The 57,671-nt window shown below is 57.8% G+C and carries 54 protein-coding genes and 4 pseudogenes (1 of these 58 running past the window's edge); 28 read left to right on the forward strand and 30 right to left on the reverse strand.

Annotation, left to right across the window (positions count from 1 at the left end):
- Positions 1-123: 123 nt before the first annotated feature.
- Genes FHT97_RS21720 through FHT97_RS21735 form a run of 4 tightly spaced genes read right to left on the reverse strand, consistent with a single transcriptional unit; the run spans position 124 to position 3,064 of the window.
- Positions 124-654, reverse strand: coding sequence for a lipocalin family protein (locus FHT97_RS21720; RefSeq protein ID WP_183756605.1), 531 nt, complete (start codon positions 652-654; stop codon positions 124-126).
- Between the two features lie 15 nt (positions 655-669).
- Positions 670-1,236 carry a hypothetical protein gene (locus FHT97_RS21725; protein WP_183756606.1) on the reverse strand — a complete coding sequence of 189 codons (567 nt, stop codon included), beginning with the start codon at positions 1,234-1,236 and terminating at the stop codon, positions 670-672.
- Positions 1,233-2,261 (reverse strand): cyclopropane-fatty-acyl-phospholipid synthase family protein, encoded by a 1,029-nt coding sequence (locus FHT97_RS21730; RefSeq protein WP_183864229.1) that lies wholly within the window; start codon positions 2,259-2,261, stop codon positions 1,233-1,235. The genes FHT97_RS21725 and FHT97_RS21730 overlap by 4 nt, the downstream gene beginning before the upstream one ends.
- Positions 2,258-3,064, reverse strand: coding sequence for a DUF1295 domain-containing protein (locus tag FHT97_RS21735; protein ID WP_183864314.1), 807 nt, complete (start codon positions 3,062-3,064; stop codon positions 2,258-2,260). The genes FHT97_RS21730 and FHT97_RS21735 overlap by 4 nt, the downstream gene beginning before the upstream one ends.
- Positions 3,065-3,362: 298 nt before the next feature.
- On the opposite strand from FHT97_RS21735, the pseudogene FHT97_RS21740 reads away from it, so the two are divergent.
- Positions 3,363-4,349, forward strand: a pseudogene (locus FHT97_RS21740) (IS1595 family transposase); the annotation flags it as partial.
- A gap of 709 nt (positions 4,350-5,058) precedes the next feature.
- Here the strand turns inward: FHT97_RS21740 and FHT97_RS21750 are convergent.
- Entirely contained in the window at positions 5,059-5,319 is a 261-nt protein-coding gene (locus tag FHT97_RS21750; protein ID WP_183756610.1) for a ribbon-helix-helix protein, CopG family, read from the reverse strand.
- 209 nt (positions 5,320-5,528) lie between these two features.
- Between FHT97_RS21750 and FHT97_RS21755 the strand changes: the two are divergent.
- The 5 genes and pseudogenes from FHT97_RS21755 to FHT97_RS21770 form a co-directional block, all read left to right on the forward strand.
- A pseudogene (locus FHT97_RS21755) lies at positions 5,529-5,618 on the forward strand (NAD(P)-binding protein); the annotation flags it as partial.
- Positions 5,619-5,653: 35 nt separating this feature from the next.
- Positions 5,654-6,028 carry a DUF1365 family protein gene (locus FHT97_RS31610; RefSeq protein ID WP_348649628.1) on the forward strand — a complete coding sequence of 125 codons (375 nt, stop codon included), beginning with the start codon at positions 5,654-5,656 and terminating at the stop codon, positions 6,026-6,028.
- A gap of 103 nt (positions 6,029-6,131) precedes the next feature.
- Positions 6,132-6,701, forward strand: coding sequence for a sigma-70 family RNA polymerase sigma factor (locus FHT97_RS21760; RefSeq protein WP_246712721.1), 570 nt, complete (start codon positions 6,132-6,134; stop codon positions 6,699-6,701).
- Entirely contained in the window at positions 6,698-7,348 is a 651-nt protein-coding gene (locus tag FHT97_RS21765; RefSeq protein ID WP_183756611.1) for a ChrR family anti-sigma-E factor, read from the forward strand. The genes FHT97_RS21760 and FHT97_RS21765 overlap by 4 nt, the downstream gene beginning before the upstream one ends.
- Positions 7,349-7,628: 280 nt before the next feature.
- Complete coding sequence (locus FHT97_RS21770; RefSeq protein WP_183756738.1) at positions 7,629-7,991, forward strand: DUF2147 domain-containing protein; 363 nt, start codon at positions 7,629-7,631, stop codon at positions 7,989-7,991.
- Between the two features lie 105 nt (positions 7,992-8,096).
- On the opposite strand, the gene FHT97_RS21775 is transcribed toward FHT97_RS21770, so the two are convergent.
- From FHT97_RS21775 to FHT97_RS21800, 6 genes are all read right to left on the reverse strand, one after another.
- Positions 8,097-8,798 (reverse strand): SDR family NAD(P)-dependent oxidoreductase, encoded by a 702-nt coding sequence (locus tag FHT97_RS21775; protein ID WP_348649629.1) that lies wholly within the window; start codon positions 8,796-8,798, stop codon positions 8,097-8,099.
- A gap of 459 nt (positions 8,799-9,257) precedes the next feature.
- On the reverse strand, positions 9,258-10,019 hold the full coding sequence (locus FHT97_RS21780) for an ATP-binding cassette domain-containing protein (RefSeq protein ID WP_183864231.1): 762 nt from the start codon (positions 10,017-10,019) through the stop codon (positions 9,258-9,260).
- 23 nt (positions 10,020-10,042) lie between these two features.
- A complete protein-coding gene (locus FHT97_RS21785; protein ID WP_183864232.1) occupies positions 10,043-11,158 on the reverse strand; it encodes a succinylglutamate desuccinylase/aspartoacylase family protein in 1,116 nt (371 codons plus the stop codon).
- The gene (locus FHT97_RS21790) at positions 11,151-11,894 is read right to left on the reverse strand and encodes an ABC transporter permease (RefSeq protein ID WP_183864233.1); all 744 of its coding nucleotides are present in this window, start codon (positions 11,892-11,894) and stop codon (positions 11,151-11,153) included. Before FHT97_RS21790 ends, FHT97_RS21785 begins: the two co-directional genes overlap by 8 nt.
- Positions 11,891-12,580, reverse strand: coding sequence for an ABC transporter permease (locus FHT97_RS21795; RefSeq protein ID WP_183864234.1), 690 nt, complete (start codon positions 12,578-12,580; stop codon positions 11,891-11,893). Before FHT97_RS21795 ends, FHT97_RS21790 begins: the two co-directional genes overlap by 4 nt.
- A gap of 61 nt (positions 12,581-12,641) precedes the next feature.
- Complete coding sequence (locus FHT97_RS21800) at positions 12,642-13,460, reverse strand: transporter substrate-binding domain-containing protein (RefSeq protein ID WP_183864235.1); 819 nt, start codon at positions 13,458-13,460, stop codon at positions 12,642-12,644.
- A gap of 22 nt (positions 13,461-13,482) precedes the next feature.
- On the opposite strand from FHT97_RS21800, the gene FHT97_RS21805 reads away from it, so the two are divergent.
- From FHT97_RS21805 to FHT97_RS31005, 3 genes are all read left to right on the forward strand, one after another.
- The gene (locus FHT97_RS21805) at positions 13,483-14,397 is read left to right on the forward strand and encodes a MurR/RpiR family transcriptional regulator (protein ID WP_183864236.1); all 915 of its coding nucleotides are present in this window, start codon (positions 13,483-13,485) and stop codon (positions 14,395-14,397) included.
- A 1,169-nt stretch (positions 14,398-15,566) separates the two neighbouring features.
- Positions 15,567-15,797: a cold-shock protein gene (locus tag FHT97_RS21810; protein ID WP_183864237.1), complete on the forward strand. Its 231-nt coding sequence runs from the start codon at positions 15,567-15,569 to the stop codon at positions 15,795-15,797.
- A gap of 100 nt (positions 15,798-15,897) precedes the next feature.
- Complete coding sequence (locus FHT97_RS31005) at positions 15,898-16,086, forward strand: hypothetical protein (RefSeq protein WP_246712722.1); 189 nt, start codon at positions 15,898-15,900, stop codon at positions 16,084-16,086.
- A 135-nt stretch (positions 16,087-16,221) separates the two neighbouring features.
- Here the strand turns inward: FHT97_RS31005 and FHT97_RS21815 are convergent, their stop codons facing one another.
- The gene (locus FHT97_RS21815; RefSeq protein ID WP_312859761.1) at positions 16,222-16,587 is read right to left on the reverse strand and encodes a response regulator; all 366 of its coding nucleotides are present in this window, start codon (positions 16,585-16,587) and stop codon (positions 16,222-16,224) included.
- Positions 16,588-17,024: 437 nt separating this feature from the next.
- On the opposite strand from FHT97_RS21815, the gene FHT97_RS21820 reads away from it, so the two are divergent.
- Entirely contained in the window at positions 17,025-17,264 is a 240-nt protein-coding gene (locus FHT97_RS21820; protein ID WP_183756618.1) for a hypothetical protein, read from the forward strand.
- An 11-nt stretch (positions 17,265-17,275) separates the two neighbouring features.
- On the opposite strand, the gene FHT97_RS21825 is transcribed toward FHT97_RS21820, so the two are convergent.
- The 8 genes from FHT97_RS21825 to FHT97_RS21860 all read right to left on the reverse strand — a co-directional run bounded on the left by FHT97_RS21825 (position 17,276) and on the right by FHT97_RS21860 (position 28,898).
- Entirely contained in the window at positions 17,276-18,001 is a 726-nt protein-coding gene (locus FHT97_RS21825; protein ID WP_183756619.1) for a Crp/Fnr family transcriptional regulator, read from the reverse strand.
- 257 nt (positions 18,002-18,258) lie between these two features.
- Positions 18,259-18,501 carry a DUF982 domain-containing protein gene (locus FHT97_RS21830; protein ID WP_183756620.1) on the reverse strand — a complete coding sequence of 81 codons (243 nt, stop codon included), beginning with the start codon at positions 18,499-18,501 and terminating at the stop codon, positions 18,259-18,261.
- A gap of 796 nt (positions 18,502-19,297) precedes the next feature.
- The gene (locus FHT97_RS21835) at positions 19,298-19,534 is read right to left on the reverse strand and encodes a hypothetical protein (protein WP_183756761.1); all 237 of its coding nucleotides are present in this window, start codon (positions 19,532-19,534) and stop codon (positions 19,298-19,300) included.
- Positions 19,535-20,460: 926 nt separating this feature from the next.
- Entirely contained in the window at positions 20,461-22,686 is a 2,226-nt protein-coding gene (locus FHT97_RS21840) for a tetratricopeptide repeat protein (protein WP_183756742.1), read from the reverse strand.
- A gap of 121 nt (positions 22,687-22,807) precedes the next feature.
- On the reverse strand, positions 22,808-23,656 hold the full coding sequence (locus tag FHT97_RS21845) for a hypothetical protein (protein ID WP_183756621.1): 849 nt from the start codon (positions 23,654-23,656) through the stop codon (positions 22,808-22,810).
- A 108-nt stretch (positions 23,657-23,764) separates the two neighbouring features.
- A complete protein-coding gene (locus FHT97_RS21850; protein WP_183756622.1) occupies positions 23,765-24,781 on the reverse strand; it encodes an HAD family hydrolase in 1,017 nt (338 codons plus the stop codon).
- Positions 24,782-25,419: 638 nt separating this feature from the next.
- The gene (locus tag FHT97_RS21855; RefSeq protein ID WP_183756623.1) at positions 25,420-27,054 is read right to left on the reverse strand and encodes an arylsulfatase; all 1,635 of its coding nucleotides are present in this window, start codon (positions 27,052-27,054) and stop codon (positions 25,420-25,422) included.
- A gap of 227 nt (positions 27,055-27,281) precedes the next feature.
- Positions 27,282-28,898 carry an arylsulfatase gene (locus FHT97_RS21860; protein ID WP_246712732.1) on the reverse strand — a complete coding sequence of 539 codons (1,617 nt, stop codon included), beginning with the start codon at positions 28,896-28,898 and terminating at the stop codon, positions 27,282-27,284.
- A 397-nt stretch (positions 28,899-29,295) separates the two neighbouring features.
- Between FHT97_RS21860 and FHT97_RS21865 the strand changes: the two genes are divergently transcribed.
- The 6 genes from FHT97_RS21865 to FHT97_RS21890 all read left to right on the forward strand — a co-directional run bounded on the left by FHT97_RS21865 (position 29,296) and on the right by FHT97_RS21890 (position 35,230).
- On the forward strand, positions 29,296-31,089 hold the full coding sequence (locus FHT97_RS21865) for a sensor histidine kinase (RefSeq protein WP_348649634.1): 1,794 nt from the start codon (positions 29,296-29,298) through the stop codon (positions 31,087-31,089).
- Positions 31,086-31,718: a response regulator gene (locus tag FHT97_RS21870; protein ID WP_183864240.1), complete on the forward strand. Its 633-nt coding sequence runs from the start codon at positions 31,086-31,088 to the stop codon at positions 31,716-31,718. Before FHT97_RS21865 ends, FHT97_RS21870 begins: the two co-directional genes overlap by 4 nt.
- Positions 31,719-31,813: 95 nt before the next feature.
- Positions 31,814-32,185, forward strand: coding sequence for a response regulator (locus FHT97_RS21875; RefSeq protein WP_183864241.1), 372 nt, complete (start codon positions 31,814-31,816; stop codon positions 32,183-32,185).
- 208 nt (positions 32,186-32,393) lie between these two features.
- Entirely contained in the window at positions 32,394-32,648 is a 255-nt protein-coding gene (locus tag FHT97_RS21880) for a hypothetical protein (protein WP_183864242.1), read from the forward strand.
- A 233-nt stretch (positions 32,649-32,881) separates the two neighbouring features.
- Positions 32,882-33,061: a hypothetical protein gene (locus FHT97_RS21885; RefSeq protein ID WP_183756628.1), complete on the forward strand. Its 180-nt coding sequence runs from the start codon at positions 32,882-32,884 to the stop codon at positions 33,059-33,061.
- Between the two features lie 612 nt (positions 33,062-33,673).
- Positions 33,674-35,230 (forward strand): PAS domain S-box protein, encoded by a 1,557-nt coding sequence (locus FHT97_RS21890; RefSeq protein WP_183864243.1) that lies wholly within the window; start codon positions 33,674-33,676, stop codon positions 35,228-35,230.
- A 69-nt stretch (positions 35,231-35,299) separates the two neighbouring features.
- On the opposite strand, the gene FHT97_RS31010 is transcribed toward FHT97_RS21890, so the two are convergent.
- The 4 genes from FHT97_RS31010 to FHT97_RS21905 form a co-directional block, all read right to left on the reverse strand.
- Positions 35,300-35,563, reverse strand: a complete 264-nt coding sequence (locus FHT97_RS31010; protein WP_312859764.1) for a Rid family hydrolase — start codon at positions 35,561-35,563, stop codon at positions 35,300-35,302.
- A 27-nt stretch (positions 35,564-35,590) separates the two neighbouring features.
- The gene (locus FHT97_RS31015) at positions 35,591-35,806 is read right to left on the reverse strand and encodes a hypothetical protein (protein WP_246712725.1); all 216 of its coding nucleotides are present in this window, start codon (positions 35,804-35,806) and stop codon (positions 35,591-35,593) included.
- Positions 35,807-35,899: 93 nt separating this feature from the next.
- A complete protein-coding gene (locus FHT97_RS21900; RefSeq protein WP_183756743.1) occupies positions 35,900-36,400 on the reverse strand; it encodes an Lrp/AsnC family transcriptional regulator in 501 nt (166 codons plus the stop codon).
- Positions 36,401-36,408: 8 nt separating this feature from the next.
- Positions 36,409-37,014, reverse strand: coding sequence for an amino acid synthesis family protein (locus FHT97_RS21905; RefSeq protein WP_183756630.1), 606 nt, complete (start codon positions 37,012-37,014; stop codon positions 36,409-36,411).
- A gap of 165 nt (positions 37,015-37,179) precedes the next feature.
- Here FHT97_RS21905 and FHT97_RS21910 point away from each other — a divergent pair, with 165 nt between their 5' ends.
- The 9 genes from FHT97_RS21910 to FHT97_RS21950 all read left to right on the forward strand — a co-directional run bounded on the left by FHT97_RS21910 (position 37,180) and on the right by FHT97_RS21950 (position 46,720).
- Positions 37,180-38,982: a helix-turn-helix domain-containing protein gene (locus FHT97_RS21910; protein WP_183756631.1), complete on the forward strand. Its 1,803-nt coding sequence runs from the start codon at positions 37,180-37,182 to the stop codon at positions 38,980-38,982.
- 176 nt (positions 38,983-39,158) lie between these two features.
- Positions 39,159-40,151, forward strand: a complete 993-nt coding sequence (locus FHT97_RS21915; protein WP_183756632.1) for a flavin reductase — start codon at positions 39,159-39,161, stop codon at positions 40,149-40,151.
- A 1-nt stretch (position 40,152) separates the two neighbouring features.
- On the forward strand, positions 40,153-41,667 hold the full coding sequence (locus tag FHT97_RS21920; protein WP_183756633.1) for an aldehyde dehydrogenase: 1,515 nt from the start codon (positions 40,153-40,155) through the stop codon (positions 41,665-41,667).
- Between the two features lie 39 nt (positions 41,668-41,706).
- Entirely contained in the window at positions 41,707-42,783 is a 1,077-nt protein-coding gene (locus tag FHT97_RS21925; protein ID WP_183756634.1) for an LLM class flavin-dependent oxidoreductase, read from the forward strand.
- Between the two features lies 1 nt (position 42,784).
- Positions 42,785-43,594, forward strand: a complete 810-nt coding sequence (locus FHT97_RS21930) for an alpha/beta fold hydrolase (RefSeq protein ID WP_183756635.1) — start codon at positions 42,785-42,787, stop codon at positions 43,592-43,594.
- Positions 43,587-43,976, forward strand: coding sequence for a carboxymuconolactone decarboxylase family protein (locus tag FHT97_RS21935; protein WP_183756636.1), 390 nt, complete (start codon positions 43,587-43,589; stop codon positions 43,974-43,976). Before FHT97_RS21930 ends, FHT97_RS21935 begins: the two co-directional genes overlap by 8 nt.
- Positions 43,977-44,114: 138 nt before the next feature.
- Positions 44,115-44,948, forward strand: coding sequence for a transporter substrate-binding domain-containing protein (locus tag FHT97_RS21940; protein ID WP_183756637.1), 834 nt, complete (start codon positions 44,115-44,117; stop codon positions 44,946-44,948).
- Between the two features lie 57 nt (positions 44,949-45,005).
- Positions 45,006-45,980, forward strand: a complete 975-nt coding sequence (locus FHT97_RS21945; RefSeq protein ID WP_183756638.1) for an amino acid ABC transporter permease — start codon at positions 45,006-45,008, stop codon at positions 45,978-45,980.
- Positions 45,977-46,720: an amino acid ABC transporter ATP-binding protein gene (locus FHT97_RS21950; RefSeq protein WP_183864244.1), complete on the forward strand. Its 744-nt coding sequence runs from the start codon at positions 45,977-45,979 to the stop codon at positions 46,718-46,720. The genes FHT97_RS21945 and FHT97_RS21950 overlap by 4 nt, the downstream gene beginning before the upstream one ends.
- Positions 46,721-47,141: 421 nt before the next feature.
- Here FHT97_RS21950 and FHT97_RS21955 read toward each other — a convergent pair whose 3' ends face one another.
- Entirely contained in the window at positions 47,142-47,909 is a 768-nt protein-coding gene (locus tag FHT97_RS21955; RefSeq protein WP_183756640.1) for an SDR family NAD(P)-dependent oxidoreductase, read from the reverse strand.
- Between the two features lie 433 nt (positions 47,910-48,342).
- Between FHT97_RS21955 and FHT97_RS31020 the strand changes: the two are divergent.
- A pseudogene (locus tag FHT97_RS31020) lies at positions 48,343-48,549 on the forward strand (IS110 family transposase); the annotation flags it as partial.
- A 139-nt stretch (positions 48,550-48,688) separates the two neighbouring features.
- On the opposite strand, the pseudogene FHT97_RS21960 reads toward FHT97_RS31020, so the two are convergent.
- Positions 48,689-48,957, reverse strand: a pseudogene (locus FHT97_RS21960) (NADH-quinone oxidoreductase subunit H); the annotation flags it as partial.
- A 401-nt stretch (positions 48,958-49,358) separates the two neighbouring features.
- Here FHT97_RS21960 and FHT97_RS21965 point away from each other — a divergent pair.
- Positions 49,359-50,678, forward strand: a complete 1,320-nt coding sequence (locus FHT97_RS21965) for an LLM class flavin-dependent oxidoreductase (RefSeq protein ID WP_183756641.1) — start codon at positions 49,359-49,361, stop codon at positions 50,676-50,678.
- On the opposite strand, the gene FHT97_RS31615 is transcribed toward FHT97_RS21965, so the two are convergent.
- The 4 genes from FHT97_RS31615 to FHT97_RS21985 all read right to left on the reverse strand — a co-directional run bounded on the left by FHT97_RS31615 (position 50,615) and on the right by FHT97_RS21985 (position 56,488).
- Positions 50,615-51,040, reverse strand: a complete 426-nt coding sequence (locus FHT97_RS31615; protein WP_348649635.1) for a toxin-antitoxin system HicB family antitoxin — start codon at positions 51,038-51,040, stop codon at positions 50,615-50,617. The genes FHT97_RS21965 and FHT97_RS31615 overlap by 64 nt on opposite strands.
- Positions 51,041-51,073: 33 nt before the next feature.
- Entirely contained in the window at positions 51,074-51,562 is a 489-nt protein-coding gene (locus FHT97_RS21975; RefSeq protein ID WP_183756642.1) for an HD domain-containing protein, read from the reverse strand.
- Between the two features lie 632 nt (positions 51,563-52,194).
- On the reverse strand, positions 52,195-53,106 hold the full coding sequence (locus FHT97_RS21980) for a response regulator transcription factor (RefSeq protein WP_183756643.1): 912 nt from the start codon (positions 53,104-53,106) through the stop codon (positions 52,195-52,197).
- Positions 53,099-56,488 (reverse strand): ATP-binding protein, encoded by a 3,390-nt coding sequence (locus tag FHT97_RS21985; RefSeq protein WP_183864245.1) that lies wholly within the window; start codon positions 56,486-56,488, stop codon positions 53,099-53,101. The genes FHT97_RS21980 and FHT97_RS21985 overlap by 8 nt, the downstream gene beginning before the upstream one ends.
- Positions 56,489-56,704: 216 nt before the next feature.
- Between FHT97_RS21985 and urtA the strand changes: the two genes are divergently transcribed.
- Positions 56,705-57,671: the 5' portion of an urea ABC transporter substrate-binding protein gene (gene urtA, locus FHT97_RS21990; protein WP_183756645.1), read on the forward strand. 326 nt of this gene lie beyond the right edge of the window; 967 of the gene's 1,293 nt are visible here — the first part of the coding sequence; its start codon is at positions 56,705-56,707; its stop codon lies beyond the right edge, outside the window.

Consider the following 57,671-nt stretch of genomic DNA (forward strand, 5'->3'; position numbering starts at 1 on the left):
CTCCGCACCGCAACCCGCCGCTACCGCCCCAAATACAGCAACCCAAAACCGCCGGAGCGAACTTAAAACTGGATAAAACTTGGGGGCAAGGTCAGTCGTCTTGTTGATCTCGAACACATTTATCTACCGGGCTGGCGGAAACTCCAGCCTCCGGACATCATAGCCAAGCTCGTCGGCCTTGCGGACCATCTTTCGAAGGAGCGCCTTGGAAGGAACTGTTCTCGAATAGATCCAGAGATTGGTCATAGCTGGGTTAGCACTGATGAACCAGGATTTATCAGGTGATACATAGAGTACCCAGTAGTTGAAGGTGATGAGCCATGGATAACGGACGCGCATCTTTGCGTTTGTCGTCCCGAAATCCTGGATCTTTCCCGTGCCGCGGACGGTCTTCAGCCGACCCTTGGGAGTACCGTCGTGGCAGCCATCCTCGACCATAACCTCGCTCGGCGTTTTGCCCTTTCGGTAAGTCGAATAACCCGCAACGCAACCGTCTGTGAGAAACATCGGAGTCCGCCCAACCTCCAGCCAAGTCCCCCGATAGTGGTCGGGTCCAACCTTGACGACCTCGGGCGCAGCGTTAGCCTGCGTTCCGGTAGTAAGAGCCAAGCTAACCACAGCAGTCAGAAGTGCTGCGAAGCGAGTAGGCAACATGTTACTCTCCTAAGATTACCCGTGCTTTTGATGCTCATTTCCAGCGCCGAGTCCGGCAGCGCGTAAGTTTCCGGCGGAGCGGAGCGCAATAAAGGTTGTGAGACCGGCGACCGCAAAGGCGTTTAGGCTTAGCAACGTCGATAGATCATCGCGGTCCCAGACAGAGAGCGGAGTTCCGATGCAGTTTCGGGAATACACGAAAATTAGGAAAACGATTAAGGCCGCGCAGCGTTGCCACCAAAGCTCCTCAGCTTTGAAAGACACCGCCACGAGCAGGATGCACGCGGCATAAAAAAGTTCGGTACCTGATGCCGGACCAAAGAGCTTCGTTTCGAACAGTGTATCGACGGTGCCGACAAGGGGAAGGGAAACGCGAGCTGCCAGACTTGACCGCCGCGCTATGAATGGGATCGCGGCAAAGAATGGTGTGGCGATTAACGTGCCAAGCGATGCCGCGGCACCTTCTCGGGCAAGATACCATACGTAAACCGGATAGAACGGTTTGTTCAGTACAATGATCCACGCGACAGTCACGCTTGCCTGGGTCAAAGGGTCCAACGATTTTCGCGCACCGTCGGTCACGGGGTCGGAACCAATAGATAGTGGCCAACGCCCCAGACGTCGCCGTTGTCGTGGCCGAAGAGGCCGGCGGTCGAGAGGAAAAACAACCGCCAACGGCGAAGCCACAACGACGCACGCTTGCCGTAGACCTGACGGAAAATGGGCTCGATGCGCTCGATGTTGCGATCGAAATTCGCCAACCAGCCGAGTGCCGTGTGGCGATAATGCATGCCGGACCAGCGCCATTCCTGCTCCACTTTGAATAAGTCGCCGAACCGATGCGGCAGATCGTGTGCCGGCATGATTCCCCCGGTGAAAAAATGGCGGGCGATCCAGTCTGTCGGATCGTCGTGATCAAAGCGGTAAGACCGATCCTTGTGGGTGAAGACATGCAGAAAGAGTCTTCCATCCGGTTTAATCCAGGCACGGACACGCGCCAGCAAGGTGCGCCAGTTGGACATGTGCTCGAACATTTCTACTGAGACCACGCGGTCATGGCGATCGGTTGTCGCATAGTCGTTCATGTCTGCGGTTATCACCTTGAGGTTCGTCAGTCCGCGATCCCGCGCACGCCCACAAATGAATTCTCGCTGAGAAGCGGAATTCGAAACCGAGGTTATTTTCGAGTTCGGAAATCGCGTGGCGAGATGCAGTGACAGCGATCCCCAACCGCAACCCAGTTCGAGGATGCTCATGCCATCTTCGATCGCAGCGTGGTTGACCGTTTCGGCAAGCGCATGGGTCTCTGCTGCCTCAAGAGCGGTGCCGGCGTGCGGATAAAGGCCGCAGGAGTATTTCTGCTGCGGTCCGAGTACCAACGCGAAGAACTCCGCAGGAACTTCGTAGTGCTGCTGGTTGGCATCGTTAGGGTGGGTCGCGATGGGAAACCTGCTCATTGTCTTGACGAACTCCTGCTCCGTTTCGACCGGGGTCGCGGCAAGCTTGAGCTTGGAGCGCCGACAGAGGAGCTCAATCCCGGCGAGCGTCATGCCGTCGGTGAGCGGAGCGCGTTCGGCGGTATTTATGGCGAAGGCCAATACATTCATGACTGTTTTCCTTGATGGGCGATGCCGGATTTTCGAGGACCAGGAAAGAAGGCGTTCACGCGTCCCTGCAGCGCGCGGAACTTATCGCCGCGCGAGCGCATCATGTGTTCTTCAAGAGGCGGGATGCCGGAGACACGCACGAGCAGCCAGTACATTAGCAGCGGCGCGAGTAGAGACAGCCAGCTCCATGGTGTGGGGCCTAGCGCAAAGAACGGCCAACAGCACCAGAAAAGCCATTCGAAGAAGTAATTGGGGTGGCGTGAATAGCGCCAGAAACCAGTTTCGCAAATTTCAGTCTTTGCTTGCGGCGTCTTGCGGAAACGCGCCAGCTGTAAGTCGGAAAATGCCTCTCCAGCGAGCGACAGTGCAGCGACCAATAGCCACAGTCCATCTATAAGCCGGGGAAAGGGTGCATCGTTCAGTGCTGCGAGATAAACCGCAAGGACCAAAACAAACGCCACCACGGCCTGGATCTGCAGGAAGACGAAAAGCCGCCAGGCGGCACGACCCCCCCATTCCTCCATGAACTTCGCGTACCGGGGATCTTCACTGCCGCCCCTGGTTCGCGATCCAATATGGCCGCCGAGCCGAAGCGACCAAGCAGTGATGATGACGAGCGCGGCGATGCGCCTATCGAAATTTCCATTGGCGGACAGTGCGGCAAAGACCCCGCTGCTGCCGACCGCAAAAGTCCAAATCGTATCGATCCAACCACTCAGGCCCGTGGCGCGCTGTACCGCCCAAGCGATCGACATGGCAACCGACAGCCAAGTTGCGATTATGATGAGAACATCCAACTCCATCATTTCCTCGATCAGCTCGAAGCGATACAGCCGATGTCTACGGACGCATTAGAGTTTTGGTTTCGAAAAACTCCGAAATGTTCAAAAATTTTCGATTCATGAAACCAACCCGGGCAATTTCTCGTATGTAAAACAAAGCAAGGCCACGATCGATGGCCGGAGAAGAGGGTTTAATGGCACTCTCAGATCGGACTGAGGGCGGTAAGCGATATGGCTTATCCCGTTCGCACAGGTATTAATCGCATCTAAATTAGCGTTGCAAAATGACTCATTTCCCCTCCTGCGATAAAGGGAGGGCATGAGCGAGAGCCTGTTTCCGCCACGCTGGGCGAACGACAAGCCGCCATCGCTGGAGAAGTTCACCTCGGACTTCGCCGACGATTACGCCTGCGCGGAATATCTGGCGAAGAAGCGTTGGAAGAGCGGCTTGCGATGCCCGTGTTGCGGAGGGAACCGTGCCTGGCGGTTGGAGGCTCGCCCATGGGTTTGGGAATGCCAGGGCGTTGTCGTCGATGATAACGGGACGCGAACTGCCACGGGCTGTCGCCACCAGACCTCGCTCGTCGCCGGAACGGTGATGCATGGCACGCATCTCCCGCTCCGCATCTGGTTCCTGGCAGCCTACCTTCTCGCCACCCACTCGAACGGGATGTCCGCCCTTCAACTCCAGCCGAAGCTGGGCCTCGGCAGCTACAAGACCGCTTGGCTTCTACTTCACAAGCTCCGGCGGGCAATGGTCGATCCCGACAGGCGACCGCTACGTGGCATGATCGAGATCGACGAGACCAACGTGCCGTTCCGCCGCAAGGACGAGCCAGACGGTGGCGGTCAGGGACGCAGCCCCATCGGCAAGATTTTCATGATTGGAGCGGTGGAGGTGGAGGCAGGAAAGTACCCTGCGCGTTGTCGGCTGCAGCGCATCGTCAACATCAATCGCGAGAGCCTGCACGCCTTCATCCGGGACAACACCGCCGTCGGCAGCCTGCTCCTCACCGACGGCAACACCGCCTACAGGAGGTTGGAAGATCGTGGTCACCAGGCGATCAACCTGAGCGCCGTCGATGCACCGCCTGCGCATGAGGTCCTGCCGTGGGTGCACCGCCTCTTCGCCAATTTCAAGCGGTGGAGCTACGGGACGTATCACGGTGTCCGCGACAAGCACGTCGACATTTACGCCAACGAGTTCGTCTTCCGCTGGAACCGCCGCCGACATTTCCAGACCAACGTCGACACCATCCTCGGTCTCGGTCAGCGGATTGGCCGAACGACATGGCGCGACATCGTCGGCGACACGGGCGAGTGGAAAGAAGCGCACGAGGATCAGGTTCTCGTCATGGTCAGACCTGACAGGCTCGACCGCGCCAAAGACTACGCCGTGGAACACGGTTGCGATATCTTCGAAGCACTCGACGAAGTTCGGCGGAGCGAGAAGAGGTGGAAATATCGGCGACGGGCACCCACACGTTCCGCCCTCCCTCCAAGAAGATCAGGGGAGGAGCAACACGAGGCGGTATGTCCATCCGCCGGGTCTGGCTCCAACCAAGATCATCAAAGGGTATCTGCGCCATATTCCGCTCGGATCGGCCATTACGGGAGCAAGGCCCAGAAAGCAGACCGAAGCGAAACTGGCAAGATTTACGGCTTAAAGGTGCTGGAAGAATCATCATACGACCCTTTCAGCTCAAGGTCGTCTTCGAGGTCTTCCTCGACATCAGGAGTTAACTGAAGCATTCGACCATGGCGGACTGCGATGATGTTTACGTCCCGATCTTCGCGCATGTAGTCGAATAGGTAGGCATCGACGACAAGCGTAAGCCCACCATCTATTTGGAGCCCATGCGTCACGTTCCCCGCATCGGCGAAGGTCCTCAAGACTTCCTTCGCGCGTCTTACGGTATCTGCGAAACTGCGAGCGGCATGGGGATTGCGACGTCGAAGATAGGCCGCTTCACTCCTGACGAAGTCGGCTGCATCTTTTGAGACTTTCACTCGCGTCATGCAGCCTGTCCGGCAACGATTTTGTCCACATCAGCGATGAGGTCATCGATGTCCTCATACTCGCCAGCCGCGATCTGATCGCGGCCACGAACCGCAGCCAACACATCCGCCCCTTCGTTGAGGAGATACGTCTTCAGAGCGCGAACGATGATGTAGCTTCTTGAGCGATCGGTAGCTTCAGCGATAGCCTCGATGCTCGCAACCACATCCGAGGGGACGCGGAGCGTCACAGATTCCGATCCTTGCGACTTGGTCATAGAACTTCTCCGATTTCTCAAACTGCAAGACAATGTAAGACAAATAGCTTGACTGGTCAACTCGCCTGAGCCTGTTGTGGATCGGCGCTGCAACCTGGCGCATTTTCATCCGATTCCTGTAATCCTCTAATTGGCGTCGTACTGAGTCGGCTGCCCGCTAACACTTCATCAGGTATCAACCTGTACGAACGGGATAAGCCTTTAAGCGATTGAAGATAGCAGTTGTGGGGAGTGGGATTTCTGGCCTCCCTGCGGCATGGCTGTTGTCGCAGCGACGCGAAGTCACCGTTTTCGAGGCGCCGGCCGCACTGCCAGATGGGCAGGAAGTGTTTGCATGACAACGGTACCAAAATTGGTGCTTCTACCTGGCCCGCATTCACCTTCAAGGCCGACGCGCCATAGTCTTGCCAATAGCATCTGCTCGCTGCTCCTCGATCTAGACGAACTCGAGGCAGTCGACCGACAGCTGAAACTGTTCTGCGTCGACCGCTTCAACCCCTGCTCATTTCACTGCAAGGATCGAGGAGATCGATCTGGTTTCAACCTGAAGGGGCAGGTGGCCGCCTCTTTCGTTGCGTCCTCTGATTCCGAAGCGCCGATTTCTTATCGCACGCGCGTGATCCGACCATGCTTCAATTCGATGGCGAGTTTGAAATGGGGGCGTGGGCTCCATGAGCGAGTGATCCGTTTCCTTTTTCCGACGTATTAATCATATGTTGTTACGAGCGTATTCTGAGCCGGGAATCGATGGCAGCGCACAAACCGTTTTACAACGGCCAGGCGGACCATGTTCGCTGTCAAGGGTATCAATATTGCCTAACAATACGGGTCAAATGGATCGCGAGTTGATCAACGCTCTGATGAAAAGGGTTGGAGACGATCGGGACAAGCAGGCGTTTGAGGCGATCTACAGGTATTTCGTTCCGAAGCTTAGATCGTTCATGTCGCGGACGTCCAAGGAGCCTGCGGTGGTCGAGGAGTATGTGCAAGAAGCCATGGTGCAAGTCTGGCGGAAGGCGCATCTATTCGATCCCGAGCGGGGCCAAGCTTCTACGTGGATGTTTGCGATCGCGCGAAACGTCAGGATTGACGCGTTGAGGCGAGGGCCGAAGCCGGATTTCGACCTTGAGGACCCGATCTTCCGGCCGGACGACCTGGAACCAGCAGACGATATCCTTGTTCGAACTCAGGAGGCTGACGCGCTGGTCAGGGCAATGAGCGAGTTGAAGAAAGACTATTTCGAAGTGCTCAAACTTTCATATTTCGAAGGAATGGCGCACGGCGCGATCGCGGTTCGCTTAGGTATACCTTTGGGAACGGTCAAATCGAGGATCCGCCTGGCATGCGACCGGCTCCGGGAAGCGCTGAGGGACCTCAAATGATCCGTCATCATCTGGACGACCACTTCCTCGGTGGGCTCGCAGCGGGCAATCTCGAGGCTGGTTGGGCCCTGGGTGCCGCAACCCACCTGACGATGTGCTCCTCCTGCCGCGCTATGTTCCGCAACTATGAGTGCATCGGGGGATATTTTCTGGAGACAGAGGTGGCCGATGGGAACCTCGATGACGGTTGGAGCGATATGACAAAACGTATCATCGCAACGAAACCGGATGAAGCGCCTCCGAAAAAGCAAACTCGCAGCGCGAGCGCTCTGTTGCCCGAGCCTCTCGCGTCGTACGTCGACATGGCTGGTGGATTGAGGTGGAGGGCTCTAGGGCGTGGCGCGGCGCAAATGATCATCCCGACAGAAGATAAAACAACGATCGTGCGCCTTCTCAAGATACCGGCAGGCCAAGCTGTGCCCGAGCATTCGCACAACGGAACCGAACTCACGCTTGTCCTGGATGGAAGCTTTGAGGATGAGATTTCCACCTTTGGCCCGGGTGACGTCGAGATCGCCGACGGCTCGTTCACGCACACCCCCAAAGCGACGGATGCAAAAGATTGTATTTGCCTTGCGGTTACGGACGCGCCGTTGAAGTTCAAGAGCTTGTTGATGAGGGTTCTTCAGAAAGCTTTCCGCATTTGATCCAACATCAGTAGGCTGCTCTCGTTGACGCCCAATCGGACCGGGAAGGACCAGATCCAACACCTCCGATCCAACCGCCCGCGCGAGGGCCTTTGAAAGGTGATGCAGCACCCTTTTAGCGAGATGACCACGCGACCACGCCGGGTTGAAGTGATCCGAAGTTCCCCTGCTTTCGTACTTTCCTTGAAATACGAAGGATTGTTCAATGAGTCAAAGAAGCGCGAAGGAAAAGCTCGTGTCTTTACGGAAGGCAGTTGCAGGCACGAACTCGTCGGCGTTGATGTTTGCTATCTTAGCAATGCTGGCCTTCGCCATCGCTTCGCCAGTGGCAGCGGCGGACATGACAGGGCAATGGGCGAGGGGCGACGGAAACGCGCGGGTGAAAATCGCATCCTGCGGCTCCAATATGTGTGCAACAAACCTATGGATCAAGCCCGGCACCCCACGGGAAAAAGCCGGCGACACGCTCGTCATGACAGTGCGACCAGACGGCGGCGGCCTGTATTCGGGAACCGCCTTCGATCCCCAGCGGGGACTTACCTACAAGCTGACGGTGGAAGTAACGGGGCAGCGGATGACCACGCGAGGGTGCGTGCTCGCCGGCATAGTCTGCAAGGCCGTGACGTGGCAACGGTTCGAATGACGACGGGCCTCGTTTGAACAACATAGATCTCTAAAAGCGGTCCCATCAGGAAAACTACAAGCTCCGTTCTGCCGCCATCGTCGGCTTTCGTTCTGACCTTTTGCCTTACCAAACTATTTCGGATTCGTCATAAGCTAGAAACCTTCCGCTTGAAATTGTCGATGCCGAGTCTAGCGTCTGTAGTATCATCTGCGCAGCCTCCGGCGGCGAAAACCGGTCATAACCGCTCGAAAATCGCTCAGAAAGGGTTGTCGCGACAGTCCCCGGATGGATTGCCAAAACGATCGCGTTTGGATGTGTTCGCCCAATTTCGATTGAGGCTGTCCGGACGATTTGATGGAGAGCCGCCTTAGAGGCTCTATAAGAAATCCAGCCGCCCAAATAGTTATCGCCAATTGACCCGACACGAGCGGAGAGAACGCAAATGAGCGCGCGATCTCTGCGCGGTATCAACGGAGCAAAATGCTTCAAGAGGAGGGCCGGACCGATCGCATTGACTGCGAACTGATTTGCCATACTTTGTGGGCTCAATTGCTTTAGCGACTTTTCAGGCCCGGCTCCTTGGATCGTCAAAGCTCCCGTCGCGCAAATCAAAAGGTGAAACTCTCGGTCCTTAAGCCGCGCCGCCCAGTTCTCGATCGTCGCTTCGTTGGTAATGTCGATTCCATCGTACGAACGAGAAAGGGCGACAATCGAACCGATCCTTGTGTCGTTCTCGAGAGCATCGACAAGGGCCGAACCGATGCCGCCAGAAGCGCCGATCACCAGTGCGTTGTAGTGATCTGGCAGCGATTGCATAATCTCCATCGGTTCGCTCCACGCCAGGCGTTACTGCGTTCACTTCCGCCGAAAATTTTCTCGATAGCCGTTTCGTGGTCAGTCTTGGTAGTCACACGCTTCGCACGCCTGACATGTCTTCACCTTTGTCAGCCGTGACCCAGCTCACCCAAGCATGCGGCCGGTCCACAGCCTATGGAAGGCCAGCCGTGCGTGGAAAGCACTTAGGCCTGCTTCCCATCGCAGGCCAACCCCGGCTCATCGGCCTGAAACATTCTACGGTGCTCCGGCGAAACAGATCACTCGCCACCCAGCTTTTAATCATTAATGGCAAGTCCCGCCTAGTTCAAAACGGGCAGCGCAAAAGCAGCTAGGCCAGCTGATGGTTCCTTGATCGCCAGCAACCAGCCAGATCCCACTCGTGTGGCGCTCGTGCCGAACCGCCAGTCAGCGGTTCGGACAGTAGCCAACCCCCAATGTAGCCAAGGGTCAGTGCGTCAGATTATTGGAGAGAAACGCCTTCAGTCGCTCGCTCTTGGGATGCCCGAAAATTTCCGCTGGATTGCCCTCCTCGCCGATTACGCCATTGTGCAAAAACACGACCCTGTTTGCGACTTCTCTGGCGAACGCCATCTCGTGCGTAACGACGATCATCGTCCTCCCTTCGTTGGCGAGCGACCTCATTACCCTGAGCACTTCGCCGACGAGTTCGGGATCGAGCGCCGATGTTGGTTCATCGAAGAGGATGATGTCTGGCTCCATCGCAAGCGCTCTTGCAATGGCGACCCGTTGTTGCTCACCTCCGGAAAGCGACGTTGGATATGCATGTCGTCTATGCCAAACCCCGACCTTTTCGAGGTATGCCTGCGCTTTCTCGGCGGCGGCACTCTTTGGCACTCCTTGAACTTTGAGGGGTCCAAGCATGACGTTCTCCAGCGCTGTCATATGGCTCCAAAGGTTGAATTGTTGGAAGACCATGGCGATTGACGAGCGAAGACTGGTCAACTGACCTCTATCGGAGGCCGAAAGATTTCCGGTCCGGTCTCGAACGAGGCGCAGAGCGTCACCGTTCCATGTGAGTTCGCCTTCTGTGGGGCGCTCAAGCATGTTCAGGCAGCGCAAGAAGGTGCTTTTCCCGGAGCCCGAGGAGCCGATCATGGAAATGACGTCGCCTCGTTTTGCGGTGAGCGAGATTCCCTTGAGAACTTCAACAGTTCCAAAACGTTTTTTGATGTTCTTAGCTTGTAGCATCGGCGTCACCGAATGTTCCTTCGTCATGGGCTTAGCAACAAGCCCGTTCTAAACGGGTCTTTGCCCGCGATTTTGCCGAGGCGTTTGCCTACTTCCGCGATCCGTGTGTCTGCCCGGGCATAGAAGATGCCGGAAGTTGCTGCCTCTATGTGATCTATTCGGCCCGTCAAAGGATCGATAATGTCGGCGACGATGTCGCCTCGATTGATGAACTGTCCTAGCTGACACCGATAGGAAAGCAGCCCGGCTGCCGGAGAGATCAGAGCTTGAGAACCGGAAAGCGGCGTAGGTTCGCAGAGCATCTCAGGAGGCTTCTGCATTTCGCCTTGCACCACGCCAATTGCGATCAGGAACTGGATAATCGCGTCGGCATCTTGCGCTGCAAGGTCAATTTGAACGTCTGATCGCCCCCGTAGCTCGATCGTAGTTGCGACGCAGCCAACCGGGATAGCATGACGGCCGTACAGTTGGCGCAGTGCGACCCACGGCTGGGAGACGGCCTCGTCGAAGGGGTTGTCACCAGAAACCTCGGCGATAAGCACCGCCCGCGCCTTTAGAAATGCTGACAGCGCCTCAAGTGCTTCAATGAACTCCGGTTGGGTATAAATGTGGACCTCGGCTTCCCCATCGCAGTGAAGGTCGAGTACGTAGTCTGCATCGACAGATGTCTGCAGAATCCTTTTGCGAAGCAAATCAGCAGGTGTATCGGCCGGCCAAGCGTCCACTTCCTGGCGCAGGGCTTCGCGGATAATCGCGACGTTCTCCTTGGGATCTTCCCCGAGGAGGCAATCCAGCCTACTGACGACGCCGAGGGTGAGGTCCGGATAATGCCGGTTGAAGTTTCGGCCGTCGTAGACGTCAAATCGGCCTTCTTGCTGTCCGAGGCCGAACTGCGACAAACCTATGGGATTGGCAACAGGCACTACCGTCACCCGACCGCTTATTTTGCCTGTCTGTTCCAAAATCAGCAGTTTTTCGCATGTCATCCTCGAGACGAGCATTCCTGGACCTTCGTCCGCATGTAGCCCACCCTGGATATAGACATGCGGACGGGCATTGGGATCGCCAAACGTGAAGGACTTCAGGAGGTGAGCCGTCCCAATTCCGCGTCCCTTAATCTGATATTCGGTTTCAAGCATGAATTCCACGATCCAATTTCGGATGTTTTGAGTCAAAATTACTCTTTAGTGAAGACGAGAGGTGACGCAGAAAGCGATGCTCCAGCATCCTGAATGCCCGTGCTAGGACGATGGTCAGAAACAGATAAATCAGGGCCGCTACGCCAAAAGACTCCGCAATGACGAGGTTGTTTGTGTAGACGTCCCGCGCGACCCGCATGACCTCTACGATAGTGACTGTGCTCGCCAACGCCGTTGCGTGCATCATCATGATGACCTCGTTGCCATATTGGGGCAGAGCCCGCCGCCAGGCTGCGGGCCATATCACGCTGGTGAAGACGGCCAAGCGGTTAAGGCCGATCGATCGCGCAGCTTCGACTTCGCCTCCAGGGACGGCTCGAATGGCACCAGAAAATATCTCGACTGTGTAAGCGGTGGTGTTCAAGCTCAATGCGAACCAGGCGCAAAACCACGGCGACCGGAGAACAGGCCACAGGGCGCTTTCTCGAAGAACGGCGAACTGCGCCAGCCCATAGTAGACGATGAAGAGCTGGACCAGAAGCGGCGTGCCGCGGATGACGTAAGTGAACAGCCACACTGGTCTTGATATCCAAAACGAATTGGAGGCGCGGGCGACCGCGAGCGGCACCGACAGTGCAAACCCAGTCAGCGTCACCAGCGCGAGAAGAGCCATCGTAATCTTGAGGCCAGACAGGAATGCCGGCAATGATTCCAGGACTATGGACCAAGTTATCATGTGGCACCCAATGTCTTGACGCCCCTCGAGAATCGGCGCTCAACGAGTTGGAAAATAACCACGGAAATCGTGGTGACGGATAAATAGATCAATCCGATCAGCGCATAGAAAGTGAACGGCTCTCTCGTGGCGGCGGACGCCAGATCGGCTCGGTGCACCATATCGTCGAGGCCGATGATCGACACCAGGGCGGTTGCCTTGAGCATCACCAACCAATTATTCGTCAATCCAGGTATCGCGTGCCGCATCATCTGGGGCACGAGAATGAACCGCAGGACCTGCCTTCGGCGAAGGCCGCACGAAAAAGCCGCCTCGATCTGTCCCGCTGGAACGCTTAAAATAGCCCCGCGAAACGTCTCGGTGAGGTACGCGCCGAAAATGAAACCCAGGGTCGAAGTCCCGGCCAGAAACGGATCGACATCCACGTAGCCCCAGCCGACCCGCTCACCGAACCTGTTGAGCATAATTTGCCCGCCATAGAACACGACAAGCATGACCAGGAGGTCCGGAAGCGCACGTACGACCGTCGTATAAGCTGTCGCGGCTCCCCTTGCCAAACCGCTGCCATAAACCTTCGCCACCGCCCCGACGAGGCCGAGAGCTGAGGCAACCACCAGGGACGCGAAAGCGACGGAGAGCGTGACCTTAAGCCCCGAGAGAATCATGGGCAGGTAACCGTAAAACAATATCTTGAACCCCCGTGAGGCAGCTCCAGCGCCTTTTTGCCTGCGCTGGAGCCGAACGCACTTACTTCCTGCCGGACAGCGGCGTGACGTCGAAATCGAAATACTTCGCAGCGATCTGCTTGTAAGTGCCGTTCTTCATCACGTTTGTTAGCGCCTCGTCGACCTTGGCCCGCAAATTGTCGTCGGTCTTCCTGAGTGCTATTCCCACACCGCCGTCGGTTCCCTCGTCGAGGAATAGAGTATCACCGACCTGTGAGAATCCTTTTCCTTCAGGTTTTTTCAAGAACGACTCGGCTGAGACGACAGACGAGCCGAATGCGATGTCTCCGCGACCTGCGGCAAGTTCGAGGTAGACCGCTGGTTCCTTGTCTACTGCCAGGACATTGCTGTCGGGGTAGTTCTTCGCCAGATATTCTGCCCGGGGCGAATTTCTGAGGACGATGATCGTCTTGCCCTTGAGGTCCTCAGGCTTCCAAGACTGGAAAGCGCCGTCTTTCGCGATCCAGCGCGAGGGAACATCATAGTACGGTTTCGAGAAGTTGACCGCCTTTTTGCGTTTCTCGTTGATGCTCATGGAAGCGACAATCATATCGAACTTGCTCGCATTCAGGGCTGGAATCATGCCGTCCCATTCCTGCTGGACCATCGCGCACTTTGTCTTCATTTCCGTGCAAATCGCGTTGGCAATGTCGATGTCAAATCCGCTCAAGGTCCCATCGGGGCTGACCTGGGAGAATGGGGGGTAGTTGCCTTCAACTCCCACTCTGACCGTCGCCTCCTCGGCACGAAGATGCGTTGCAAATAGTGTTAATGCTATCACCCCAGCAATTTTCAGACGCATAGTTTCCTCCTCAGCGTTAGTATGCTCTAAGGATGGCAACTTTTTTTCACGGTGTCAATTTATGAAAACAGATTCCCATAATCCAAAAGTCTGGTCAGCGGAGTCAGACCGCCAATTCTCGACTTCGAAGCTGGGAAAGAAAATCTCGCGATTACTCAGGGAGGGAACCACGTCCCAGCGTCAACTCTCGGAGTTCACGCTCAGGGATCCTGTTTTTGTAGCAACCCGGGGCATTGAAGACCTCTCGCAAATCACAGGCGTCTCGACCTCGACAATAAGCAGGTACGCCCGGGATCTGGGTGTTGCCAGTTTCGCCGAGTTTCGGGCCGCTGTCGGGAATATCATCGGCTCGCTCATCGCGCCTGTCAGCAAGCTCAACGAAACAATGAGCGATGACAGCTCGCGGAACGGGGCGGTTGAAAGAAGTCTCGCATCAGCAGCAGTTTTGGTTGCCCAACTTCAAGAGACCGAAACCGCGAACAGGCTGAAGGCGGCATCCAGAAAGATAGGGTCAGCCAATCGTGTGTACGTCGTCGGTTTCGGCTTGAGCGCGCACTTGGCGGCGATGTTGACGTTGGGTTTACAGCCCTATCGAGAGAATGTCGTCAATATTGCGCAGTACGGTGGTACCGAATCCGCTGCGGCGCGCCTGGCTTCGTCCACGACGGGAGATCTCGTCGTAGCGATTTCTTTCCCTCGTTACTCGAAAGACGCGGTTGAAATGGTCCGGTTCGCACGGGAGCGAGGTGCAGAGGTAATCGCTTTGACCGACTCCACTGCATCACCGATATCCGAATACGCGAACGAGTTGCTGCTCGCGCCCGCTCAGCATCCGGTGATTTCCAGCAGCAGCGTGCCAGGTCTGGTGTTGATCGAGGCCTTGGTTTCAGAGTTTTTGATTTCTGACCCAGAAAACCTCAAAAAAGCCGAAAGACTTGCAAGTGCCATAGCAACTTATCTCGCGGGCAGCGGCTGATCAGAACATACCAGCGACGTCAGCGACGCAGTGTTCTAGGTAACATCGCCGGCGGGGGGCGGCAACAAGCGGAAGGTTGACATTCCCGGGCTCGAGGGCGTGATCGCTACTGCGGCGTCTTCAATCCTTAGTCTCACCCGTATTTGCGACTCTCTTCTCTGAATTCGAAACCTGCTACTGGCCTATCGCAACGACCCAAGAGAAGCCATACCGCCGCCTCAACTGAGAACGCTTTCGAAGGTCGCCGCGCAATTGTCAGCAGCCAAGGTTGTGCGCTAATTAGCCTGCGGATTTGGCGGCGGATCCTGCCGCGGGAAGCGCGATCGATCCGTTAAACTATTTCAGCTCCTGAGCAACTGGGGTGTGGAGCTCGGAGCGCAGATGGTTAGAACACGGCGCCCTATCTGACCACGTGCCCGGCAGCTACCTTCGTCATCGTCCGTTAGACCAGGCCGCGCCTTGAGACGCACTGAATCCGAGGAAGTCGAAGGCGATAACCCGGCGCCCGGCGGCACATAGTAGCGGAGCGACGTCCCTATCGATACGGCTATTGTCCGGAAGCCATGGATCATCACGAACGCGGTGCCGCCGCCGGGATAGTCGCGCACGTAGATCCGATGTTCGTTGCGTTCTACATGTTTCTCGGCGAACCCGGTGTCGTCGTTCGCGTAGGCGTTTGATCTCTTCTGTGTTGTATCCATTGGCGTCGGCAGTCTGGAGCCGCAAGAGTTGCAAACGAGGCCATGAGAAGGTCGCGCCGGGTAGGGAAAGGCTTTCGGTGTCCGGCATCTTCCTCTCCTCGCAGCACGGCTGGTGCTGCTGGTAAACGGCTGGCCCACGTCCGGCAGCAGGCGGCCGCGCATATCTCTGATACGTTATTCGAATGAATGGGCCGGCCCGATCGAAGCTTCGACCATTCCGGCTCGGCTTCGTGATACACGTTAACGCGAGTTCACTAATGGTGGTAAGTGCTGCGAAAAAAACTGTCGGTTGACTTCTTCTGGAATGTCTCTATTTTTAGTTTTATCGAACTTTTGCTTGCCAAGCTTTGTCTACCGCGCGATTGGCACCGCGCTCTATTCGAACCTTCTCTTTCAGAAACAATCGTAACGTCGTCCGGGAAGCGCAGCCTCTGCGGTCCTGCACTCTATGCTTTGAAAGGGTTCATCATGACCATTGGCACAGCAAAATGGTCCAACTCCACGAAGGGCTTCGGCTTTATCCAGCCCGATAACGGCGGCGCGGACGCGCTCGTTCACATCTCTGCCGTCGAACGCCCCGGAATGCGCGAAATCGTAGAGGGTCAGAAGATTGGTTACGAGCTCGAGCGCGACATCAAGTCGGGGAAGATGTCGGCCTGCAACCTGCAGGTCGCCAATTGTGACCTGCCATCTCTTTGACCACGGATCTAGTGGCACTGGGACGGCATGATTATCTGAAAGGCCGGGCAGGTTGCCCGGCATTTTCCTATCCATCGCTTTGCAGACTAAGGGAATTTTCATGACTCAGACCTACAGCAAATCCCGGCAGCGGGCCGAAATTGCGTTTAGCCTTATCCAGTCCCAGTTCTGCGCGCACGGCCAAGGCGTCCAGGAACTGGAGACTGAAGAGCAAGCGCGCCAAGTCAAGACACAGCGTCTTCGAGACGCGCGGCTAGCGCGGGACGAGCAGGACCATGCTAGCCGTTGAACGACCACTACGCAGATTACTAGCAGCCCTGGTCAAAACTCTATTTCGACACTGTGGCCAGGCGTCGCTTGATTCCACAGGCTTGGTGCAACGGCCACCGACGTTGCTCCTCCCAAAAATGAACCCTTCGCAGCGTCACTGTGAAATTATCATTCGAATCGCCGACGTCACGTCCTGACGTTTGTATGGCTTGCCCATGAAAGGAACGTCGCGTGGAAGACTGGCACCGGGCAAATTATTGCCAGATGTAATAATGATCTTGATTGGCGGCCAGCGATCCCGAACAAACGCGGCGAGCCGCAGCCCATCCATGCTGCCGGGCATGTCTATATCAGTGAAGATCACCTGGATGTCCGGGCGACCCTCGATAATCTCAATCGCTTCATCTGCGCTCGATGCCTCGAGCACGATGAAACCGTCGTCCTCAAGATCTGCGACGGTCGACAAACGCAAGAATGGCTCGTCTTCCACGACAAGCACGACTGGCTGATAGTCAGGCACGTTTGCTCGCTTTTCTCTTTGGAGGAATGCTCTAGGGCAAAACCGCGAGGGAATGTACGTTGGCGTACAAACGCGCCATTGACTGCCTGGTTCCAGCCAAGAAATTTGCGACCGGAAAAGCGTGGCGACATTCCTGTCAGACGCCAAGAGCGAAGAATGAGTGAAGGGAAAATGACCGAGGTCCTCAACCGGCGGGATTCTTCACACCCAGAGGTTAGGAGAACGTCGCATTCCCTTGGTCGCCACGGACGCGGAGAAACGCTTTCGACCGCCGTGCCTGCATCGCCCGGAAAGGATCACGGTTCTCAGCGACAGGAAACTCCTGTAGGCTAAGTGTGCCGGACGCGCGGTGAGAGCAACGAAATACTGCCGCCAACGTTTTGCCTGTTGGTATCAAGGTAACGTCGTCGCTGCTGGTGTGACAAGAGAAAGATCGCATGCCTCGCTTCTACTTCAACATCGTCATGAGCAGCGGCATCCAGGAAGATTTCGAAGGGACGGATCTTCCCACCTTGGACGCGGCGCGCAGCGAGGCTATCAAAGACGCCCGTAGCATCATGAGCAATGCGATCCTGATGGGGCAGGACGTTTCGTCACGCTCGGTGGAGATCCGTGATGACGCCGGCGACGTTGTTCTGTCGCTGCCATTCCGAGACACCATAACGCGCAGCGAGTGATCGGTATCGACTCACTTTACCCTAAGCGGCAATCCTAGAACTCGCTCATACTCGCGTTCGGGAATCCCATAGCTGCCGCCTGCGATAGTTATCAGCTTCTCTCGATCCCGCACGTGGATGTTTCCGCGTGTGGACCGAATGGCCCGTATACCTTCCAGGACGTGAAGCTGTTCGGTAACACCCGAACGACGAACTCCCAGCATCAGCGCTAGGAACTCGTGGGTCACACCGAGATTGTCGCCATCGAGGCGATCATGGCACATCAAAAGCCATCGAGCCATCCGTTCCTGCATATTGTATCGGGCATTGGCCAAGGCCGAATGACTGAGCTGGACGACGGTGGTATGAAAATAACGAAGAAAAAAGGCCCGGGTTTCCTCATCCTCAGTGACTGCTTTCATGAATAGCGATGCTGGGACGCGGATGCCACTGCCAGCCACTTGCATGAAGGTCCGCCCGGGCGCTCCCTCTATGGCGAGCATCAGATGCATACCGGACGCGCCTTCCCGGCCGATATGCCCCACTTCGATAGCTTCGTCGTCGGAACTGGTGACGACCATGGACCCAAGGCCGCTCTCCAGAAAATAGATGTAGTCGGGAGGGACACTATCCTCGACGAGAACATGTTTGGTGGGCAGGTCGACGCGCTCCATGCCGTGAGCGAGCCGGCCGAAGGTTTGCGCACTGATCGTCCGCAGAAGAGTGTTGCCGACATTCGATTGGTCGAGGCGTACCATTTCTTGCTCCATGCCGGAGCTTGGGTGTTACCAAACGCCTATGAATAGAAGTCTAACCGTACGGCGTGGTCAAATGTTCCGCCAGTGCCACAGCAGGTTCGTACGATTTCGGTGTTACCGTGCGCGAGGCATTGTTCTAGTTTTTCTTAACTTGCGACCCACATCTCTTTGCCGTTTCGCCCAGCCACAGCTTTTTACGCAATCGATCTGATAAGGCGGGGCTTTAACGCAACGGCCGCCAGGAAGTACGGGAGGAATTAGGCGTTCCGAAACACGACTCCCGCTTGAAGAGCTGCGGCGAGAAATGCGGCTTGCGCTTCTCCCTGGCTGACCGCCCCTCTAAGCGCGCCGGCACAAGCCTCCATCGCCGAGATAAAGGTGGTGCCGGTGGTAACTGGCCAGTTCTTGAGAAGCAGCTGAAGAGCTTGCTCTGCAGACGACACGGTGTGGAATGAACGGTTGCGCTCTACAATTACGATGACCCATTCAAGTGTTGACATAAGCGTGGCCGGCCAAATTCGCGGATTAGTGGATTACACGATTAGCCCGCGCACAATGTGAGTGAGAAACATTCGTCACCCGCGCGATCCTTCCTCGAATCCCGCTTGTCAGTCTACATGGGCAGTTGGAGAAGCAAGGCCGTTCCCCGACGTTTCTATGGCAATGGCAGTCCCTGAATAGAGGCGCGCGTCCGCTCGAAGCTCGGTGGAGACATTGCAGAAATCGTCGTGCCGAGGACCCTTTTCAGTTCCCTGGTTAGGTCGTCGGCGGAAGTCATCCCACCTTGAAAGCGTTGTATCAGAAGCTTCGCCGCAAGGTCGTATCGCTCAGGATGCGCAACACTTTTGGCAGAATTGTATCCAGCTTCCTCCAAGACGCCTTGCAGCATCGTCAGGTCCCTGGAATGTAAGACGTAGCCGAGTGGGGAAGACACTGACGTCCTCCTTCTAATTGGGGCGAGGGCCCAAGCCCTAGTCAGAAGCGCCCTTAACAATGGCTGCTGATGAAGTCATCATGCCCGAGAGTGGCTCGGGATGCAAAGAAATTAATGCAATTTTTTGTTTTTATCAGCCTTTCAGCAAAACCACAAATTGAGATTGTATTTCCACGGGGCTTCGGCAGCGTGCTCGGCTTCACGGGGCGTCGCCCAATGCCATCGACAGGGCCAGTAGGTCCACCACTCTTAGAGAGAGGCATGGTAGCTATCCTCTTGCAGTCCACCCGCAGGTTCGGCACGTACGGGCAGAATTGCGCAGGCTGTCCATCAGCAAATTATCGGCAAGCGCAGGAGTTTGGTTACGCTTTGTGGGTCGCTTCGGAACTGCAAGCGGAACTAAGGTACCGCACCATTTCATCAGTGGCGGCGGCAGAATATGGATCGACAGTCTGAATACGGTCAACGGCCACTGTCATTGCCCAGCGGCCTTCATCACTATCGATATCCACTCGACGTGTTGAGCACCACTCTTGAACCGCGTCCAGAACAATCTTCATTTGAAGTTCATCGAGAGAGGAAGATAAAGACTTCGTCATGTCCGTGCTCTCTTGGTCGGCAAGAGCACAGTTATCTCTCAAGCGGTCCCGCCAGTTGTCTATGGGCCGACCCGGGATACTTAGGGTGTTAGAAATAAAAGGAAACGCGAAGGGTTTGACCGCCCCCGCCTTCTAAGCTCATTTTTTTTGCCTTATTTAATCGCTAGATGGAAAATCGTGGCGTCCAAGACGCCTCCTCGCCGACGAAACGCCGCTTCGCAGTCGAGAGGCGCCCAGCCGCGCGACCGGGCGCATGTGAAAGGGGAGGGTGGGCGCCCGTTGGGAAGTGCAGGGACCGGGGCAGGGGCCCGGTTTTGAAATCCAGATGATGCGCGGTACACCGTCTTATCATGGTTCCCAGGATGCCGCCCAGTAGCACGCCGGCGACCGACAAGATGTAAAATACGATTAACATCAGCGCATCACGCTATGTCAAAGTTAATTGCGGCCGTTCTTAATCCTCCATAGGGTTTTATCTATCGGTCGGCATCTCCTGGCTACGATCGACTGGAAGCACACGAGTTGCTTTCGCCCCTCTAAGTTGGAGGGCGATGAGTGTCGGAAATGCTCCGTACAATTTCGTTCGATGATCTTTCTCCGGTATTCGACGCGTTCTCCCAGTGGTGCAAGGAGACTAAGGTTGATCCGAACAGTCTCGTGGGCAGCGTTGCTGCGTCCAGACTATTGGACCTTTTTCTCAAGGGCCATAAGACATCCAGAGATCTTTTGGCAGCCCTAGGGCCACTCCGCCCGCCGTCAACAAGGCCTGATCAGTAGCGTCTCCAGGAAAGCTCGTCGCCAGAACCAGATCTCAACACATTCGACCTTGCCCCCAAGTTTTATCCAGTTTTAAGTTCGCTCCGGCGGTCTCTTGAAGTGCTACCTAGCGCGCAATAATCTGAAATTGCGAAGCCTCCATGGCCAGTCTAGTTGGGATTGGTTGTCGCCGCTCGCAACCGTCGGACGAGGTCAGAAATCCGTTGGTCTTGCGGTCTCAGCCTTGCCAATTGTTCCGCAAACTTCAACGCCTGCGGCAGCAGCTGCAGCTTCAGACTGTATTCCAGTGCCAGGCCTGAAATGGCCGGATCGGACGTCTCGGATGCCCAGTGATCGAGCCTGTTCAGAGCCTCTTGGGTCTTTCCGATTGAGTCCAGCGCGACGGTAAGCGTCGTCTTGTACCGCGGGCTCCGGGGATCCAGCCGCACCGCTTGTTCAAGCTCGACAATCGCATCGTCCAGTCGCTTGCTGCGAACCAGAGCGAGCCCATGCCCAAATCGCAGCTCCGCGCGCTCCGGCGACACTGAAATTGCTTCGGCGTAGGCCTGTTCGGCCTTATCGTTCTGCCCGATGGCACGATAAAATTCCGCAAGGTTGACGTGGACACCTTCAAGTGTCGGGTCAAGGCTAATCGCTCGTTTGAAGTATCCCTCGGCCTCCGGTATACGGTGTTGGCCAAACAGGAAGAATCCGTAATTGCTCTGCGTCTCTGCAAAATCAGCGTTTGAACTGACGTAGCTGCGCAGGTCTTCGACCGCGGCCTCGAAGCCCGGTCGTTGGCTGCCGAACACCTCGGCGGGCGTGTTGCCGAGAGCAGTCGCCGCTGCGATACGAACCGCTCGCATTTCATCACCGAGCAGATCCCCGATCGCATCCAGCCTGCGCTCCGGCGGAATGTTCGATGCGGCCTCGGATGCGCCGAGTCTGACCAATGGATCCGGATCAGATGATGCTGCGTGAATATCTGCGGTAACATCCTCACCTGCGATCTGGCTCAATCGGGTGATGGCGCTTCCCCTTATGATTCCCGGCTGATTTCGGTCATTGACGAGCTTTCGCAATGCCTGCTCCGCTGCTTGCGTGCGGTTTTCCAAAGCTGCGAATGCGTGGGTGATGGTTGGACGATTGCGCCAGCCAAAATCGTACCATCTATCCATGGTCCTGGCGGCCCAGTCATCATCTTTATCGGTATGACACGTCGTGCATGCGTTCGGCGTTGAGAAGGTCATCGACAGATCCGGCCGGGGAATGACGAACGAATGGTCCCGTCTCGGATCGACCTTCATGTATGTCCGTTCGGGCATATGACAGTTGGCACATTGCGCGCCGGCCGATCCGACAGGATGATGGGTATGAGAAGGGTCGTCGAACAGGCCGCTCGGATCCTGCTTGACGAAGCGGTCCAGCTTGGTCTGCGTGTGACACTGGGTGCAAAGCGCGTTGCCTTCGGTCTTCAAACCCGCCTCATGTGGACGATGACAATCAAGGCATGTCACTCCAGCCGCTGCCATTTTGCTTTGCTGAAACGAACCGTACTCAAAGACTTCATCACGTATCTGTCCATCGGGAAAATAGAGATCGCTTCGCAGCAATGCGGGAGAAAAGTAGTCGAGAAACGGCTTTCCGGGCTCGTAGCCGTCTCGAAGGCGTACTCGTCTGGAATGGCAAGCCAGACAGGCATTGGCATCGACCCTGGAAAGTCCAGGGTCCGCCTGATCACCTGGATGGTCCTGGCCCTTTGCCGCCCAGGCGACATGTTTTGCACCAGGTCCGTGACAGGACTGACAGCCGATGCTCGTTGCGACATAGGTCGATTTGTATTCGTTCGTCGCAGGTTGGAAGTTTGCTTGAGGGTCGGTCGAATGGCAGTCGATGCAGGTGCGGTTCCAACGATAAAACGGCCCGGTCCAGTGATAGGTCGAGCCGGGTTTGCGCGGTGTGTCATTGCCAAGCCAGAACCATTGCTTTCCGGTCGTGTCCCATGCGACGTCGAGTGCCTGTAGTCGTCCTGCGCCGGTTTCAACGAGATACTGCTGCAGCGGCTCGTAGGCAAAGGTGTATCGAACTTCGAACTCGGTTTCCTTTCCGTCCGATCCTTCGGTTTTCACGAAGAACCGGGCATCGCGGCGATGGAAAGTCGTTACAATGCCATCGTGCTCATACCTGACATTGTTGAAATCACCGCGAACTGTACTGCCGTTGGCAAGTGCCATTGCGTTGGCGTGGTGGGATCGCTTGAAAGCAGCGGCTTGATCTTGATGGCAGGAAGCGCAAGCGGTTTCATCAACGAAACCATTATGCATGCTTATCCGGGGGTCAGGACTGGAGGCAGGGACAGTGTCGGCAAAAGCGCTCCGTCCCAGGAACAAAATCATCAGAAGGACCGGCAATACTGTTATCCACGCGGCCAATGACCGATCGAACGTTATCACTCAGCTGCTCCAACGCTGCTCTTGTGGAATGTCACGCCGCCTGGCGGCGTGACGACGGCGGGCATCAGTAGCACGGCGGGAAGGGATAGTAGCCGCACTGCTGGTTGTTGTAGTAGTTGTTATAGTAGTAGGGGCGTGTTGCTGCCGCGCCGATAGCCGCGCCCGCTACGACACCGGTGGCGACAGGGGCACCGCGATACCAGGCGCCGCGATAGACGGGGGCATGCCAGTAGGTGCCACTCACACGGTTGATGTTGGTATCGCCGGTATGAACGTCGTCGTCTCGAAAACCTCCACGGAAGTCGCCCCCTGCAAAATCACGTCCGCCAAAGCTACCTCCGCCAAAGTCGCCTCCACGGAAGCCACCGCCGCCAAAACTTCCTCCGCCAAACCCACCTCCGCCAAATCCACCCCCTCCGCCGAAGTGATCAATAAAGACTGCGGCCGGCCCCGTCGCGCCATTGAGGCTTCCCTCAAGAACGGTGATGTCGAATGTCAGCGTCGTGCCATCAAGTTTCGGGGTCTTCAATGTCACGACAGCGTCGCTCACATCAGACCCGTCGCCCCCCAGCACCGAGACCGTCGCATTCGGTGGATCGACCGCGAAATTGTCCTTGCCATCGTCCCATTGCATGATGAACTGATCCGTCATCACATGTCCGGCAGCCCGTACCGGCCGGTCGGCAAACACGATCGAATTGGCGGCAACGCCATTGAGTACGAGTTTTCCGTTTTCAATCCGAGCGCCCGCAGAGTTGATCACTGCCAGAGACGGTACCGGCCCGGTCGGCGTGACGACGCCGATGCCTTTTTCGAGCGGTACATGCGGCTTTTTCGGAGCGTCCTGCGCATGGGCATTACCAAGAGCAACGCCTGCAGTAACGATCAGGCTGGCAATCTGAAAGACGTTCATGGCGGTAGCCTCCAAGGTGGGGACAGGTAAAAGCCCTGTCCATACTTGACGTGATGATGGAGCTCAGCTCGACACTGTTGCTGTCGTCCTGACGCAAGTCGCCGGGTCTCAATCCTTGAAAACCTGCTTCCAGTCGGCTTTCATGTCGATCAAGGTCCAACCAGTTATCGCGGCTGCGTCGAGGGCCTTGTCCAGGCGCCCGAAGTCCGTTTCGCGGTCATATGCATATTCACGGTCGGCATCGGTATGATGAACGAGCATGCCAAGGCGCGCGGGCGCCCCTGCCATGGTTGTCCACTGCAGCATTTCGAGGTCGCCATCCGAGTTGCCGAAGGCGGCAATCGGCCTTTGCCCGATCGCTTCATTGATCCCAACCGGCTTCCCGGCCTTGTCGTCTATAAAATTGACCTCCGGAAGCCGGTACAAGGTCGGCATATCGTCCTGCATCCTGAATTCGGTCTTGATAGAGGAACCGATCACCTGTTCCGGGGGCACGCCATAGGCCTTTTCTGTCCACGGCCGCATGAATTCCACGCCGCCTCCCGAAACAATGAAGGTCTTGAATCCATTGGCGCGAAGATAGGCCATCAGTTCGACCATCGGCTGATAGACAAGTTCCGTGTAAGGACGCTTGAACTTCGGATCTCGTGCGGTGAAAAGCCAGTCGGTGACAACCTTTCTAAACTCGGTTGTCGTCATTCCCGCATGGGTCAGCATGATGAGTTCCACGAGGCCTTTTTCGCCTGACGCGGCGAGAGCCTTCATGTCGCCGTCAAGCACGGCCTTGAACGGTTGTGTATCTTTCCATTCCGGATGCTGCGGAGCGAGCGTCTTCACGCGATCGAGGGCGAAGGCAAGCTGCGTGTACATCGGATGCTCGACCCAAAGAGTGCCGTCATTGTCAAACACCGCGACCCGCTCCGCCTCCGTTACGAAGTCCGCAGAGCCCTGCTTTGTCACCCTACCAACGAAGGAGACGATGGCGGCCTTTGACGCGGTCTCGTTCCAGGAAGGCAACGGGTCACTCTGTGCCCAGGCGGTTGTCGGCCCGGCCCACAGAGGAAGACCGATCGCGAGGATGCCATTTCGTGAACTTGTGAGGAATTTGCGACGCGTGGCCTCCATTTCGGCATCCTCCTGAATTGCTTATGTCACTTGGGGAAGTGGCGGCCTTGTTGGCCCCACATCGGGATGAGTTGCCGCTCGGCAAGGTGGTGGATGCGACCGCAAGCTCGTGTGTACCCGCTGGATACTTTGAGAGTTCGAAATCGTGATCGGACGAGTGCAGCCCCAACTCCACCGCCCCGATCCAGCCAAAAAAGGTTCTGCTACTCATCTCAAATCCTTCCATTGGATGTCGGTTGATACGGGTGTCGCATGGGGCGGAACACGACCTCTTTTCGAAAAGACCGCATGGCGCGGCGAGGGGCTCCCGCTGCCATAAAACCGTATCCCATGGCGTTTTTTTTCGATATTGCCCTTTCGGGAATCAAAGCCCGCGAGCAATCAACGGCAGTGTTTTCGTCGGTGGCACTACCTCGCCGCCGAGGGAGACAGGCCAGTCGGACGACAGGATGAAGGATGCAGTTTTGCCGCTATTATGGCTGACGCTGAAAGAACTTGCGCCTCAGTCGGGTAACGACGAACCGGCTTCTCGCTAGAAACAAAGTCACCTTGTCAACACAGTCGGTTGTTGCGTGCTTTGTCGGCACCTTCCGCCTGCAGGCAGTCTGGTGAGACCGCCTGCAGCAAGATCGGCTCCATCAGTTGCCGGTACCCTTTGCCGCCGCCGCAGCCTGGGCCATGCGTGTCTGCATCTCGGCCTTGACGGCGTCCAGATTGAAGCTGGCGCCCCGCTGCATTGGAGGAAAGTCAAGGAAGGTCTGGAGTTCCTTTCCGACCAATTGCTGAACGAACACGAAACGCCAGAATTGGTATTTGAACCAGTCGAAGTACTGCTGCCCGCCTTCTTTCGTTCCGTTGTTGGGCCAACCAGTCCGCTCGAACGGGTCGAGTCGCAGGTTAGTGATGTAGGGAACGTCAGGATGGGTCTTTTCGCCAACCCATCCCTGGGGCTGGTCGATGAAACGGAACTTGTAGTCGTCGATGCGCACCGCGCCGACCGTGCTTTCACCGAGGTAGAAGATCTCGTGACGTGCAGACGGTCCCTTGCCGGTGATAGCGGCCGTCTGATCGTAGCCGTCAAGATGGTTCTTGTATGTCCGGTCTCCTATCGTTTTGCCTTGCAGCAATTCGTTGGTGATGTTGGGATTGCCGGCTGCCGCAACAAAGGTCGGCAACCAGTCCAGACCGGAGAAAATGCCGTTCTGCACCACGTCCGCCGGGACATGTCCAGGCCAGCGTAGAAGTGCAGGCACGCGGAATCCACCTTCCAGAACGGTACCCTTTGACTGCGCAAAAGGTGTCTGTCCCCCATCGGGCCACGTGAACACTTCCGTTCCATTGTCGGTCGTGAACAGGATGATGGTGTTGTCGTCCTCGCCAAGCTCTTTAATCTTCTGCATGACGAGCCCAACGTCGTCGTCCAGTTGTGCCATCCCGGCTTCCTCTTCCGACCAGCCGTTCTCAGCATTTCGCATCGCCTCGTACTTCGGAGAGAGATGGGTGACGATGTGCATACGGGTGGGGTTCAGCCAGACGAAGAAGGGCTTGTTGTCCTGCTTGGCCTTCGCCATGAAGCTTGTTGCGAAGTCGCGGATCTCGTCGTCGACCGTTTCCATCCGCTTGGGATAGAGAGTGCCTGCATCCTCGATCCTCTGCTTGCCGATTTTACCCCAACGCGGCATCTCGGTTGGATCATCCGTGTCAGTCGCCCAACTGTGAACCATGTTGCGCGGCCCGACCACGTTCAACAGATCCTGCGGATAGTTCGGATGAGCCGGATCCTCCATCGCGTCGAGATGGTAGAGGTAGCCGAAGAACTCATCGAAGCCGTGAACGGTCGGCAGGAACTCGTTCTTGTCACCGAGATGGTTCTTGCCGAATTGGCCGGTGGCGTAGCCCATTGACTTTAAGACAGTGGCCAAAGTCACCGCCTCCGCCGGCAGGCCAGTCGCGGCGCCGGCCTGCCCAACGGTTGTCATGCCCGTTCGGATCGGCAGCTCGCCGGTGATGAAGTTGGCCCGACCCGCCGTACAACTGGCCTCGGCATAATAGTCCGTGAACAGCATGCCTTCCTTGGCGATCTTGTCGAGATTGGGGGTGCGGCCGGCCATTAAGCCGCGGTGATAGGCTCCGATGTTCCACATGCCAATATCATCGCCCATGATGACCAGGATATTGGGTTTCGATTGCTCTTGAGCCCGTGCGGGCGCTTGCCCGCCGAACAACAGCGCACTGCCACATAGCAGGACGGTCGCCAGAATGCCTTGTCTCATCGCATTTCTCCCTTGAGTTTCCGTCGCCCCACTTGACATAAGGATCCAGTCCTCGTCGCACCCTGGACGCGAAGACGCGCGAAGAAATTCCAGGGTGACGATTGAACAGGACGATCCCGGAGATGCCAATTCGCCGAGATAAGAGGAATTTCCGATGCGTGCCCCCGACAGCCTCCTTTCATTACCGATGTTGTGCGGTGGCGGCGGGGTAGGCCGCCAGATCAAATTCAGTTGCCGCTCGGCAAAGTGATGGATACGCCTTCCTTCGCAAGCTCGTCTCGTACCCACTGGAACCGTTGATAGTTAGAGATCGTGATCGGACCGGTGTAGCCCATGCTTTGCAGTTTTCTCGGCGGATATTCGATATAGGTCGCCATGATTTTCTTCAGTTCTTCACCCATGACGACGCCCATCCATGTCCGCTCGGTGAAGTTGTTCATGAAGATGTCATAGCGTTCCTGGGGATCCTGCCAGAGGTCGAACACCTGCGGCACTGTGGCGACGTATTTGTCCGGTCCCTTCCAGCCGAGGTTTGAATCGACCGCCAAACCACCGGTCAGGGCGCCGTCATCGCCACGAAGATTGAACACAAACTTGTAGTTGTTCACGCGTATCGCGCCGGGCGAAAGCTCGTTCTCCGTGAAGTAGAACCATGACTTGCGCTCCGACTTTCCTGTACCGAGCAGGATTGGCGACATGTCGTAGCTGTCGAAAATGATCGGCTTGTCCTCGCGGTCCTTGTCTGGCAAGGGAACACCGCCGACCGAGGCGAAGGTCGCCATCAGATCGAGGCCTCCTACGATATCGTGATTTTTGCTTCGCGGTTTGATCTTGCCGGGCCACACGGCAACGGCCGGAACCCGGTTGCCGCCTTCACGCAGCGTACCCTTTGTGCCGCGCAATGGGGTATACCCGGCATCGGGATAGACATCCTGCCAGGCCCCATTGTCCGTGGTGTAGAAAACCAATGTGTTGCGGTCCATTCCGGTTTCACGCAACTTGTCCATGATCCGGCCAATTCGGGTGTCGAGTTCGACGACCGAATCCGCATACTTGCTCTTCGACAACGACCTGTGCTCGAATTCCGGCGCCGGCATGTTCGGTTGGTGGACCTTCATGAAGTTGACGTTGATGTAGAAGGGCTCGTCCGGCTTCTTGGCGGCCTCATCGAGGAACTCCAGCGCAGCCTTCTCGACATAGCCGTCGAAGAACGGAATGCCGACCACGCCTTCCTTGCCGTCGATGACAGGTGTATCGACATACTGGCCATTGATCTTAAAATCTTCCGTCACCGGACCACCGGCCTTTCCCGACAATGCCCCCTTGGTGACCTTCTGGAACATCTCCCGCAATTTGGGATCCATATCGGGGAACCAGGTCGGATCGGCGTAAGTGTAGGCGTTGAGGTGGTAGAGGCCCGCATAGCGCATTTCGTCGTAGCCCTGGGCATTGGGCAATGCGTAGTCCGACTCTCCGAGATGCCACTTCCCGGTGAAATAGGTGTGGTAGCCACCGCGCTTCAATACCGATCCGAGTGTCCACTCTGCCGCAGGCAGGCCGCCGCCCTGGCCCTGGAACGCGACCGTCGTCATGCCACTGCGGTTCGGGATCCGCCCCGTTTGCATCGCGGCGCGTCCAGGGGTGCAACTGGGTTGCGCGTAAAAGGAAAAGAAGGTCATGCCCTCATCGGCGAGCCGGTCGATATTGGGGGTTGGCATGCCGCGGCCTTCGCCGCCGCCATAAGGGCCAAGATCGCCCAATCCGGTATCATCCGAAACGATGAACAGGATATTTGGTTTACGCTGAGGCTCCTGAGCTTGCACGGGAGAGGTCCCGCATAGCATCGTGAGAGATGCAAGGGCTCCGATGCAGCCAAAATAGGTTCTGCTACTCATCTCAAATCCTTCCATTGGATGCCTGGATTGACGACGGTGGCTACGCCCGCATCAACTCACCCGGGCGGGCTTCAAGCGGTCGAATGATAAGGGGAGTGTGCTCCAGCCGACCGGAGCAGATCCTACTCGATGCAGGAATCCGCCGAAATTGCCCTTTAGGGAATCCGGGCAATCATCAGTAGTATTTCGGTAGGTGACACTACAGCGGGCAGCTGTTATTGTTTGCCCGCCTTTGGGGGGCGGACAAATGTGTTGGGGCGAAGCACGGGTTCGAACTCAATATACCAGGCTTTGGCTGGCGACGATCTTGTTCGTTGCATTCAACTGCTTTCCCGCCGCCTCCGAAATACTCCCCCCCGTTGCAGGCCGGGCACCACGCATCCTTATTGTCTACCCCTATGACGAGAGGATCGTGGCAACGACCGTTGCCGGAGAAGCACTGCGAAGCCGCCTGATCGAGGCGACGAACAGCAGGATCGACCTGTTTTCCGAGTTCCTGGATCTATCAAGGTTTCCGGAAACCGATCATGCCAAACGCATGGGAGAGTACCTCGCCAGAAAATACGAAGCTCGTCGCCCCGATGTCGTCGTTGCCCTCGGAAAAGAAGCCGCCATCTTCATAACGGCGAATCGGGACGCGATTGCTCCCGGTGCGAAAATAGTCGCGGCCGGTTTCGGCAGCTCGACTGCAGAAAAGATCGGCCTGCCGAAGGAGGTGATCGGTGCCTTCTCAACCTTCGACATCCTGAAAACCGCGGAGATGGCCCGCCGCCTCCAGCCAGACGCCCGTCACCTCTATATCATCGGCGGATCGGCAGACTTCGACCGGGAATGGCTGGCATCGGCGCGCGCCGCTCTTGGCGAGTTCGCCGCCCGTTATGACACGACATATGTGGAAGATCTGACGATTGACGAGTTTGTCGACCGATCAGCTCACGTGCCAAGGGATAGCATTATCCTTATGTTGACGATCTTCAAGGACAGGACCGGCCGCAATTTCATCCCACGCGAGGCCGTCAGGCAGATCGCAGCGACTGCCAGTGCACCGATCTACGGGCCCTATCAAACCTACGTCGACTATGGTGTTGTCGGAGGCAACACCGTCACATTCGATAGCCTCGGTCAAACCGTTGCCGATCTGGTCCTCAATGCGATTGCCGGCAGACCGGGGCAGGATGTCGACGCACCTCAGACCTATTTTGCCGATGCGCGGCAATTGCAGCGCTGGGGCCTTTCGCTGCAGAACCTGCCAGCCGGCACAATCATAATGCACCAGAAAATGAGCCTCTGGCAGGAGCACTGGCTGGTGGTGACAGCGACATTCGGTGTCGTAACGATGCAGGCAACCGTCATCGCCATTCTGTTGCTGGAGCGGCGCCGTCGTCGTGCAGCAGAGAGCAGGGCCCGCATTCACCTGCTCGAAGCCGTTCACCTGAACCAGTCGGCAACAGCGGGAGCCCTGTCTTCGTCGATCGCCCACGAGCTGAACCAGCCGCTGTCAGCCATTCGCAACAACGCTGAGGCCGCATCCGAATTGCTCCGGGGGAGGAGCCCGGACCTGCAATTGATCCAGCAGATTCTGGTCGACATCCAGGAAGACGACAAGCGGGCAAGCGACATCATCGGCAGGATGAGGGGGCTTCTGAAAAAGAGAAGCGACATCGATTGGCAGGAGTTCGACCTCAACGACGTTACTTCGAGTGCCATTCAAATCATCCACGGGGAGGCGGAACGGCGAGGGGTCACGTTGAAGGCGACCGAGGCGGCCGACAAGCTCATGGTCCGCGCCGACAAGGTCCACGTGCAGCAGGTCGTCCTCAATCTTGCAGCCAACGCGATGGACGCCATGTCGGAGGTTGCACGGGTGCGAAAGACCTTGACCTTCATAACGGGCGTATCAAATGACAGGGCGGCCCTGTGTGTCGCCGATACCGGCACAGGAATACCAGAAGACTGTCTGCCCAGTATATTTGAGCCTTTCTATACAACCAAGCAGGCAGGGACGGGCCTTGGCCTTTCCATAGCGCGGGCCATTGTTGAGACCTATGGTGGCGCGATATCAGCCTACAACCTGCCTGAGAGTGGCGCGATTTTTCGTATAGACCTGCCTCTGGTCAAGCGGCAGGAGGAACCGGAATGAAACCGATCATCCATATTGTCGATGATGACCAATCCTACCGTATTGCGACCGAGAGGCTGCTTTCGGCTCATGGGCGCACGGTCAGGGGGTACGGGTCCGGAGACGAGTTCCTGGCTTGCGTGGAAGACGGCGCGACGGGCTGTGTTCTGCTTGACCTGCAAATGCCTGGGCTGTCCGGTTTGGAAATTCAACAGCAATTGCGGGACAGGGCGCCGCTGCTTCCGATCGTCTTTCTCACCGGAGAAGGAGATATCAAGGCAAGCGTTGAGGCGATGAAGGCAGGTGCCGAGGATTTTCTAGAGAAACCAGGTTCTGCAGCGGTCCTGCTTGAGACGATCGAGCGTGCGCTCAATCGATCTGAAAAGCAGCGGGCGCAGCGCGAGCATATCAAGGCGCAGCAAATGCGGGTGAAGAGCTTGAGCCTGCGGGAAACCAGCGTTTTCGAGATGATCGTGCGTGGGCAGCTTAACAAGCAGATAGCGTTCGCGCTTGGCATATCTGAGCGAACCGTCAAGGTTCACCGCCACCAGGTGATGGAGAAGCTCGGAGCACGCTCGCTGGCTGACGTAGTGTTGATTGCGGCAAATGCGGGTTTCGTCGACCGTCCTGCGGGAGGTTCAGAGCCATGATCGATGGGTTTTCCCCTTAGGGCAATATCCCCCAACCGCCAACACGCCTACAGTGACCCATCGGATCTCGCGCACTTTCACGTGGAGGGCCTGAGGTGGGAAAGAAGAGCCGTACAGTTGCTGTCGTCGATGACGACGGGAGTCTTCGCCGAAGCGTCGCACGGCTTGTAAATGCTTACGGGTTTTCGGCCGTCGAGTACGCATCGGCTGAGGCCTTTCTCAACAGAGATTCGGAGGCTGCGATTGATTGTCTCGTGTTGGATATCGATCTGGAGGGGATCACCGGTCTCGAATTGCAGTCGAAGTTGGACATGGCTGGTTCAACGCTGCCCGTCATATTTATCACTGCCCTCGAGGACGAGCTCCTGAAGAAGGCCGCCGAGCGGACGCGGTGCATTGCATATTTGCAAAAACCGTTTGCAGGAGCCGCTCTCATCGCCGCGATCAACAAGGCACTGCAATCGTGATTTTGCAGATAGCACAAATGTCGAATGGCGAGTGCCAATGGATCTATCTCAGGCAATGATATGAACATCGATCTAATTGTAGGTCGTGCTGGACGCGCAGCTCCGGTTGCGGTGCTTGCAACATTACTGGCGATCGCCCTTTTGTGGCTGTACGACAGCCCAGGGCTCGGTCGCAACCAACGGAAGTAACCTGGCAGCCGCGTGCTTTGTGGCTCAGCGCACCAACACGCTCAAGCGTTTGGCGACGATGAAACGCCTTTCGCCGAATACTTTTGTCAAAGGCACGCGCAGCAACCAGATCAGCTATGTCTATGCCGATCCTCCGGCTGCAAACGGAACGGACGGCGTGGTTGGAATCGGTGCTCCTTTGGCGGATCTATTGTCCTTGTGGGAAGTCCGCGTCGCCGCGTGGCCGTTTCGCTTCGGGTTTCCCCGACAGTTGGGCGACGATCTCGGGGATTAGTGCAGATCTGAGGGTAACAGACGGTGCACTTAAACACTGCAGTGGCAGTTTGAAGGTGTCGAAGAAGCCGAAAGGCCCTATGAGACTGGCTGTCTCATCGCGTTCAGCTCGATAGCGAACAATTCCCAACGGCCAGAGCTTTCGTTAAACAGGCGCCCATGCTCACACGATTCGAAATTCAAGCCAGTCGGGATGGGACAAATCGCTGGGCCATCGTTGACAGGACGACGGGCTTGGTCGCGGTCGTCGGCGACGTGCGGATCAATTCGCTCGATTGGGAAGAAGCTGACGACCTGGTGGACCTCCTCAACCTCCTCTATCTCGAGCAGAAGTCTGCCATCGTTCACCAGCCGACGGCTGGTCCCCACACTGACAGTGTCCCCGAAGTCGTTCGTGAATGCGATACGAGATAATCTCCCCACGACCGATCGCTCTCGGTGAGCTGCGGAGACAACACACGGTCGCCGATACCTAACATCGCATGACGAGCAACGGCGGTTGCCATGATCCCAATATGATAGTCGCGACACACGGGTGCCGCTTGTTCATATCAAAATCTGCCCTTCGTCGAACGCGCCTGCAGCCTCATCCTGACGAACGCGTTGAATCGTGCGGGCGGGACGTCGGGCAACGCCGCTGGTCCGCTGCGCAGCGTTTGGCCCAAGCACGGTCAAGACCAAAGTGCTGGTCGTGATCATCTGGTGGAGCCGATAACGTGGTGGAACAAACGCGGACGCGTATCGTTTCGCGGACAGGGAGAGGTCACCGGGCGGTACCTGCCGCCAACGTAATCGAGCTTACTGCGAAGTCGGGGGAAGGTTTGCAGCGGAAACGGGATGCACTAGGGTCGACTGGCGCGCGCCTCGAAGGCTCGGTCAAGCCACCTAGGCAGGCCATTGATTCTTTTGCCGATACCTTCGATCGGCTGGGGGTAAACGAGCCATTGCGCTTGCGTCGGGCCTGCTGGACTTGCGAATGAACGACAGAGGTCTAGTTACCCGAAAAACACGCAATTGGAATTCCGCATGGCCATTGACCCTTTAAAGCGTAGGCAGACCGAAGATCTGAACCGGAGCGAGGAGCAGTTTCGTCTTCTGGTCGAAGGCGTGACCGACTACGCGATCTATATGCTCGATCCGAATGGTCACGTATCGAGCTGGAATGCAGGGGCTCGCCGCATCAAGGGGTACGAGCCAGAGGAGATCATCGGAAGGCATTTCTCGCAGTTCTACACCGACGAGGACAAGGCCGATGACCTGCCAAGAAGGGCGCTAGAAATCGCCGCATGCGAGGGCCGGTTCGAAAGGGAAGGCTGGCGGGTCAGAAAAGACGGGACGCGCTTCTGGGCGAATGTAATCATCGATGCAATCCTTGCCGAAGATCGCACGCTTATCGGTTTTGCCAAGATCACACGCGACATCACCGAGAAGCGGCAGTCGCAGGAAGCTCTCGAACGAGCACAGCTCGAACTCTTTCAGGCTCAGAAGATGGAAGCCGTAGGCCAGCTCACTGGCGGTGTCGCGCATGATTTCAACAATTTGCTGATGGCCATACTGGGCAGCCTCGAGATCGCGAAGAAACGGGCTCTTGCGGGTCAGGACAATGCCGATCTGATCGAGAACGCCCTCCAAGGGGCGAAGCGCGGTGCCGCCCTGACACAGCGGTTGCTTGCCTTCTCCCGCAAGCAAGAACTCAAGCTCGAGCCTGTGGACGTGTCCGACCTCGTGAAGGGAATGGCCGGTCTGCTTCAGAGGTCGATTGGCCCCTCTATCGAAATCGTCACGAGCTTTCCGCTTGTTCTGCCGAGAGTTCAAGCCGACGGCAACCAATTGGAGACCGCACTCCTGAACCTGGTGGTAAACGCGCGCGACGCTATGCCTCGTGGTGGCGTCATCATGCTCTCGGCCAGAAAGCAGTCGGTTCGCAAAGATGAGGGCAAAGGTATTCAAGGAGAATTCGTATGCCTGAGCGTGACGGATGACGGCGAGGGGATGGATGCTGAGACCTTGGAGAAGGCGACGGCGCCCTTTTTCACCACCAAGGGAATAGGCAAAGGCACCGGACTGGGTCTGTCGATGGTCCAAGGACTGATGGCTCAGGGCGGAGGTGCGCTCGCTCTGAAGTCGTCCCCTGGAGGAGGAACCACCGCCGAACTATGGGTGCCTCTGGCAGAGGAAGGGGAGGCGATCGAGCCGGACGTGCACCCTGATACTTCCAGCGTGCCTTTACTGCGGGAACTCACCGTGCTTGTCGTCGATGACGATGCGCTTGTCCTGATGAATACCGTCCTGATGCTGGAGGATCTCGGTCATAAGACATTGCAGGCGTATTCTGGCGAGGAGGCGCTTCGGCTCCTGGAACAAGGGCCGCTGCCAGATCTGGTCGTAACCGACCATGCCATGCCCCGAATGACTGGGGGCGAGCTTGCCGCGGAAATAGGCAAACGGCTACCCGGCCTGCCCGTCGTTCTTGCCAGCGGATATGCGGAAATTCCAGGCGGCGTGTCCCGTGATCTGCCCAGACTGGCGAAACCCTTTACACAGAGCCAGTTGGCTGAATCCGTGGCGTCCGCAATCTCGTAATGGAGGCAACGCCAAGCATTGCAGAACCGCACCACGTTTAGCGAGTTCAGGAGAGGCTGCGCTGTCTGTTCAATGGCCATCCTCAACGGCTTTATGACTAAGGTTCCTGGCTCCTCCGCCAGGCGATGATGTCGATCCGAAGATCGCATTGGGGGCATATTTGTGAGCTTCGAACGTTGTTCGGCGAGGGGTTATGCCTGGAGGCACCCAACGTTCCCAAACGGTGTTCATTTCGGCAAATGACCGGAGATCGCGGAGCCAAATATTGGCCTGGATCAGATCTGACTTGTCTGTGCCTTCCGCTGAGAGGAGAGCATCAACGCGTTCAAGAATCTCGGCAGCTTGTGCACCAACGCTGCCTCAGGCGGCGGAGCTGGCGGTCTGGCCGATGATACGGACGGTTTGGAGTGGCGACTCCTCCTCGTCGACGGACGAGTGCTCGATAGCCATCGGCCAGTTTCCCGTTTCAATTGGCGCGTCTGCTGGGCGCCGACGGCGCACCTCTTTGCGTTGGGCGAGAGTGGCGCCAGCAGACAAAGCCATGGTTACGGCCGCAACAGGCAGAATGGTTTTCATTGTCGCATCTCGGATTTGCACGTGAAGAACGCGACGCGCCGAGGTTGGTTGCAGCAGTGGTGGGAATGCAGGCGGGTTTTTAGGTGCTAGCTATCACAAAGCCGCGGCCGTACAAGTGTCGTCGACCAGCAGCAGCGATACCGGAACAATAGGACCTTCCTTGACGGTCCTGGTGACGATGTAGGTGAAGTAGCGGGATATGCCAAGTTCCCGGTCGAGAAGCTCATCGATCAGTCGCTGATAGGCATCGATATTTGCCGCGACGATCTTCAGGATATAATCGATACCGCCGCCGACCGACCAGCAACTGACAATTTCCGGGATCTCGCGGATTGCTCGTTCGAACCGATCGAAATCGGCTTGCCGATGGTTTGAAAGCGTCAACTGGACCATGACGTTGCTAATGGGTGCAACCCGGCGCAGCGACAGCTGTGCATGATAGCCGATGATTATGCCAGCCCTCTCCAGCTTTCGTAGGCGCATCCAGCAGGGGGTGGCAGAAAGCCCCGCCTTTTCGGCGAGAGCCAGTTTCGTGATGCGACCGTCGCGCTGGATTGCGTCGAGTATGCGCAGGTCGATCGCATCAAGCTTTATGGGCGAGCTCATCGGGCATTATGGAGCCAAGCGCCCTTCTCTGCTTCCATTTCGGCGATATCCTGGAAACGATCGGCAATGCGCGCGTGGGCTCGTCCGCTGTCGGACGCACCGATCGCGACGATAATCTCGTCCGGTCCCGGCGCATCGGCAATCTGGAAGTTGGCGGTCAGAAAATGGGAGCGCTTGCCGTTCTCGCTCTTGTGCATCATCGGCAAGCTCAGCAGAGCTCCCGGGGCATTGCGGGTGTTGGTAAACTCGAGATAGTTGGTACCACCGATCGCTTCACGGAATGGATTTCCAAAACGGAGCGTGTGGATCATTGCCGAGGCATGTTCGATCTCCCCATGAATGCCAACTGCTGCGGCCTTGCCGCAGGCCTCGATCGCCTCAGGTCGCATCTGTCGTAACAGCCGATCCGTCATCTCGTGGCTGAGCTCGCCGGCAATGCGGATGATTTCCGGCCTCAGATCCTCGACATAGCCGCGGCCAGCCCATGGGTTCCTGATCACCGCCGCCACCACGACAACATTGGCGGGGCGTGGTGCCGCCCTGCCGCCCTCCACCAGCGTTTCTTCCAGGAACGTTGAGATCTTCCGGATGCCGATCGTCATAGATGCGCCAATTCGAATTGTTGAGATTGCGCCCAACATTAGCGCGGCCACCAGCGGGGTCTTCCTCAGTTTGGCGGAAAGATTCGCTGCAGGTTTCATTGAAACCGAGTAGACTTGTCACTCCCGCCTTCGCAAAGAATGGTCAATCTGGAGAGACGAGCTGAGTTGGAACAGAAATCCCGGATATTGTCGCTCCGCGACGTCGCCAGCCAAATCAACAGCGGCGGCGATCTTCAGACCGTGCTGCAGCAACTCATCGCGTCAGCCTGTCGCCATGCCAATTGGGCGCTCGGTTCTATCATGGGCATTGACGCTGCCCATGGTTATGCGCATGTCATCGTGCGCTATGACCCGACGCTGATCGAGCGGCAGCTTCCGGACAAATGGGAGCTGGCGACAAGTCCGTCCTTGATCGCCCTACAGCGCAACGAGCCGGTCTATATTCGCGACGCCCGCGAATCCGTCGAGTTTCCAGGCTATCGCAAGGAGGCCTTCGAGCGTGACTACCGGACGGTGGTCGTCCTGCCGATGAACTGCAAGGACGCCGAGGGCCGTCCGATGGTGCTCAGTGTCATATCCCGCCAGATCACCGAGGTTTGCGAGGATGACCTTGCCTTCCTAAGCGCCATCATTCACATGGGTGCCATTGCCGTCGACCGCGAGCATCGTCTCGAAGCCGAAAAGCGCTCCGCGCAGCGACTGGAGCGCGCGCTGCAGGCGCATACATCACTCCTTGAGCATGTGTTGAGCGACGGGTCGGTCGCACCGCTTTCGGCGATGGTGGGCATGATGCTTTCGAACCCGACGATCGTCGTCGATTTCACGGCCAACCAGGTCATCGCCGGACGCCCGCCAAACGCGCTTTATGATGAGGCGGCATGGCAGGAGGCAGCGTCTACTGTTTTCGCGCGCCCGCTGATGAAGGCGGCGCGGGAGGCGATCGGGCAGGGCACGTCGGATGCGGCGAGCATCTTTCTCGATGACGGTAACCAGCGCTTCAAGATCTCCGCCCGCATCGAGGCGCTGATGGTCGACAACCAGCTCGTCGGGGCGCTGATCATCTTCCCAACCCTGCGTGAGTTCAGCGATCTCGACCATTTGATGCTCGACAGCGCCAAGTTTGCCCTGAGCGTCCAGATGATGCGCAGCTTCATCCGTTTCCGCTTCGAGACCCGCACCCAGACGGAGCTGTTCTTCGAAATTGTCGAGGCACGATGGCGCAATGCCGGTGATGTCGCCCAACGCGCCCAGCGGCTGGGGCTTAATTTCGCGACACCCCAGCAGATGATCGTTGTCGATTTTCCGGAAAAGACGAAGACCTTCGGCGGTGCGTCCATCGACGTCGAGCATACGCTGGCGCGCATCATGCAGCAGGCATCGGTGCAGGCAAACCTGATCGCCATCGATGGCGGTGTCGTCTGCCTCGTGCCCTATGATGCGGGCAAAAGGCAGGAGCGGACCGCAAAACTCACGCGTCGCATCGCCGAAGAACTCGCCCGCTATTTCGACGAAGCGCCGGTTGTCGTGGCGGGGAACCGCTGTGCCGCGCTATCCGATTATCCCCCCGCCTGGGAACGCTGCAGCCGGATGATCCGCATTGGTCGGTCCTTTGGTCTGACCGGTGCGGTTTCGGCACAGGACTTCGGGCCACTGCCGATGCTGGTTGCCGCGTCGGAAGCAGGCGATGTGCGCAGCTTTGTTCATGATAGCGTCGGCCAGATTGCAGAGCATGATCGCGAGAACGGAACTCCCTATCTCCAAACCCTCTCCACCTATCTGCAGGAGGGGTGTCGCAGCCAGGCCTGTGCCGATACGATGGGCCTGCATGTGACGACCCTCCGCTACCGGCTGTCGCGCATCCAGGATCTCTTTGGGGTCGATGTCGAGACACCTGAAAAGCGCTTCGCCATCGAGCTGGCGATCCGGCTCTACGGCGTTATCGACAACCGCGTGGCCACCGAAAAATAGACCCCCTGCGCTTTGCGCAAACACCACACAGCTGTTGCACGCTGTCGCTTTGCGCCGTCCACTCACTTCCTGCGTTTCGCAGGAGAGGCTTTTCATCTGTTCCAGCGAAGCGACGGAAGAACGTCGACGACGGCAACGGTAGCTTCTCCTGAAACCAACGGAGGAGGCGCAACGGAATGGCGGAGACAACGGCAAGGGCGGATGCGCCGATTGACCCGATCGCGTTGCGACGGGCTTTCGGAACCTTCGTGACGGGCGTGACCGTGATCACCACCCGCGACGAAGACGGCACGCCACGTGGCATGACCGCCAATTCCTTCACCTCGGTCTCGCTTGACCCGCCCCTGCTTCTGGTCTGCGTCGCCAAATCCGCCTCCAGCTACCAGGCTTTCACCAATGCTGGCTGCTTCGCAGTCAATATCCTGCATGAGGGCCAGGTCGATGTATCCGGTACCTTTGCATCGAAGTCGCCGGACAAATTCCAGTCGGTCACCCACGATCATATCCATACCGGCGCACCCGTTCTGACCGACAGTCTAACCTGGTTCGATTGCACTACCTACAACACGGTCGATGCTGGAGATCACGCGGTTCTGATCGGGGAGGTTCGTGCGTTCGGTACGAGCCCGACAGCGCCGCTCGGCTTCTGCCGGGGTCGTTATGCGAGCGTCAAGGATCCGCTGCCTGCCGGCTGGCTTGCCTCGCATGGAATGATCATCGGCTATCTGATCGAAGCGGGCGATAGTCTGTTGCTACGCTCCAATGGAAAGGGCGGCTGGGTGCTGCCGTCCGCCCGCCGGCGCAAGGCCGATAGCCAATTGGTGGTCGAAGGTGGTGAGGCTCTTCGCCTCGTGCCGGAAGAGACATTCCTCTATTCCGTCTTCGACGTTGCCGACAGCGATCCCGGCTATCTCGTCTACCGCGCCCGACTGGCAGGCGAGGGGGCTGGCAGCAACCTGTCCGCCGACCTCCGCTTCTTTGCGATCGACGATCTGCCTTACGAGGCGATCGCCACCCATGAACTGCGTTCGATGCTGCGGCGCTTTGTGCGCGAACGGCAGGCCGGACGCTTCGGCATCTACATGGATTCCGACGATGGCGGCCGCATTGCGATGATCGACGGCGAAGCCCGTTCCTGGATCCACGCCTCCCAAGACCAAGGACAATGACATGAAGACAACAGTCGCCTCCATCCAAGGTTCGCGCCAGCGCCTGTTCATCAACGGCGAATTCGTCGCCCCGAAGAACGGCACTTACATCGCAAGCTATGATCCGACGACGGGTCACCCCTGGTACGAATTTGCCGATGCCGAAGCCGACGATGTGGGGGCGGCTGTCGCCGCTGCCAGGGCCGCGTTTTGCAATCCTTCATGGCGGCGCATGACGCAGACTGATCGTGGCGCTCTGGTCCGCCGTCTCGCCGAGCTTGTGGGGGCGAATGCCGACATCCTTGCCGAGATCGAAACGCGCGACAACGGCAAGCTCCTGAAGGAAAGCCGGGCGCAGATGCGTTCGATGCCCGATAGCTATCACTATTTCGCCGGCATGGCCGACAAGCTGCAGGGCGACACGATCCCGATCAACCGCCTCGACACCTTGAATCTCAATCTGCGCGAACCCCTCGGCGTCGTTGGCATGATCACACCGTGGAATTCGCCGCTGATGCTTTTGACCGGCACGCTTGCGCCGTGCCTTGCCATCGGCAACACCGTCGTCATCAAGCCATCAGAGCATGCAAGTGCTTCAACGCTGGCGCTTGCCGAACTGATCCACGAGGCTGGCTTCCCGGCAGGGGTCGTCAACGTCGTGACCGGCACCGGCAAGAGTGCGGGTGAGGCGCTGACCCGTCATCCCGGGGTCTCGAAATATGTCTTTACCGGAAGCACTGCCACTGGTCGTCGCATAGCGGGTAACGCAGCGCAAAACCTCGTTCCATGCTCGATGGAGCTCGGCGGCAAGTCACCACATGTCGTCTTCGGCGACGTCGAGATCGAGCATGCGGTGAACGGCGTTGTTTCCGGTGTCTTTGCCGCCGCGGGCCAGACCTGTGTCGCCGGTTCGCGCTGCTTCGTCGAAGCCAGCATCTACGACAGGTTCATCGATGCGCTTGTAGAGCGCACCCGGCGAATTCAGGTGGGTCTGCCGACGATCGACGATACCGATATCGGTCCCCTGGCGCTCGCCGACCAACTCAAGAAAGTCGAAGGCTACGTGGCATCAGGCCTCAGGGATGGCGCCCGGATCGCTGTCGGTGGCCGGCGCCTGGAGAGGGAAGGGCTTGCACGAGGGGGCTGGTATTTCGAGCCGACCGTGATGGTCGAGGCGCAAAACGACATGGGCTTCATGCGCGACGAGATCTTCGGGCCAGTGGTCGGCGTCATGCCGTTTTGCGACGAGGCGGAGATGATTGCCCTTGCCAATGACAGCACCTACGGCCTCGCGTCCGGCATCTGGACCAAGGATATCGACAGGGCACTGCGCTTTGCCAACCAGATCGAGGCGGGAACGGTCTGGGTGAATACCTACCGTTCGGCTTCCTTCATGTCCGCCAATGGCGGCTTCAAGGAAAGCGGTTATGGGCGGCGTGGCGGCTTTGAGGTCATGCACGAGTTCTCGCGCCTGAAGAACGTCATCATCGACTACTCGGGCGCCATGCAGGATCCCTTCGTCATCCGCCTGAAGTGACCGGTCACCAGAAACTGAACCCCAAGGGGAGGCTAGCAAATGAAATTCGCAGTATCGCTGACCATGGAACGCTTCTCGCCTGGCGTGGCGATGTCGACGACCAGGAACAACCTCCTGCACCTGGCGCGGATGGCAGACGAGGGCGGGTTCGAGGCGCTGTGGACGGCCGAGCACCATACGATCGAATGTACGATCTCTCCCAATCCGTTCCAGACCCTCGTCTGGCTTGCACAGCATACGGAAGAAATCCGCCTCGGTACCTCGACCCTCGTTGCCCCGTACTGGAGCCCGATCCGTCTCGCCGGTGAATCAGCGCTTTGCGATCACCTGACCAACGGCCGGCTGGAATTCGGTATTGCCCGCGGTTCGTACCAGTACGAATTCGACCGGATGGCAGGCGGCATGCCGCAGCAGGAAGGCGTCGCCTACATGAAGGAGATCGTACCCGCGGTTAAAAAGCTTTGGGCCGGCGACTATGCCCATGACGGGCACTACTGGAAATTCCCGACCGCCACTTCGGTCCCGAAGCCGCTGCAGCAGCCGCATCCGCCGATCTGGGTTGCAGCGCGCGATCCGGGAACCTTTGACTGGGCGATCGCCAACGGCGCGAGCATCCTGTCGACGCCGCTTTCATCACCTGCCGCCGAAATCCAGGTCCTGTCCGACAAGTTCCACAAGGCCGTCGCCGATCACCCGGAGGTGCCGCGTCCGCGCTTCATGATGCAGCGCCGCACCTGCGTCTACGACAAGCCCGACGGGTGGGAAACTGCGGTAAAGCACAGCATGGACTATGGCCGCGCCTTCGAGAACCTGATGCAGAATATCGGCAGGGTCCACAATGGCTTTCCAGAAGCGGTGCCCTACGAAGCGGTCAGAGGCAAGGACAACTACAACCCGGACAATATACGAAAAAACCTGATGTTCGGCACGCCGGAAGAGGCCATCGAAAAGCTGCTCGTCTTTGAAGCCGCAGGCGTCGATCAATACTGCCTCGGACTGACCTTCAACCTTCCGTTTGAATTGCAGAAGCGCACGCTTGAGCTGTTCATCAAGGAAATCATGCCCTTCTTCGCCGCGCGAGAGAAGGACATGCAACGCAAGACGGCGGCAGGCTGACATGACAGAGGCTTTGCGCCATACCGTTGGAGATGTGACGCTCAACTACCGGATCGAGGGGCGCGGCGAGCCGCTGGTCTTGATCCATGGCGTCGGGTCCTACCTTGAGGCCTGGTCCGGCGTCGTCGAACGTTTGAAGGACCAGTTCACCATACTGACCTTTGACCTGCGCGGCCATGGCCAGTCCAGCAGGGTCAAAGGTCGCTACGAGATCGATGATTTCGTCAACGAGGCACTGGCGCTCGCCGACAGGGCAGGCTTCGGGACATTCAATCTTGCCGGATTTTCGCTCGGCGGCCTGATAGCCCAGCGTCTTGCCCTGACGAATCTCGGCCGGCTTCGCAAGCTGGTCCTGCTGTCGACCATTGCCGGACGCACGCCGGACGAACGCACGCGGGTGCTTGAGCGGCTGGCAGCCTTGCGGGCCGGAACGCCTGCCGACCATCACAACGCGTCGCTGTCGCGCTGGCTGACGGAGGATTTCCAGGCGATGAACCCGAAGGTGATTGAACGGCTGCAGCTGCGTGACTCCGAAAACGATCCGGAATGCTACGCCGCGGCCTATCGGGTGCTTGCAGAAACCGACTTCGGCGGCTTCCTCGATCAGATCCGCTGCCCGACGCTGATTGCAACCGGCGAGGACGATGCCGGGTCCAATCCGCGCATGGCGCGCTACATGCACGAGCGCATTCCGGGCTCGGCGCTCGCGATCCTGCCTGGCCTGCGCCACTCCATTCTGATCGAAGCACCGGAAATGGTGGCGAACCTGATGCGCGGCTTCTTCAACCGCAAGGACCCGGCCCATGGATGAAACGTTGCGAAAGAGCGGTGAAGCGATCCGCCGAAAGGTTCTCGGCGACGAGTATGTCGATCGAGCAATTGAAAGCGCCGACGGCTTCTCTGCCTCACTTCAGGACGTTCTTAACGAATATTGCTGGGGAAAGGCCTGGACGGATGACGGGCTCGACCTAAAGCAGCGCAGCCTTCTCAATCTCGGCATGCTGGCGGCACTTAATCGCATGCATGAATTCGGCATCCATTTCCGTGGTGCGATCCGCAACGGGTTGAGCGACGACGAGCTTCGCGCGGCGCTTATTCAGATTGCCATTTACTGCGGCATTCCAGCCGGGGTCGAGGCGTTCCGGGTGGCCGGTTCGGCCCGCGACAAGATGCGGCAAAAAGGAGAACTCTGACGTCCATCGACCGAGGTGAGACGGCTTGCCTCTGCTTCACATTGCGGAAAGGCGCAACGGTCTCTCCGCCCCAAGATCGGCTCAGGGTACTGGACCCCTGCGCCGGGAACGAAGAATGACAACAAAGGGAACCATCGCATGATTAGACTGACGAAGATTACCGCAGCCGCAGCATCGCTTGCGCTTGCCTTTTGTGCCATGCAGGCAAATGCCGGTGCCGTGCTCGACCGCGTCATGGCAGCCAAGGATCTGAAGGTTGCGACCGACGCCAACTGGGCACCGCAATCCTTCATGAACGAGAAGAACGAACTCGATGGCTTTGACATCGATGTTGCCAAGGACATTGGCAGGCGCCTCGGCGTGAAGGTCGAATTCGTCACTCCGGGCTGGGACATCATCACGGCAGGCAACTGGGCGGGCCGCTGGGACATGCATGTCGGTTCGATGACGCCAACCAAGAAGCGTGCCGAGATCTTCGATTTCCCGGCCGTCTACTATTACACCCCAGCTGCCGTTGCCGTGCACAACGACAGCAAGGCGGCCAAGGTTTCGGATCTCGATGGCAAGGTTGTCGGTACCACTGCCACCTCGACCTTCGAAGCCTATGCCAAGGGCGAGCTAACGCTCGATGCCGCCGGCGCGCCGCCCTTCAAGTACGAGTTCAAACCGAAGGACGTGAAGTCCTATGCCAACTCGACAACTGCTTTTGACGACCTGCGTCTTGGTGACGGGACCCGTCTCGATGCCGTCGTCTCTTCGTTGCCAAGCATCCTCGATGCACAGAAGGCCGGCTATCCGATCAAGCGGATCGGTGATCCCGTATTTTACGAGCCGCTCGCCGTCGCGATCGAGCACGGCGACAAGGATTTCAACGACAAGATCGCCGAGGCCGTCAAAGGGATGCAATCCGACGGCACGCTCAGCAAGCTGTCGGTCAAGTGGTACGGCGTCGACTACACGGTAATAAAATAACTGGTGCATCCGACGGTCCGGGAAGCCGGGCCGTCTTTTCCGCCGAAGGGACAGGAAATGCTTTATCCCGATACAGTTGAGTCCGAGATAATCGTCCACAAACCATGGTTCGTTGCGACCTTGTTTGCGTTGGTGCTTGCGGTCTTCCTGATGTTCAACCTCAGCGGCACGACGATGGGGGAATTGATGCGACCCGTCATCGGTGATCCGGTGACAAGTGGTCTCTATGGCCGGTTTGCGATTGCCTTCGTCGTCGCGGTGATGTTTGCATTGAACGTGGTGCTGATCGGCTTTGCACCTCTCAGGGTGCAGATCGCCATCGTCTGGTTCGAGCTGCTGTTGTTGTTCTTGGCCTTCTTCGAAACCTTTCATCTCAGCCTGCCCTTCATTGAGGAGAAGCTGCCGTTCCTGATTACACAGGGGTTGGTGACAACGGTCTATGTCTCGGCTGTATCGATCGTCATTGCTTCGGCCATTGCGATACTGGGCGCCGTCGCCAAGCTTTCCACCAACGGTTTTGCCTATGCAATCGCGAGCTTTTACACCTCCTTCTTTCGCGGTCTGCCGCTTCTGATGCAGGTCTATCTGATCTATCTCGGCCTGCCGCAGCTCGGCTTCGTAATCGATGCGGTTCCGGCCGGCATTCTCGCGCTATCGCTCTGCTACGGCGCCTACATGACCGAGATTTTCCGCTCCGGGATCCAGAGCATTGATCGCGGTCAATGGGAAGCGTCACGCTCGATCGGCTTCGGTTTCGGCATCACGATGCGCAAGATTATCCTGCCGCAGGCTCTTCCTGTCATCATCCCGCCGACAGGCAACCAGTTCATCTCGATGCTGAAGGACAGTTCGCTCGTCTCGGTCATCGGCGTCTGGGAGCTGATGTTCCTTGCCCGCACGCTCGGCCAGAAGACCTTCCAGCACATGGAGATGCTGATCTCCGCCGCCATGCTTTACTGGATCATGTCGATCTGCCTGGAACTCATCCAATCCCGCATCGAGCGCCACTATGCCAGGAGCAAAATCCGATGAATGGCAACAACATCATTGAAGCAAGGAACGTGTCAAAATGGTACGGCAGTTTCCAGGTGCTGACGGATATCAATCTGACGGTCAGCAAGGGCGAACGCATCGTTGTCTGCGGTCCGTCGGGATCGGGAAAATCGACCTTGATCCGTTGCTTCAACCGCCTCGAAGCGCATCAACAGGGCGAAATTACCGTCAATGGCATCACACTGCACGACAGGATGCGCAATGTTGGAGATGTGCGCAAAAATGTCGGCATGGTGTTCCAGCACTTCAATCTATTCCCGCATATGACTGTGCTCATGAACTGCATGGTCGGGCCAATGTGGCTCAAGGGCGAATCCGAGGCAAAGGCACGCAAGACGGCGATCGAGTTTCTGGAACGGGTCCGTATTCCCGAGCAGGCAAACAAGTTCCCGATCCAGCTGTCTGGCGGTCAGCAGCAGCGAGTGGCGATCGCCCGTTCACTTTGCATGCAGCCGGCCGTCATGCTGTTCGACGAGCCGACCTCGGCGCTTGATCCGGAGATGGTGTCGGAGGTGCTGGATACCATGACCAGTCTCGCCAGGGACGGCATGACCATGGTCTGCGTCACTCATGAGATGGGATTTGCCCGTGCTGTCGCTGACCGGGTTATCTTCATGAATTCTGGCCAGATCGTCGAAGAGGGAAATCCGGACGACTTCTTCACAAATCCGCGGCATGAGCGGTTAAAGCTGTTCCTGAGCCAGATCCTTAAGCACTGAATGGGGCGCCCGAGCAGGAATTTTCCGCCTATGAATTGGTTTTAATCCACGCGCCGCCAGATTTACATCTCGGCCAATGGAGTTCGTCTGATAGGTGGACGGAGTACTTCGGACGTAGAAGAGCCGTTGCGAACATTCGCCATTACCATGCGCTTCCACATCAATATCCGGACGGCCGAAATACGACAACCAGGACGATGCGCGCTGATGGTCCCGTCGCTGGCCGAATGCTCTTTCGCATTCCTCATGAGTCAATCCTCCATGCTGAGGTAACTCAAATGGCGAACATGTGTTCCGACGAGAGTTATGCTCGGGTGAGTTCGTCCATTCCCTTCAACGGCGGAAGGGCAGTCGCGGACGAAGACCCCTGCTTTTATCTTCTTTGTATCGTCAGCCAACGTCGCGTCGGCTCTCCGGCCATTTAGAACAGCTTGACGTCGGTCAGAGTCTCAAGCTTCCTGATCAACTCGTCCTGATAATCTGGATCCGTGACTTCGTCTGCGGGCTTCCGCTGTTCGCGATGGTACCAATAGCCTCCGCTGCTCCTGGCTTTCTCATCGTCGCTTGTCGCCAGCCACACTTGTGTCTGATAGCCCTCCCTCAGATTGTCGGGAGCGCCGGCACCCCCCATTTTTGTCGGGACCCACCCGGGATCGACGGCGTTGCTCAACACTTCGGGCCAGTAACGTGCGACAGCGGCAGCAAGCGCTGCAACATGGAGCTTGCTTTCTGAATACGCGCGACCGGTGTTCCAGGGTCGGCGTCTCCAGTCGATATCCTCGATTTCTCTTCCGCCGCTCTGATGCATCCCGCTGCTGAGGTAGACGAGCCGTTTCGGCCGCTCGATCAGCGCCGTCAAAATGTAGGGCACAAGCGTGTTCACAGCCAGGACTTTGGGATGCCCTTCGGGAGTGTCACCGCGCGCAGGCTCGGAGTAAATTCCAGCATTGTGAATGACAGCGTCCATTCGGCCAATTGTGTTGAGTTGATCGGCCATTGATCTTGTTTCGGCGCCGTTTGAAAGGTCGCCCACCACGACACCAAGAGACTTCGCGGCGAGTTGGCCGATTGCCTTCGTCCGCTCTGAAGAACGGGCGTGAAGCACCACTTCGTGCCCATTTGTGATGAGTTCTCGTGCTGCGGCCAATCCCAGGCCATCGGTCGATCCGGTGATGAGGATACGGCTCACTTGGCAACTCCCATTTGTTAGATCCCGCACTGCACATAGGCGAGGAGCGGCCCAAGTCCAGTTTTCGGCGATTGCTGGAGAAGCTGTCCGTTGGCTGTTTTGTAATATAGATAGGAAGCAAAGGCCGTGCGAATCTCGAGTTTTCACTCCGGCGACGAAAGCGGCCAAAAAAACCGGCCACAACACCCCGCCAATTTTCCCTCAACTGCCTTTATATATGGAGAAATAGCGTTATCGAGTATGGCCATAGAACTAGGGCAAAAGGTGGCCAAGCAGTGCGTGATGACCGCAAAAGCATCGGTATTTTCGAACCCCTCATTGTTTCCCAAGGAGCTAAGCTAAGCTAAAATCCCATGGGGAGTGAATAGCGGTCGTCGCTCTGGCAAAGTGAGGCTGCGATAACGCACTCCTCATAGGAGACGCCGTCGCCGTTATGGAAACTGTCACTTCCCAACCGCATGCGCCGGCCGCTCTCCGCACTGATCTTGCCGCAATATTCGTATTATTGGAACTCTCTCGCTCAACGTGGTTGATCACATCGTTGTCGCCGGGAAACGGCGGGATGTCGAAGCACTCGGTGGCTGGCGGCGATGTGGCGGCATTGCTGCATCGTTTTGCTCAGCCCCAAGAGAATATTCGATCCCTACGGGCAATAACTCGAGGCTGCGACCAGGGGGTTGAGGAAGACGCGCGGGATCACTGCGAAGCCCGCGGCCTTCGGACCGACAGACATGAAGGCGGTAATAGTGGTCGGCGCTCTCTCATAAAGGGTCCGCGGCGAAGGGAGGAGCAAGCGCGAGGATGGGGGCTATTTTGAAGAAGAATCGGTCGGCTCCCACCGGATGTCCTCTTTCGTCAGGAGTTTGATGCCGTCCGCCATCGGTTGTAGCAGCCCATGCCATCCCACGCGCATGGGCCCCATTCGTTGCTGCATGTGACCGGCGATCTTTCGTTTTAGCCAGGTCAGACGCAAGGGCAGCAACAGCAGCATCGCAATCAGCAACGCGACCGTGAAGGCGATCATACCGAGGGCGACAATGAGTTGCATGATCCGCAGCGACATATTCATGGCTGAAACACGTGACCAGACTTTGGCTCCGGCTATGCACTGAGTTCTTCGAGAATACAACGGCGAAGCAGACCACACAATGCGACTGCGCTTGTGTCGCCGCAAAGACTGATCCATGCCTCATTACTTTTCGATATCGCCTACGTCGTGACTGCTGCCGGCAGTTTGTTGTCGAAGTGAGGATGGCCAGGTCGTTGCCCCTCGAGGCGAGGGGAGGCGACCTGGCCGAAAAATGGAGTGGAAATCGGGAGATGATGAACCTGCAGCGTCTGTTTCAAACAGATTTTTCACGCACGCTGTCATTGGCGCAATGATGTGCCTTAGCCTGGTAGAGATGAATGGGTTACCTCTACACCGATCGATATCAGAGGCTTCGCGTCATGGCAGAATCTCTCCATCTTACAGCTTTCATGCGCCCGGTCAGCCTGCACACCGGCGCGTGGCGCTATCCCGGATCCTATCCGGACGCGAATTTCAATTTCGCCCACATCAAGTCGTTCATCCAGAAACTTGAAGCCGCAAAGTTCGACGCCTTTTTCATGGCCGACCATCTGGCTGTCTTGAATATGCCTGTCGATGCGCTTGTGCGCAGTCACACCGTCACATCGTTCGAGCCGTTTACGCTGCTTTCAGCTCTTGCCTCGGTCACCGAAAAGATCGGCCTCGCGGCCACCGCGTCGACCACCTTCGATGAGCCCTATCATGTGGCGAGGCGTTTCGCCTCGCTTGATCACATCAGCAACGGGCGCGCCGCGTGGAACATCGTGACCACCTCCAACCCCGACGCGGCACGAAATTTTGGTCTGGACGAGCATGTCGAGCATGGCGAACGCTATGCACGGGCGCGTGAATTCTACGACGTCGTAACAGGTCTGTGGGACAGCTTTGCCGATGATGCCTTCATACGCGACCAGGAGAGCGGCATCTTCTTCGACGTGGGGAAAATGCATGTGCTCGATCACAAGGGAGCCGAGCTGAATGTGCGTGGCCCGCTCAATATTGCCCGACCCGTCCAGGGCTGGCCGGTCATCGTCCAAGCTGGCCAATCGGAACCTGGTCGCCAGCTCGCCGCCGAGACTGCTGAGCTCGTCTTTTGTTCCCCTCGTGACCTTGCTGCTGCCAAGTTGCTCTATGCCGACATCAAAGGACGAATGCCGGCGTTCGGTCGCAACCCTGAGCACCTGAAGATCTTGCCCGCGGCATTTATCGTGATCGGTGACACGGTCGAGGAGGCGAGGGCCAAGCGCGACATGCTCGACAGCCTCGTCCACTACGACAGTGCCATCGCTTCACTGTCCATCGCACTTGGACACGATGCCTCGGGCTTCGATCCAGACCGGCCCCTGCCGACGATACCGGAGACCAATGCCAGCAAGACCGGACGCGCGCAGGCAATTCGTCTGGCGGAGGAAGAGAAATTGACGGTTCGCCAGCTTGCCCAGCGTTACGGCGGCTATGCCGGGCTTGCTTTCGTGGGGACGCCGCAAACAATTGCAGATGAGATGGAGGCCTGGCTTACACAACAGGCCGCAGACGGGTTCACGGTCGTCTTTCCGTTTCTCCCGCAAGGCCTCGATGACGTGACGCAACAGCTTGTTCCCGAACTGCAACGCCGGGGCCTATTCCGCCATGACTATCAGGGGTCGACGCTGCGTGAACATCTCGGTCTTCCCCGACCAGGGAACAGGTTCTTTTGCTGATCACGGCGGGAATTCAAGGTTGCAGGAAGGAGAATGGGGCTTACAGCCAATTGCCGACGCCGGAGCGCTGCCGAAGGCCGCGGCGTGCGACGAGGCAAGCTTTTAAGGGGTATCATGCGCGGCGGGCTTCTTGCAGGATCTCCTCGGCCCCTTGGGCATGACTCTTCCCGCTCGGCAGCAAGAGCTGCTCGACGGTGGAGTTCGGGAGCAACGCGTCGCATCATCTCGCCAGAAAACGGCTTTTGAGGCGCTTTCTCGATGTTCTTCCAAGTCTTGAGATAGACCGCCTCTTGAAAAGCCTTCCTAAGCTCCCATCGCGTACAAAATTGAACCGCGCTTCGTCGGTTCGTAGCGCTCGCCAGACCGGCGGGCTTCGGTTTACATCGAGAACGGCGTTAAGGGGGATCCTTGGCGGGTCTGGTTGGCTCGCAGCAGATCTGCGCGGCCAGTCTGAGGCCTTCCTGATACTTGGAGGGGTCCATCCCGCTCTCCTTGGCTTGGGCGAGATTGTCCTTCAGATCGGCGATCCTGACGGGCCGGGCCAACTCATTTGCCAGGGCACGCGTGACGAACTCTTCATCGCTTTCCTCGGATCGTCTGGTCAGTGCGTCGACGGCCTCGATGACCGCAGGCGTGAAATCCTCGTCCCGCAAACGATCCAGCGTCCACTCGGGTGCCTTTTCGACGACGTCATGCAGGTAGGCGACGACACGCTCACCACCGCTCACCGCGTCAGCCACCCGCTTGCAATGCAGGAAATACGGCTCGCCGGTCTTGTCGGTCTGTCCCATATGGGCCTTGAAGGCGATCTTGACTGCACGCAGGAGATCCGAGGCAGGCCGATCGTCGTGTTCATTGATCCATTCGCGCTGGTGGGCAGCCATGATCGTATCCCTCCACGGGCACCGTTATTGTTTTTCCGACAGGTCGAGAAGAATTCGGGCCTCGTCAAAATGGCCATTTCGATCACCATCGGCCTCGTTCGGAGAATAGCATGTGCTTGACACACAAAACCCGACAAGATGGTGCGGCTTGTTAGTCTTGCCGAATTCGCACAAGGTATCGGTCATGTCGGGCGCAGCCACGCCTTCCCGCGCGCAACAGGTCATCCTCACTCCGGGTGGCTTCAGTTCCGGAAAGGACCGAATTGTCCCGACCGGACGTTTGTCCGTCATGAAGAAACCCCTGGCGACCAACTGACAGGTAGCCTCCAGATCCGGCGACTGCGCGAGGGCGCAAACCGGGAACCCGACGAGCAGGGATAAAGCCAGGCCGTTTCGCAAGAGCGTCTCCTCTGTCGACACTGGAGCGGGTTCTCCACCGTGCAATAACTGCCGAGGAAACCGAGAGTTCCTGCGACAGCCTCCCGCACGACCTAAGTCCTATTGCGCCTGGCGCCGATGGCTCGCATCACCAATCTCGTGGCCAGGAAGCCGGTATCGGTGCCGCCCCCTGAACGGGCGCAGGGTCTGTCCCTGAGCATGGTTCAGTCCACCGGCTCCCTCCCTCTGATCCGTCATGTCTCGTGCAGGACGTGGGCTGCCTTGACGGCTGCCGAGGCACGGTTTTCGACACCTAGCTTCACATAGATCTGCTCGAGATGTTTGTTGACGGTGCGTGCCGAGAGGCCCAGGATCTCGCCGATATCGCGGTTGGCCTTGCCCTTTGCAATCCAAAGTAACACTTCGGATTCTCTCTGCGTTAGCGAGAAATGCCGGCGCAGCACCTCGTCATCGGCGCGCGCATTGTTTGCGGTGAGCCGAAACAGATATTCATCCGCTCCGATCGCGCCCAGGAAGGCAAGCTGAAGCACGTCCTTGCCCGCATGCGAAAGGGAAAACGCGCCGTCGCGGCCGGAAGCTGGGCCTGTCTTCATCCAATCGGCAATCTTGCCGACAACCGTGTCCATGGCATCGTCTCGATCCATCGCCGCGTTGACGAGACGTGTTGCCTGTGGTGTCGACCAGTGAATGTCGCCGTTGCCCTTGACCGCAAGCAAATGCCGGCCGGCGGCGTCCAGCGCGACACGTGCGCTTTGCGTCGAACGGGCATTGCGCAGGTGCACGCCGATCCGCGCACGCAGTTCGTCGATATTGATCGGCTTGGTCAGGTAGTCGACGCCGCCGGATTCCAAGGCACGAACCACATGTTCGGTTTCCGTCAGACCAGTCATGAAGATCACCGGTATCTGGCTGATCGCCGGATTGGATTTGAGTTTTTTGCAGGTCTCGAAGCCGTCCATGGATGGCATGACTGCATCGAGCAGAATGAGGTCCGGCGTAATGCGTTCCACGATGCTGAGCGCAGCCGAACCCGATGTCGCGATCAGAACGGAAAAACCGGATTGCTCCAGAGCGTCGGCCAAAAATCCCAGGGCATCAGGCGAGTCATCCACCAAGAGAACAATATCGCGCGGGAGCTCAGCCAAGGGTATCTACCTTCTCGTCAAACCGGTGCAGGAAGTTCATGAGGCCATTCAGATCGAATAATGCCGCAAAGGAACGGAGTTCCTCCGTAAATGGCTGATTTGCCTCCACCTTGGCAAGGTCGGCGAGCTTTGCCTCGATTCCTCTGATGTAGCCGATTTCGGCGAGCCGCAACAATTCCTGGACGTGGGCAAGACCCGGACTGATCAACGGTCGGTCGCGCCTGGCAGGTGCCGAGGGAGAAGCCGACTGCGCATAAATCCATTTCAGGCCCAGATGCACCGCAAGCTTGTCACGCAGTTGCTTGATGTCCACCGGTTTGCCGATGGCATCGCTGTGGCTGTCGTCGCTGTCGCGGTGAGCGGCCGCGTCGCCGATGTTGGCCGACAGCATCACGATTGGCGCGATCTGGCCGTTCGCTCGCAACCGCGAAACGAGCTGCCATCCATTCATGCCCGGCATCGAGATATCGACGAGGAACAGATCGGGCTGAATGCCCTCGATCAACGTCAGGCAGTCGGCCCCGCTTGCCGCGGTCAGCACGACGAAATCCAGTGGGACAAGCACCTCGCGCATCATCTCGCGATGGTCCTCGTTGTCATCCACGACCACGATCGTGCGCCGGGGACCGTCGTAGCTTACGATCTTCTTTTCCTGTGGCGGCACCGTCATTTCGCGAAGCACGGCGGAAAGCATGAGGCGAACGCGGAAGACCGTTCCGTGATCCTTCTCGCTCATCACCGAAATCTCGCCGCCGAGCGTGTTGGTCAGGAGTTGTGTGATCGTCAGCCCGAGACCGAGGCCCGGCATCGGCCTGATGCTATCGGCCTCGCCACGCTGGAACGGCTCGTAGATACGGCCCAAATCCTTCTCGGCAATGCCACGACCGGTATCGGTAACGGTGAAGGTTGCAACCTGGCTGCGGTAGCCGACATCGAATCTGACACTGCCTTCGTCAGTGAACTTGATCGCGTTGGAGAGCAGGTTCACGAGGATCTGGCGCAGGCGTTTTTCATCAGTGCGAACGAAGTGTGGCAGGACGGGGGAGCGGTCGTGATGGAAGGTCAGCCCCTTCACCTCGGCCTGCGGACGGAACATGTCGACAATCTGGTCCAGGAAATCGTGAATATTGATCTCGTTGGAATAGACCTGCAGCCGTCCGGCTTCGATCTTGGAAATATCAAGGAGACCGTCGATCAGGCCGGACAAATGCTCGGCGCTGCGGCGGATCACCTTGATCGACGACTGTCGTGGCGCGGGAATGGTGTCGTCGCGCTCGAGGATCTGCGCGTAGCCAAGCACGGCATTCAGCGGCGTGCGCAATTCGTGGCTGAGACCGACGACGTAACGGCTCTTCGCCCGGTTGGCGGCTTCCGCGGTCTCCTTGGCGGTCTGGAGCGCGGCGTCGGTCTTCTTGTGGGCGGCGATTTCCTTCAGCAGCAGGGTATTCTGGCGCGAGGATTCCTCTTCGGCAACGACACGGCTGTCATGCGCCAGCACATAAAACCAGCAGACGACGCCGGCGATGACGGCGAAGACGAAGAAGACAATCAGGATGGTTCGGTTGACCACCTCGGCGGTTTCCGGTGAGGCTGCAGAGACCTGATGGGCAATCATCGCAAGGATTGCGCCGACGGCCGTCAGGGCCAGCACCACGGCTATCCCGTAGCGACCGAGGCGAGTGGTCAGCTTCTCGACGACCGTTCCAGGCAAAACCGCCTTCGCGACCGTGCCGACCTGGGCGTTGAAACGGCCCTTCGGCTTGCACATGTCATGGCAGCGGCTGTCGAGTGAACAGCAGAGCGAGCAGATCGGTGCCGCATAGGCCGGGCACCAGGCCATGTCCTCCGGTTCGAAGGGATGCTCGCACACAGAGCAGGTGATGTTGGTGAGGTTCTTCCAGCTGTGACGCGGCTTGCGAGCGAGGTAGAACTTGCCCTTCGTGGCCCACGCGATCACCGGCGAGGCAATCAGTGCAACCAGCAGCGTGATGTAGGGTGCAAGCGAGGCAGCGACGGGGCCGAAGACGCCGAAATGGGCGACAAGTGCTATGCCTGCCGACAGCGTCATTGCGCCCAGGCCAACCGGATTGATGTCGTAGAGATGGGCGCGTTTGAATTCGATGCCCGGAGGGGCGAGGCCAAGCGGCTTGTTGATGAAGAGATCGGCCGAGATCGTGCACAGCCAGGCCATGGCGATGATCGAGAAGATGCCGAGCGTTTCCTCAAGCAGCTTGTAGATGCCGAGCTCCATCAGCAGAAGCGCGATTGCCACATTGAAGACGAGCCAGATGACGCGGCCGGGATGGCTGTGGGTGAGGCGGGAGAAGAAGTTCGACCAGGCAAGTGAGCCAGCATAGGCGTTCATCACGTTGATCTTCAACTGCGAGACGACCACGAAGGCAGCCATCAGCAGAAGCGCAGCGTTGTGCCACGGGATCATGTAGCCGAAGGCCGTCAGATACATCTGGGCCGGATCGGCGGCACGATCGACCGGCACGCCGGACGCGAAGGTAAGGACGACGAGAAAGGAGCCGGCCAGCAGCTTGGGCGCCCCGATGATGACCCAGCCGGGGCCCGCCAGAAACACGGCAAGGCGGTGTCGCCAGTTCCGCTGCTTCTCCGGCGGCAAGAAGCGCAGGAAGTCGGCCTGTTCGCCAATCTGCGACATCAGCGCCAGGATGACGGCAGAGGCGGCGCCGAACTCCACGAGATCGAAAGGTGCCATCGTGCCCGGCGGTCCGGACGCATGGCGGATTCCGGCAAAGGCCCGCCAGAGGTCGAATTTCTCAAAATCCATCGCGGCGATGAAGAGGAAGGGCAGGACGTTGAGGACGATCCAGAAAGGCTGCGTCAGCAACTGAAACCGGCTGATCAGCCGGACGCCGTGGGTAACCAGCGGAATGACCATGACGGCGCTGATGATGTACCCGATCCATAGCGGGATGCCGAGCGTCAGCTCCAGCGCGCCGGACATGATTGAGGCTTCGATCGCAAACAGCATGAAGGTGAAACTGGCATAGATCAGCGACGTGACCGTCGAGCCGATGTAGCCGAAGCTCGCACCGCGCGTCAGAAGATCGATGTCGACGCCGTGCCGGATCGCATAGCGACTGATTGGCAGGCCAATCAGAAGCATGGCAAGGCTGGCGACGACAATGGCGAAGAAGGCGTTGGTCGTGCCATAAGAGAGAGTGATCGCGCCGCCGATCGCTTCGAGCGCGAGAAATGAAATGGCGCCGATCGCCGTTTGCGAGATGCGTTGCGACGAGAATTGCCGGGCGCTCTTTGCCGTAAAGCGCAGCGCATAGTCTTCCAGCGTCTGGTTTGCCACCCAGCGATTGTATTCGCGCCTGACCGGAATGATGCGTTGCCGCGCTGCCATGCCTTGGTGCCAGCCCCTTTGTTCCCCTTGTCATGCGTTCGTAACACGGAATGACACGAGGCTTAAGGTGCGGCGCAGCACAAAACTGCACATTTCGCCCCGTCTCCTACGTCATATTGCGTATACGCTTTCGCACCGCAGCACCGGATAGTCCGCTAAGCAACAGTTAACTGCCGCTTTCGGCCTGTTGTCGAACAAGAAGAGGGGATCAACCAGATGAATCTCAAGTCCTATATCACGGGCGCCGCACTCGGCGCCGTCATGTCGGCCACCGCCGCTTTCCACGGAGCCGTTGCCGCCGACGACACCATCAAGGTCGGCGTCCTGCACTCGCTCTCCGGCACGATGGCGATCTCCGAAACGACACTGAAAGACGCCATGCTGATGCTCATCGACGAGCAGAACAAGAAGGGTGGCCTTCTCGGCAAGAAGCTCGAAGCCGTCGTCGTCGATCCGGCGTCCGATTGGCCGCTGTTTGCCGAAAAGGCGCGCGAGCTGATCGAGAAGGACAAGGTCGCGGCCGTCTTCGGCTGCTGGACCTCGTCGTCGCGCAAGTCGGTTCTGCCTGTCTTCGAAGAGCTCAACTCGATCCTCTTCTACCCGGTCCAGTACGAAGGCGAGGAGTCCTCGCGCAACATCTTCTACACGGGTGCAGCGCCGAACCAGCAGGCAATCCCGGCGGTCGACTATCTGATGGAAAAGGAAGGCGTTAAGCGTTTCGTGCTCGAAGGCACCGACTACGTCTATCCGCGCACGACGAACAAGATCCTGGAAGCCTATCTCGAATCCAAGGGCATTCCAAAGGAAGACATCATCATCAACTACACGCCGTTCGGCTTCTCGGACTGGCAGACGGAAGTGAAGAAGATCAAGGAGTTCGGCTCGGCTGGCAAGAAGACCGCCGTGGTCTCGACCATCAACGGTGACGCGAACGTTCCGTTCTACAAGGAGCTCGGCAACCAGGGCATCAAGGCGACAGATATTCCGGTCGTTGCCTTCTCGGTCGGCGAAGAAGAGCTTGCCGGTCTCGACACCAAGCCGCTCGTTGGCCATCTCGCGGCCTGGAACTACTTCGAGTCGGTGGAAAGCCCTGTGAACAAGAAGTTCATCAAGCAGTGGCACGAGTTCACCAAGAACGACAAGCGCGTGACGAACGACCCGATGGAAGCCGCCTATATCGGCT

Source organism: Rhizobium sp. BK399 (assembly GCF_014194695.1).
Taxonomy (GTDB): domain Bacteria; phylum Pseudomonadota; class Alphaproteobacteria; order Rhizobiales; family Rhizobiaceae; genus Rhizobium.

Coding starts and splice junctions, on each gene's coding strand:
- FHT97_RS21720 (WP_183756605.1), bottom strand. CDS start 654: ATGTTGCCTACTCGCTTCGCAGCACTTCTGACTGCTGTGGTTAGCTTG.
- FHT97_RS21730 (WP_183864229.1), bottom strand. CDS start 2,261: ATGAATGTATTGGCCTTCGCCATAAATACCGCCGAACGCGCTCCGCTC.
- FHT97_RS21735 (WP_183864314.1), bottom strand. CDS start 3,064: ATGGAGTTGGATGTTCTCATCATAATCGCAACTTGGCTGTCGGTTGCC.
- FHT97_RS21750 (WP_183756610.1), bottom strand. CDS start 5,319: ATGACCAAGTCGCAAGGATCGGAATCTGTGACGCTCCGCGTCCCCTCG.
- FHT97_RS31610 (WP_348649628.1), top strand. CDS start 5,654: ATGACAACGGTACCAAAATTGGTGCTTCTACCTGGCCCGCATTCACCT.
- FHT97_RS21765 (WP_183756611.1), top strand. CDS start 6,698: ATGATCCGTCATCATCTGGACGACCACTTCCTCGGTGGGCTCGCAGCG.
- FHT97_RS21770 (WP_183756738.1), top strand. CDS start 7,629: ATGTTTGCTATCTTAGCAATGCTGGCCTTCGCCATCGCTTCGCCAGTG.
- FHT97_RS21775 (WP_348649629.1), bottom strand. CDS start 8,798: ATGGAGATTATGCAATCGCTGCCAGATCACTACAACGCACTGGTGATC.
- FHT97_RS21780 (WP_183864231.1), bottom strand. CDS start 10,019: ATGCTACAAGCTAAGAACATCAAAAAACGTTTTGGAACTGTTGAAGTT.
- FHT97_RS21785 (WP_183864232.1), bottom strand. CDS start 11,158: ATGCTTGAAACCGAATATCAGATTAAGGGACGCGGAATTGGGACGGCT.
- FHT97_RS21790 (WP_183864233.1), bottom strand. CDS start 11,894: ATGATAACTTGGTCCATAGTCCTGGAATCATTGCCGGCATTCCTGTCT.
- FHT97_RS21805 (WP_183864236.1), top strand. CDS start 13,483: ATGAAAACAGATTCCCATAATCCAAAAGTCTGGTCAGCGGAGTCAGAC.
- FHT97_RS21810 (WP_183864237.1), top strand. CDS start 15,567: ATGACCATTGGCACAGCAAAATGGTCCAACTCCACGAAGGGCTTCGGC.
- FHT97_RS31005 (WP_246712722.1), top strand. CDS start 15,898: ATGACTCAGACCTACAGCAAATCCCGGCAGCGGGCCGAAATTGCGTTT.
- FHT97_RS21820 (WP_183756618.1), top strand. CDS start 17,025: ATGCCTCGCTTCTACTTCAACATCGTCATGAGCAGCGGCATCCAGGAA.
- FHT97_RS21825 (WP_183756619.1), bottom strand. CDS start 18,001: ATGGTACGCCTCGACCAATCGAATGTCGGCAACACTCTTCTGCGGACG.
- FHT97_RS21830 (WP_183756620.1), bottom strand. CDS start 18,501: ATGTCAACACTTGAATGGGTCATCGTAATTGTAGAGCGCAACCGTTCA.
- FHT97_RS21835 (WP_183756761.1), bottom strand. CDS start 19,534: ATGACGAAGTCTTTATCTTCCTCTCTCGATGAACTTCAAATGAAGATT.
- FHT97_RS21840 (WP_183756742.1), bottom strand. CDS start 22,686: ATGATTTTGTTCCTGGGACGGAGCGCTTTTGCCGACACTGTCCCTGCC.
- FHT97_RS21845 (WP_183756621.1), bottom strand. CDS start 23,656: ATGAACGTCTTTCAGATTGCCAGCCTGATCGTTACTGCAGGCGTTGCT.
- FHT97_RS21850 (WP_183756622.1), bottom strand. CDS start 24,781: ATGGAGGCCACGCGTCGCAAATTCCTCACAAGTTCACGAAATGGCATC.
- FHT97_RS21855 (WP_183756623.1), bottom strand. CDS start 27,054: ATGAGACAAGGCATTCTGGCGACCGTCCTGCTATGTGGCAGTGCGCTG.
- FHT97_RS21860 (WP_246712732.1), bottom strand. CDS start 28,898: ATGCTATGCGGGACCTCTCCCGTGCAAGCTCAGGAGCCTCAGCGTAAA.
- FHT97_RS21870 (WP_183864240.1), top strand. CDS start 31,086: ATGAAACCGATCATCCATATTGTCGATGATGACCAATCCTACCGTATT.
- FHT97_RS21890 (WP_183864243.1), top strand. CDS start 33,674: ATGGCCATTGACCCTTTAAAGCGTAGGCAGACCGAAGATCTGAACCGG.
- FHT97_RS31015 (WP_246712725.1), bottom strand. CDS start 35,806: ATGAAAACCATTCTGCCTGTTGCGGCCGTAACCATGGCTTTGTCTGCT.
- FHT97_RS21905 (WP_183756630.1), bottom strand. CDS start 37,014: ATGACGATCGGCATCCGGAAGATCTCAACGTTCCTGGAAGAAACGCTG.
- FHT97_RS21915 (WP_183756632.1), top strand. CDS start 39,159: ATGGCGGAGACAACGGCAAGGGCGGATGCGCCGATTGACCCGATCGCG.
- FHT97_RS21920 (WP_183756633.1), top strand. CDS start 40,153: ATGAAGACAACAGTCGCCTCCATCCAAGGTTCGCGCCAGCGCCTGTTC.
- FHT97_RS21925 (WP_183756634.1), top strand. CDS start 41,707: ATGAAATTCGCAGTATCGCTGACCATGGAACGCTTCTCGCCTGGCGTG.
- FHT97_RS21930 (WP_183756635.1), top strand. CDS start 42,785: ATGACAGAGGCTTTGCGCCATACCGTTGGAGATGTGACGCTCAACTAC.
- FHT97_RS21935 (WP_183756636.1), top strand. CDS start 43,587: ATGGATGAAACGTTGCGAAAGAGCGGTGAAGCGATCCGCCGAAAGGTT.
- FHT97_RS21940 (WP_183756637.1), top strand. CDS start 44,115: ATGATTAGACTGACGAAGATTACCGCAGCCGCAGCATCGCTTGCGCTT.
- FHT97_RS21945 (WP_183756638.1), top strand. CDS start 45,006: ATGCTTTATCCCGATACAGTTGAGTCCGAGATAATCGTCCACAAACCA.
- FHT97_RS21950 (WP_183864244.1), top strand. CDS start 45,977: ATGAATGGCAACAACATCATTGAAGCAAGGAACGTGTCAAAATGGTAC.
- FHT97_RS21965 (WP_183756641.1), top strand. CDS start 49,359: ATGGCAGAATCTCTCCATCTTACAGCTTTCATGCGCCCGGTCAGCCTG.
- FHT97_RS21975 (WP_183756642.1), bottom strand. CDS start 51,562: ATGGCTGCCCACCAGCGCGAATGGATCAATGAACACGACGATCGGCCT.
- FHT97_RS21985 (WP_183864245.1), bottom strand. CDS start 56,488: ATGGCAGCGCGGCAACGCATCATTCCGGTCAGGCGCGAATACAATCGC.